Genomic DNA, 43,455 nt, shown 5'->3' with positions numbered 1-43,455 from the left:
ATTATTAATAAGGTAGTCCTGTGGTGTATCGACGACCGCCATCACGTTTTGGTGTGAATTCATTAAGTATGAAATTGTCGCTGCTGATCTCTGCGATTTGTTTGATTGCAGGTATATGTGCTGCGGCTTTGATGCTTAAATCTGAAGAAAAACAGCTTGTTTTTGAAGAGCATGAACTTTTAAAACACTCGAGTGAACGCTTGAGTCGTCAATTTAACCGCCTGATTAAAACTAAAATAAATATCGCTGAGCAGGCTAATAATGTTGTAAGCAGCCAACTGCTTCACAATGAGTCTCACTTACAAAGCAAACGAAGCGCCGATATTAAATTTTCCGTTGATGGCAGTATCCGCAGTACTTCAGAAAATGGTTTATCTGCAGCGTTTATCCCTCAAGATAAATATTCTGAATTTTATAAGCAGCTTATAAACGATTCTGAATCATTGTGGAAAATCGTTTCACCTACTTTAATTCAAGATTTCTTTAATTTTTACTTAGTTACGAAAGACAACTTTATTCGTATAGCGCCACCAAACTGGGCGCTAAATGTACCTGGCGACTTTGACTTCACCAAAGACGAAGCCTTCAATTATGCCCAAGCTGCAACTAATCCAAGCCGAGAAGCGGTATGGTCAAAAGTGTATTACGACACTATTTGGCATAAATGGGTCGTTAGTGTACTTGTGCCAATCTACCTTGATAACGAATTTTTTGGTGTAACAGGTAGCGATATTGCTCTTGAAACTTTATTGGCACAACTGCCTATTGGTGATCGTGAGCAACATCTATTTGTTTTCGATGCAAAAGGTCAGTTATTAGCTCACCCTGATTTAGATAGGACAACTTTAGAGCAATATGGACGAGAAGGTAAAAAATTACTGACAGAAGATTTTGTTAATCCCGATCTGCAAAAGCTAGTGTCTGAAACGATTCGCTTAAAATTACCTGAGTCTGCAAATTCATTTGTCCAAGATGGCGAAACTCACATTATCAATATTCGTAAAGTTGAGAACCTAAATTGGTATATTGGTATTTATAAAAAGCGTTCGTCGGCACTTTCAGCACTAGAAGAGCTAAAAGTAAAATTCTTTGGCTTGTTTATCTTGTACGCTATTTTAGTTGCCTTGTTATTGCATCAAGCACTTTACCAATTAGTACTGCGTCGTATTCACTCATTAGTTAACGCGGTGGTGAGTTTTGGCAAAGGGCAATTACAAACAGAGTTTCCAAAAGCCAATAAAGATGAAATTGGTACCTTAAATGGCTCGTTCAGAGACATGGCTATTGAAATTCGTAAATTAATTGATGGGCTCAACCAGCGCATTAGCGAAAAAGAAATAGCTGAAAAGGCAGCTAACCGCTTATCTAAAGCTGTGGCTTTCTCGGGCACCGGTGTAGTGATCACCAACCAAGATTTTGAGATCAAATACGTGAATCCGAAAATGGTTGAAATGACCGGTTTCGAAGAGCGTCATTTCATTGGTTCGCCGCTGTTAAATATCATCTCTCAAGAAATGGCTATTTTAGTTGATGATATTGATATTGACTTACGTAGCCGTAATTACTGGCGAGGGGATACCTTATTACAAGCTAATGAACGCCAATCTGTTTGGGTTTCGCTAAGTATTTCACCAATTCGTGAAGATGGTGGTGAGATCACCAGTTATGTGGCATCTGCGCAAGATATTTCGTTTGTGAAAGAAAGCCAACGTAAAATGGAACAACTGGCTTACTTTGATACTTTAACTGGACTTGCTAACCGTACTTTCTTCAGAATGCAGCTGCGCAAGTCAATGGCACTTGCCGAGCGTGGTCATTATGCATTTGCCTTATTCTATTTTGACTTAGACGAATTTAAACGTATCAACGATACGCTAGGTCATGATGCGGGTGATCAGTTGCTAGTAGAAGTTGCTAATCGCCTGAAAAAGCGTCTGCGTACAGAAGATACGATTGCGCGTTTAGGCGGCGATGAATTCGCGGTATTATTAAGTGGTATTGAGCATCAAACACACGCCATGGAAGTCGCAAATACGATTCAACGCACTCTCAATGAGCCTATCAAATTAGGTAATAATGAAGTGATCATTAGTGCCAGTATTGGTATCACTATGGCGCCATTTGATAGTCAAGAAGAAGATCAATTACTTAAACATGCTGACCTTGCGATGTATGAAGCAAAAGCCAAAGGGCGCAATACCTTCCACTTCTATAGCCAAGAATTAAATGCAGCTGCGAACGAGCGCTTATTTATTGAAAATGAGTTACGTACTGGTATCCGTGAAGGGCAGTTTAGAGTTTATTATCAGCCACAAGTGGATTGTCGCAATAATCAGGTAGTTGGGTACGAAGCGCTTATTCGTTGGTTCCACCCTGAAGAAGGAATGATCCCACCGACGAAATTTATTCCAATTGCTGAAGCAACCGGTTTAATTGTTGAGTTAGGTGCATGGATATTACGAGAAGCCTGTGAATTTGCGGCTCGTTTAGCAAGCCAAGATTTGAAGAATAATATTTCAATCAATCTATCGGCTCGCCAGTTTAAAGATGCCAACCTAGTGACGACTCTTGATACGATAATCAAGCAAACAGGGGTTGAGCCTAAACGCTTACACCTTGAGTTAACAGAAAGTATGCTGATGGGGCATGTTGAAGCCGCTATTTTACAACTGCATCAATTAAAAGCCTTGGGGGTATCAATTTCAATCGACGACTTTGGTACTGGCTACTCTTCATTAAGTTACCTAAAACGTTTCCCTGTGGATATCTTGAAAGTTGACCGCTCGTTTGTGAAAGATATCCCTGAGGATACTAATGATATGGAAATTACCGCTGCGATTATTGCTATGGCGCAAAAGTTGAAACTTAATGTTGTTGCCGAAGGGGTTGAGACCATTGAACAAATTGAGTTTTTACAAAACAACAACTGTTATATTGTGCAAGGTTACTACTATAGCAAGCCTATCCCTGAAGATGAGTTGCCTGCACTTTATGAACAGCTCAACTCGTTGAATTCATAAAATACAGAACTCAAAAATATAGGGGGCGACTAGCCCCCTGCAATTTTAACTTTAAATTTTAGTCCTTCGAGAATCGCTTTTAGCTTATCTCTGTCATCACCTTGAACTTCGATGATACCGTCTTTTACTGCACCGCCTTGGCCCATTTTACTTTTAATGGTCTTAGCTAATTTTTTTAAGTCGTGCTGTTCGCTGTCGATCCCAACAACTAACATGACACCCTTACCTTTGCGGCCTTTGGTTTGACGTTCAATACGCAAAAAGCCGTCTTTAAAAATTTTACCTTGGGTTGGTTTGCTTTCTTTAGGTTGCTCAATGCGACCCGTAGCAGTTGAATAAACTAGATTATTATCGCTCATAGTGGATCTCGTAGTAGAAGCTTGGCTAAATGATAACAAATTTCATCCTAAGTGTTTTAATTTTTGGCTTATTTGTTCTAAGCGGTTATATTTAATTAGGTATCAGGAAAGATTTGTTTATTAGGAGTTTATTATGAGTTTATCGCGCAGCACTTCTGCTGATGGCGCTATATTAACCGTACAAATCAAAGGAAAATTTGATTTTAATTTGGTGCAATCTTTTCGTCAGGCGTACGCCGATCTTAACGACAATATCGATAAAGTGGTTATTGACCTCAGAGAAACAGATTACATGGACAGCTCGGCTTTAGGCATGTTGCTGAACATGAAAAAAAACCTTACCGGCAAGGTTGAGACAATTCAAATTAGTAATTGCCAACCGCAACTGAAAAAAATCCTGCAAATTTCACGTTTCGATAAAAAGTTCGACATTGATTGATGCTTAATATTCTGGTTGTAGACGATCTAGCCTTAAATCGTCGCTTATTAACCGTGATGTTAGAGCAGCAGGGCTACCGTGTTTATACCGCTGAAAACGGGCTTGTTGCTTTAAACCTGCTCGAAGAACACACCATTGATATTGTGTTACTCGATGTCATTATGCCTGTGATGGACGGCTTTGAAACCGCAGCGATTATCAAAGAGCGCTTTAGCCAAGTTTACTTACCGATTATATTTATTACCTCTTTAGAAGATGAAGCGAGTTTTGAGCGTTGCTTAGCGGTTGGCGGCGATGACTTTTTACATAAGCCATTTCAAGAGGTCATTCTTAACGCGAAAATTAAAGCGCATAGCCGGATCCGTAATTTAAGCCAAAAGGCAAGAGAGCAAAATCTACAACTTGAATATCATCAAAATCAAGTCGAGCGCGAACATGAAATCGTCGAACATATTTTTAATAACGCCCTCGAAAACCAACAGTCATTTCCGTCGCATTTAGACTTTCATTTATCACCTGCCGCTATGTTTAATGGCGATATGTTTTTGGTAGCACAAAGCCCAATTGGCAGCTTGTACTGCATGCTTGGTGATTTTACCGGCCATGGTTTAGCTGCTGCGGTCGGAGCACTTCCTGCTTCAAGGGTATTTTATACAATGGTAAGTAAGGGAATGTCAGTCAGTGATATTGCTGCAGAAATTAATTCAGTACTAGGTAAATTACTGCCAGGACATATGTTTTGTGCTGCCACCATTATAGAGCTCAGTAACACCGGGAAAAGTGTTTCGGCTTGGCTTGGAGGATTACCTGATACGTATATCATCGACCAAAATGGAGAACTCATTCGCACTCTTGAATCTCAACACATGGCACTGGGTATTTTAGAAGAGGATGAATTTGAACGTGCACTTATTCACATAGAGGTAGAAGATACTTCTCGTATCGTGATGGCGACCGATGGCATTATTGAAACGACTAGCCCAAATGATGAATATTTTGGTGAGCAGCGTTTTAAAAAGGTGCTTGGCTCAAAGCCAAATATTTCTTCAAATCAAGTATTAGAACGAGTAAACAAATTTGCCCGCGGCAATAAACAACAAGACGACTTAAGCTTAGTATTATTAAATTGTTTACCTATGGATGAGTCTGAGCAAAAGTCTGAACAGCTATCTGCATTACCCTTTAATTTTTCATTGAGCTTAAATTCAAAGCAAATCAAAAGCACAGATCCTGTGTTGGAAGTAGTTGATGTAATAAGTAAAGTGGCGGGGTTAAATGCCCATCGCGCAAATATCTTTTTGATACTCTCAGAGGCCTATAATAATGCCTTAGATCACGGTGTGTTAGGTCTCGACTCAGAGATTAAGAATCAAGAAGATGGCTTTTTAATTTATTATCAACAACGAGAAGAGGCCCTCGCAAATTTAACAGATGCTTTAATCATTATTGATATCCGTTATTGCCCCGAAGAGTGTGCTCTGTATTTTACCGTTTGTGACTCAGGAAACGGTTTTAGTAAAGAGCAAACAAATCAACAAAGCCTTGCAAGGGAGCATGGTAGAGGCTTGTGCTTACTTAGAGAAGTTGCCTCAAAAGTGACATTTAATAGTGCTGGTAATCAAGTCGAAATTTATTATAAATTAACAGCAAGCAGTACTAGCTCACACTAAAATCGCATGTTATCATTCTGGCATTATAGATGTTTGGATGGCTAAATGATTTCTAACTACTTATCTACTGCACAGCTTGAATTACCAGAAAACTTGGTTGCTGAGCAATTATCGAACCTTGAACAATATCTTGCAGAGTCCGCTTCACCAGCAGTGCGTTGGGAGTATCAAATTCCTGAGCTAGGCGAGGGGGGGGCGTGTAGCTTATTTGGTTATTTGCAAGATGAACCATTCAAATTAAACGATTATGTTGCAGATGATGCTACAAATACTGAAAAGCTGACTAAGCTTCAACAAATCATCGATTTTGTCGTTGCTCAGACTCAAGTTGATTGGTTTGGTATTTATCAAGCAACAAATACTGACGAAGGCCCTCAGTTATTAAAACTGGTTTATCACGGGGCACCTAGCCGACCATTATTCCCGCTTACAGAAGCGTTTGCTAAAGGTAGTAACAATGTTCAAGTCGCGCTTTCTAAGCAAGGTCGCGTGATCAATAACGTTGCTGATTATCTTGCAAAAGGTGGTGAGTATTATACCTGCGATCCAAAGGTGAAAGCTGAAACCTGTTTACCCTTACTATCAGCTAAAAATGAATGCTTAGGTATTATAGATGCAGAAGCATTTAGTAATGATTTCTTTGATCAGCAGACCCTTGCATTACTTGTGGCTTGTTGTATTAAAATTCCTCAACTCTTGGTCTAATTTTACTAGTAATCAGGCTGGGTTTTTATGTTAAGCTAGTGGCAACGCTAACCCCTATAAAAAGAGATAGTCAATGTTCTCAGAATTAAAACCATTACCAACAGATCCTATTCTTGGCCTAATGGCGGCCTTTAAACAAGATACAAACCCAAAGAAAATTGATTTGGGTGTAGGTGTTTATAAGGATGAGCAAGGCAATACGCCTGTATTAAAAGCGGTTAAAAAAGCGGAAGCGTTTCGTTTAGAAAACGAAACCAGTAAATCGTACATTGGCTTGGCTGGTAACTTAGATTACTGTCAAAAAATGGAAAACTTATTACTGGGTGAGCATCCAGCACTTTTAGCTAACCGTGTTCGCACTGCACAAGCACCAGGTGGTACAGGTGCGCTACGTGTTGCTGCCGAATTCATTAAGCGTTGCAACAAAGATGCGACGGTATGGGTAACTACGCCAACGTGGGCAAACCACATCAGCTTATTTGAAGCGGCGGGCTTAACAGTAAAAGAATACCCTTACTACGATTACGAAAATAAAGACCTTTTATTTGATGACATGATTAATACCCTTAAGCAAGTGCCTAAAGGTGATGTTGTGTTATTCCACGCATGTTGTCACAACCCAAGCGGTATGGATTTAAATGCTGAGCAATGGAGCACAGTTGCTGATCTTGCTGTTGAAGTTGGTTTCACGCCACTGGTTGATATTGCTTACCAAGGTTTTGGTTCAAGCCTTGAAGAAGACGCAGCGGGTCTTCGCAAATTAGCAGCAGCGGTAGATGAGCTAATCATCTGTTCTTCTTGCTCGAAAAACTTCGGTTTATACCGCGAGCGTATCGGTGCATGTTCAATCATTGCTAAAGATGCAGCGACTGCTGATATCTCTAACTCTGTATTATTAAGTGTTGTACGTAGTATCTATTCTATGCCGCCTGCGCATGGTGCTGATATTGTTAGCACGATTTTAGGTAGCACTGAGCTTACTCAAATGTGGCATGACGAGCTTGATGAAATGCGCAACCGTATTAATGGCTTACGTACTTTAATCAAAGAAAGCTTAGCTGCAAAAGGTATTAATCAAGACTTCTCATTTATTGATCGTCAAAATGGTATGTTCTCATTCCTAGGTATTAATAAAGAGCAAATCGAACGTTTACAAAAAGAGTACTCAATCTACATTGTTGGTTCTAGCCGTGTAAACGTTGCTGGTATCAGTGATGCTAACATTGATTACTTTGCAAATGCAGTAGCAGGCGTTTGTAAATAATCGGCTCTATAGCGATAAAAAAAACCGCATGACTGCGGTTTTTTTGTGCCTGTAATATGTGTTACTACGAGTAGGTATTAATGTAGCCAGCGTATTGCGTCATTAATCATACTGTTATAACTATCAAGTGGAGCACCAATACTGGCAATTAAAATAGTATCTGCTCGCTCTCCGCGGTTAATGTGACCAGCAAAACGCTCATCATTGAAATCATCAGAGCCGGTGCCAAACGGTTGCTCGTCAGAAGGCACTATGAATACTGTCATTGGGCCAAAGTCAGATTCAAACACCAAGTGTAGGCCTTTTTTGCCTTGAAAGTCACAAAACATCAAATAGGTTACTTTACCTGGTAGCTCATCTAGGTGTCCGCCAATAGTAGCAAACTTTTCATTTACATAAGCAAGGTCTATCGCTTCATGCTTATCTAACGCGCCAATCTCATGATAAAGGTGTGTAAAGGCATGCTCACCCACACTGTATAAAGTATGTTGTTTGTTAATGACAAAGAACACACTAATTGCCACTAAAAACGATGCTGCGGCGGCTAAATACAGGCGATTGAAGGCAAAGCGCGACTTAGCCTCAATAATAGTGTCTAGCGGCTGCTCATGGTTTTCTTCACAAGCATAGGTGTTATCAATAATTCGCTTTGCCAAATTTTCAGGCACGGGTACGTTAAGCGCTTTGCTTAGTTCATCATCGAGGGCACGTACATCATCAATAAACGCCTGTTTATCAGTGTCCTGCTCGGCAAACGCTTCAAGTTCCTTATCAATAGTGCTTGGCTCGGCGAGGATGCGGCGGCGAAACTCGAGTTCATCCATTAATTTGATGCTCCTCTAAGTTGATCATCATCACTGCTTAAAGCCTCTTTAAGCTGGTTTCTGGCACGAAAAAGTCGTGTCATGACAGTATTTTTATTTAAATCGAGGATCTGGGCAATCTCGTCGCCAGAGCAACCCATTACCACCTGCAGCAGTAATGGTTCTCGATACTCTTGTGATAACTTTCCAATTTGTCGTTGAATCACTGTTTGTTCCATTTCAGCATCAAGGGTTGTACTTTTTTCATCTACAAGGGTGTCGTTTTCAACATCGGCGTAATCAAATTGTTTACGTTCAAAGCGACGTGCATTCTCGCGACGTAAGATAGTTAACAACCAAGGTTTTACCGCTTGTTGATCTTGCAGTGAATCCAAGGCACGCCAAGCCCTCAGGAAAGTTTCCTGCACTAAGTCTTCAGCAATGTTCTGATCACGACACAACCAATACGCAAAGCGAAAAAGCTCACTGTGGTAGACATGAACCAGCGCTTCATATCGCTTTTGTTTTTCTGTCATAGTTACTAAGACCCGCCCATCAAAAAAAATCTTTCTGAGATTATTATTTTTTTCTTAAAAAAACGGCTAATTCAATATTACCCGTTTATATTCAATCTATTAGATTAATCGTTAATCGTAAAGATTTTTTAATTCAGTGCTATTACTTGTCGATTGAGTCTGTTTAGTTGCTTGGCTTAGCAAGTTTACAATTAAACTTAAATCAACTTGTTCATCTGCTGAACTATAAAGTTTAGTGCGTAATTTAGCAATTTCATCATTAAGTTGTGTGTTTTTGAGTGATGCGAGTAAATACTCAATGGCCGCTACATTCTTACCTGTGTACTGTTTTGCATAGAGGTTTAATGCGTTATAAAACGCTGAGCTATTGTTCTGTTTTGCAAACAGCTTTAACTCATTTAATGACACGGATGTAACACTCTTAGATAATGCTTTAGGCGTTGATTGTTGAGGGCGCTTTTTAATGTAAAGCACTAAGGTGACTAACCAAAGTCCATAGCCGACAATTGCCACGATAATAAGCCACATCGGGCTCGTGACTTGCGTAACGGTTTGCACATTAGTTGGCGTATGACTCAGCTCATTAGAGCTTGCTGTTTGCGGCTCTGCGATAGCTGGGGCTGTTGGTGTGAGTGGATTTGTACTTGGCACAACTGTTAATGTTCGAGCTGGTATGGTCGCGTAGCTAATACGATTGATTTTGGTATTAAACCAAGGCAGCTTTATTTCAGGTAATGTGTAAGTGCCCGGTGTTTGCGGTAATAAAGCATAAGAAGCAGTTTGTTGTGAAATAACACGGCCATCACGTACCAGATGATTACTCTCTTTTTCATCAGGGTAACTTCTAAAACCTTGCACCTGCGGCATATCGATATCAGGAAGTTGCTCTTTAGTAACCCCCAATGCGGTTAAGGTGATAGTTCGAGTGATCGGCGTACCGACTTCCACGGTGTCATCTTTTGGTTGCCATTGCTCATCAAGGTTAACCAATTCACTCGGTAACCAAGCACCTGAGTAGTTTTCTGGAATTGGCTTGATTTCAATATCGACATCTTCGCCCATTGCTGAAACAGCCATTTGTCGGTAATTTTGACGAATACGGCCATTGAATACTGGGGCTGTGATGGTATTCACGCCACTTTTTTGTGGTTGCACTAAATACTCACGGGTGATCACTAAATAGCGTTTTCCATCAATTAACTCATAGTCTTCAGATTGCTTGTTAATTGGAGTTAGCTCAGCGTTTTCCATTTCTGGTGTGGTTAAGTTGCCATCAAGCAGTTCTTTGTTGTTGTCTAAATACAATTTAACCGTATAAACACCGGCTTCTTGCACGTATAAGCTAGTTGGCTTGATGCTTGTTTTAATGAAGGCTTCTTTATTTTGCTCAGAGGTTTGGCTGCGCTTAGCCACCGTTAGCTCAATCGGTTTTGAACTGACACCAGCAACGGTAAAAGCAGGAATGGTATAAGTGCCTTCTTTGCGGGTCATCAGTTTTACAGACCAGTTAGTTTGCTTACTGATTTCACCATTAATAATGTTGGTACGCGAGCTTACACTGGTAGGCCCTACAACAAAGTCTTTTAATAACACTGAAGTGTCGGGTTGTTCGCTGTTAATAGAGTCGTCTGCTGAGATGGTTAAAACAAAAAACTCACCGGCAAGGACTGGGTTTTTATCAACACTTGCCTGTAGCTGGGTGGCAGCCCAAAGCGGCGCTGCCGCGATTAGCAATAAACAACATAATAATCGCATTACCATGATTTTTCGGCTCCTCGTGGACGACGTTGATAGTTTCGTTTTTGTGCTTCTAATTGCATTTTATTTCTTAATAAGATCGCAGGATCATCGGGAACTTTACGCAGCAATTGATTAAGTTGCTGGGCTTTTTCTTTCTCTTCATTAGTCAGCTCAGCAGCTTGTGCCTGCATAGCCTGTTGCTCTGCTTGCTGTTTAGCTTGTTCATCGCTTTGCGATGGCTCTGGCTGGGCATCTTGTTGCTCAGGAGATTGCTCTGGCTTTTGCTCACCTGATTGTGGCGACTTTTCTGATTCAGATTGCATTTCAGGTTTGTTTTGTTGATCACTTTCAGAGTCACTTTGCTCACCTTTTTGATCTGACTGTTCGCCTTGCTCTGAGGGTTGTTGGCCATCTTGCTGCTCACTTTGCTCAGAGTTATCGCCTTGCTGGGAGTTTTCACCCTGTTGCTTTTGCTGGTTATCTTGCTGACCATCGGAGTTTTGTTGATCAGTGTTTTGCTGTTGATCTTGTTGCTGCTGTTGCTCTTGCTGCTGCATTAACTGTTCAACAAGGGCTTGGTTTTCTTTTGCTTCAGTGAAGTCATTTTTAAGCTGTTGGGCTTTCTTATAAGCTTCTATTGCTTGCTCTAGTTCACCTGCCTTTGCAAGGGCATTGCCATAGTTGTACAAACCCGTCGCAGATTTATCTTCACTAAACGCATCCATGGCAGCTTGGTAATTACCTTGCTGATAAAGGGCTGCGCCTTTTAATTGCGTGTTTTCAGCTTGGGCGGCTTGTTCAAATTGATTTTGCTGATAGGCATCGAGAGCGCGTTGGTCTTGGTTTTTAAACACCTCTGGTAACTCGGCGGCGTAAACCTGTTGCTGAGGTAATAGCATAACGAACAAAAAGCCAAGTACTAGGCTACTTCGGCGAATTAAAAAGAGCGCTAATGGTAGTAAAATAACAAGACCGTATATACCAGCATCAACACGCCATAACGCTTGGCTTTGTTTCTCGTCTTTGAGTACTTCAGCATTGGCTGTTGGGGCAAATGTTTGAATATCTTGATTACTGGTTTGATAAAGTGCAAATTTGCCACCGCTGTTGCGCGCTAAAGCACTTAAGCGACTGATATTTAGCGTCGGAATAACAATCTGTCCTTGCGAATCTTTTAAAAAGCCACCTTCAGGTAACTTAATAGGCGCACCTTGCTCCGTGCCGACGCCATAGACATTCAAGCGATAACTCGACTGAGCGGTAAAGCGACTAATATCTTCTTGATCAAGGCTATCAACCCCATCGGTAACTAAAATAATATCACCATCTAAATAGCCTGCTTGTTTAAGTAAATCGTCGGCTTTTTCTAGGCCTTCAATAACATTTGAACCTTTGCTCGGCATGATATCTGGGCTTAGGCTTGGGATGAGGTTAGCTAAGGTGCTTGCGTCATTGGTTAGCGGTGAAATGGTAAATGCAGAACCTGCATAAGCAACCAATGCCGTATCACCTTCTTTGAAAAGTTCAATCATATCAAGTGCTTTAAAGCGAGCTTGAACTAATCTATTTGGTGCGATGTCGGTACTGAACATTGAGTACGACATATCCATCACAATAACTCGTGCGTTTTTCGCTTGAAACACTGGGACTTGTTTTTTCTCGAAGCTTGGACCTGCTGCAAACACAATGGCTAGCAAGGTAAAAATAGCAACTAGCCAAAGCGGTTGGCTTTGCTTTTTATGATTGTCGCTCATTACAAACTGCGCCAAATGGGGGGCAATTAAATCAGCTGGGGCGTTCTTTTTATTGCGTACTAACAACACACTAAAAATAATCAGTGCGGGGAGCAATAACCAAAGTAGTGCAGGGCGAATAAATTCAAAATCCATACTAGCTCTCCTGCTTAAGTTGGCGAATAAAACTTACTAATATTGTTAAGCTGATTAAGCCTAGCGCCACAAGCAGTGGAATATAAAACAATGAAATTTGTGGACGGAACGTCTGCTCATCGCTACTGATAGGCTCAAGTTTATCGAGCTCCTGATAAATTTGCTGCAAGCCAGCCACATCTTTTGCACGAAAATATAAGCCGCCAGTTTGTTCTGCAATACGTTTTAGTAAGCTTTCATCTAAGTTACCGCCACTCATTCCACCCATATTGAATAAGCTAAAACCACGCGGGTTATCGGAGCCAACACCTATGGTATAAACCTTGATGCCTTCTTCACGTGCTAACAGTAGTGCATCTTCTGGGTCAAGGTTACCTGCGGTGTTTTGACCATCAGTTAATAGCACTACGATACGGTTACTTTCATCTTTGTTAGCAAAGCGTTTTACTGACAAACCTAATGCATCTCCGATAGCTGTTGCTCGACCAACTAGACCGATTTGCGCCTCGCTCAGCATTTGGCTCACGGTTTTAACATCACGCGTAAGAGGTGTTTGTAAAAATGCGGTGTCGCCAAATAAAATGAGACCAAGGCGGTCGCCTTGACGTTGCTCAATAAAGTCACTCAGTACCGCTTTTACCATAGTTAGCCTGTCGACATACTGGTTTTGATAGGCCATATCTTGTTCTGTCATAGAACCAGATAAATCTACTGCAAGCATGATATCGCGGCCTTCATTGGGCAAGGTGATGGGGTCATCAAGCCAAGTCGGGTTTGCGATAGCAATAACTAATAATCCCCATACTGCCCATTCGAGCAAAGAGACTTTACGACTATGTTGCTGCACCGCTTGATTATTCAAACCAAGCTTAGCAAAGCCAGGAATACGCAACCGTAATTGCCCTTGTTGCTTTAACGGCATAAAGCGACTTAAAAGCCAAGGTAGGGGTAAAAGCACAAAACACCATGGCCAACTAAACTCAAACATTAATTGGCTCCTTGAGTTTAAAGTTGCGAATGGCACTGCGTAATTTAGCTGCAAGTTCAGCATTATTACTTTGCTGCTGATAAAGCGGCATCAACTCGTCGTAACTAAAGTTATCGCCACTTAGCTTAGATAAATTTTCAGACCACTTTGCCAAAGGCTGAGAGGCAAGTTGACTGCTGTAATAATGACGGGTTAAACGTTTTAAAATAATGTGTAGCTCTTGTGCATCATCATCACTAAGGGTTTTACTTAATTTAATGGCTTGTTTCTTGGCTTTTTTGAACTGTTGGTTTTTATATAAAAGCACTAAGCCGATAATTAATAACGAACCAACTAAGGCGATGATCAGCCACCAAATTGGAGCAAGTGGCCACCATGCAACCTCGGTCGGTGCAATGACATCATGTAAGCCATCTAGCGGATTTTTTTGCATTGTTACTTTCTCACTAATTGCAGCTCAAGTGGAGTGGCTGCACTGAATGAAATTAAACTAAGCCCAGATTTTTGTAGGCGCTTTAACCTATTAGAAAAAGACTCTTCAGCAGATTTAGCGAAGCGCTCGCGAAATTGCTTGTCCATTAATGGTAAAGCAAGATCTTGTCCATTTGCCGACACAGTTACTGTTTGTTTAAAAGCAGGTAACTGATGTTCAAATGGGTCACTAATATGGCAACCAACCAACTCACAGTGTCTGCTCAGCATTTCAAGTTGTTTAAAGCTCGCTTCATCAAGGGCACTAAAATCAGAAACGATATAAACTAGGCTACCGGGTTTAGCCAAATGGTTAAGGCGTTTTAGGTTTTCACTAAATAGGCTGTTGGTTGTTTTGTCGATATTATTGAGCGCTTGGTTGTGAATATCACATAAGTTGTGACAGAGCTTTAACACCGCCTTTTCGCGTGACGTAGGCTTTAATTCGTGATGACTATGTTGATTAAACACCAGACCACCAATGCGGTCACCTCTTTGACACGCCGACCAAGCAACTAATGCGCTAATATGCGCTGCTTGCACCGATTTTAACAGTAACTTTGAGCCAAACAGCATCGAGTTAGAAAAGTCGGTAAATACAAAAACAGGGCGTTCTTTTTCTTCTTGAAACAGTTTAGTGTGGGTTTCGCCTGTACGGGCGGTAACACGCCAGTCGATAGAGCGTATGTCATCACCAGCTTGATAATGACGCACTTCAGCAAACTCCATCCCGCGACCTTTATGTGGCGCAAGGTATTGCCCAGCTAAACTGTTTTTGATTTTTACTTTGGGCGCAAGTTCTAGTAAACGAGCTTTGGCTTTGTAATACATCAACTCTTTGAGTGATAAATTGACGCCTTGACTATGGCTCGTTGCTAACCACGCCGCTGTATCAAATTGGCTCGACATAGCTTATGGCACTGCTACCAATTCTAAAATACGGCTGATCACGTCATCTTTACTGATGCCATCGGCCTGCGCTTCGTAGCTTAAAATGATACGGTGACGTAACACATTATGCAGCACCGCTTGGATATCATCTGGGGCTACAAAATCACGGCCTTCAAGCCAAGCATGAGCTCGTGCGCATTTATCAAGGGCAATGGTTGCACGCGGGCTTGCGCCATATTCAATCCAGCGGCCAAGTTGCTCATCAAGCTCTGAAGCTTCACGGGTTGCAACAATTAATTGCACTAGGTACTTTTCAAGTGGCTCAGCTAAGTACAAGCCTAAAATAGCTTTACGCGCAGCAAAAAGTTCACTTTGACTAATTTGTTGTGTCTCTGCTTGCTTATCAGAAATAGCCTCGCCACGGGTTAGGCGTAGGATATCTAATTCGTGTTCAGCACCCGGGTAATCAATGCTCAAATGCAATAAGAAGCGGTCAAGCTGTGCTTCTGGTAGTGGATAAGTGCCTTCTTGCTCTAGCGGGTTTTGGGTTGCCATAACCATAAATAGATCAGACAGTGGATAAGTGTTTTTACCAACCGTTACTTGGCGTTCAGCCATGGCTTCGAGTAGCGCAGATTGTACTTTAGCAGGGGCACGGTTAATTTCGTCAGCCAAAATTAGGTTATGAAATAACGGTCCTTTTTCAAATACAAATTCACTGGTTTGCTGACGATATATATCGGTACCTGTGACATCCGCAGGTAATAAGTCTGGGGTAAACTGAACACGTTGGAAGCTACCTTCAACCCCTTTTGCTAAGGCATTGACTGCACGGGTCTTTGCAAGACCTGGAGGGCCTTCTACTAATAAATGGCCATCTGCCAAAATCGCGATTAACAGTGCTTGGGTTAATTGTGGTTGGCCGATAATTTGCGTGTCTAAGTATGATTTTAATTGTGAAAATGCGTTAACTGCCATAATAAAAAGACTGTCCTAAAAGCGTGAGTCAAAAATTGTTTTTGCTATGCGCCAATGCGTTATATTCAGTACCGATAAATTCTTTACGCGGTACCGTGGTGGGGCGCTATTAACAAGTTATAAGGATTCAAAAGTTATAACACAAGTGTTAGACACAAAATCCTCAAATAGTTCGTTATTTTTTAAGGATTTTTAGCCTACCATATAAATACAGTGTTTTTTTGTAAATAGGCCAAAAAAAGCCTATGGTTGAAAACTTAATATTGGCATTCGTACACGGGTTGTTTTAGAATCAGGAAAAACAAACAGGTCAGACCTGTCAGCGGGAGAGCATAAATGTCTGAGCAAAATATACTTAAAACAGCAAAAGGCGATCGTATCGCTATCGTTAGCGGCCTGCGAACGCCATTCGCAAAGCAAGCCACAGCATTTCATCATGTACCAGCCCTTGATATGGGTAAGTTAGTTGTCAACGAAATGCTTGAACGACTTAACTTTAATAAATCTGAAATTGATCAACTTGTATTTGGTCAAGTAGTGCAAATGCCAGAAGCCCCAAATATTGCCCGTGAAATCGTATTAGGTACGGGCATGCCTGTTTCTGTTGATGCTTATTCTGTTTCGCGTGCGTGTGCGACAAGTTTCCAAGCCATTGCTAACGTAGCCGAGTCAATTATGGCAGGCTCAGTGCAAGTGGGTATCGCTGGTGGTGCTGACTCATCGTCTGTATTACCTATTGGTGTCAGCAAAAAATTAGCGGGTAGCCTTGTTGATTTAAACAAAGCACGCACGCTTGGTCAGCGATTAAAGATTTTCTCAAAACTACGTCTAAAAGATTTACTTCCTGTGCCGCCAGCGGTAGCTGAGTACTCTACAGGCTTATCTATGGGTCAAACGGCAGAGCAAATGGCTAAAACGCATAGTATTAGCCGTGAAGACCAAGATGCTTTAGCACATCGTTCTCATACTCTTGCAAGCCAAGCATGGGCTGATGGCAAACTTAAAGACGAAGTGATGACTGCGCATGTAGCGCCTTATAAGAGTTTTATTGAGCAAGATAATAACATTCGCCATAACTCGACTGTTGAAGGCTATGCGAAATTAAAACCAGTATTTGACCGTCAACACGGTTCAGTTACAGCCGCTAATGCTACGCCACTAACTGATGGTGCTGCTGCGGTATTAATGATGAGTGAAAGTAAAGCAAAAGCATTGGGTTACAATATCTTAGGTTATGTACGTAGCTTTGCTTTCTCGGCAATCGGTGTCCATGAGGACATGCTAATGGGTCCGGCTCACTCTACGCCAATTGCTCTTGACCGTGCGGGTATTACATTAGCAGATTTAGATTTAATCGAAATGCACGAAGCATTTGCAGCGCAAACACTGGCTAATATGAAGATGTTTGCGTCAGACAAATTTGCACAAGAAAAGCTTGGTCGCAGTAAAGCGATCGGCGAAATTAACATGGACAAGTTCAATGTATTAGGTGGCTCACTAGCATACGGTCACCCATTTGCGGCAACAGGTGCACGCCTGATCACGCAAAGCTTAAATGAACTTAATCGTCGCGGTGGCGGCTTAGCGCTTACGACTGCGTGTGCAGCGGGTGGCTTAGGCGCAGCCTTTGTATTGGAGAGTGCGTAATGACAGATTCAGTATTTAGTTTATCAGTGGCTGATGACGGCGTAGCCGTTGTAACCATTGATGTGCCGGGTGAGAAAATGAACACCCTGCGCAGCAGTTTCGCAGAAGATTTAAAAACCTTACTCAAAGACGCACAAGCGCAAGCTGTAAAAGGTATGGTATTTATTAGTGGTAAAAGCGATAACTTTATCGCTGGTGCTGATATTAAAATGCTTGATAGCGCGAATAGCCGTGAAGATGCATTAGCGTTAAGCGAAATGTGCCAACAAGCCTTTTTCGATATGAAAAAGCTACCTTTCCCAACAGTAAGTGCTATTCATGGTGCAGCGTTAGGCGGTGGTTTAGAGTTTGCTTTAGCATGTGATTATCGAGTGTGTTCTGACAGCGATATCACTAAGCTTGGTTTGCCAGAAGTACAGTTAGGCTTATTACCTGGTGGTGGCGGTACTCAACGTTTACCAAAATTAGTTGGCTTGCAAAAAGCACTTGAGTGGATGCTTACAGGTAAGCAAGTGCGTGCTAAGCAAGCGAAGAAAACAGGCTTAGTAAATGACTGTGTACCACACAGTGTATTACTTGACGTTGCTAAAGAGTTTGCTCTGAAAGGTAAGGCGAAGGCTACTAAACCTAAGCTAGACCGTTTGAGTCAATTACTTGAGTCAAACCCATTTGGTCGCAATATTATTTTCAAAAAAGCACAAGAAAACGTGCTGAAGAAAACAGGCGGTCACTACCCAGCACCTTTAGCCATTATTAAAGCGGTTCGTGCAAGTGTTGAGCTTGATCAGTTAAAAGCATACAAAACTGAAGCAGAAGGCTTTGCCACGCTGGTAATGAGTGATGAGTCAAAAGCATTGCGCGGTATTTTCTTTGCAACCACTGAAATGAAAAAAGAGTGGCGTAATGATGATGCACCAGCAATCGCTAAAGCGGCAGTATTAGGTGGCGGCCTCATGGGCGCGGGTATTGCCCATGTTAGTGCTGTAAAAGCGGGTGTTCCAGTGCGCATTAAAGATGTGGCTGAAAAGGGCATCAGCAATGCAATGAACTACAGCTATAAGATTTTAGATAAAAAGCAAAAGCGTCGTATTTTATCTAAAGCTGATTTACAACAAACCATGAACCGCATTACCGGTACAACCGATTACAGCGGCTTTAAACACATTGATATCGTTATCGAAGCAGTGTTTGAAGATCTTGCTTTAAAGCAAGGTATGGTGGCTGATGTTGAACGTGAATGCCAAGACAACACTATTTTTGCAAGTAATACCTCATCATTACCGATTGCACAAATCGCTGCTGATGCAGCACGCCCAGAAAATGTAATTGGTCTGCATTACTTCTCTCCAGTTGAAAAGATGCCACTTGTTGAGATCATTCCACACGCCGGTACGTCTGAAGAAACTATCGCACGCGTTGTTAACTTTGCCCGTAAGCAAGGTAAAACCCCGATTGTGGTTAAAGACATGGCTGGTTTTTATGTAAACCGTATCTTAGCGCCTTATGTTAATGAAGCGGCTAATTTACTGCTTGCAGGTGAGCCAATTGAAAAGATTGACCAAGCATTGGTTGAGTTTGGTTTCCCGGTAGGGCCTTTAGCGTTACTTGATGAAGTAGGGATTGATATAGGTTCTAAAATTGCGCCAATCCTTGAAAAAGAGTTGGGCGAGCGCTTTAAAGCACCTGACGCCTTTAATCGCTTAATCGATTCTAAGCGTTTAGGTCGTAAGACTGGCCGTGGTTTTTACCTTTACGACAAGAAAGATAAAAAAGTGGATGAGTCAGTATACGAGCTACTTGGTGTTACGCCATCACCTCGTTTAAACAAGAGCGAAATTGCTAAACGTTGTGTTGCGCAAATGCTTAACGAAGCGGTACGCTGTTTAGATGATGGCATTATTGCAAGCCCGCGTGACGGTGATATTGGTGCTATTTTTGGTATCGGTTTCCCACCATTCTTAGGCGGTCCATTTAGCTATATGGATAAACTGGGTGCAGCACAAGTGAGCTCAGAAATGGCGACTTTTGCTAACTACAACCCTATTTTCACACCTTGCGATACGTTAAAAGCAATGGCTGAAAAGGGGGGGCGTTTTTACCAAGCAGAAAGCGAAGAGCTGGCAATAGCTGAAGCTACGCCTGTCGATCCGGTTGAAGTAACCAAAGAAGTGGTTGAAGACGAGCAAGCGTCAGAAGAAGCTAATACAGAAACGACTAAAAGCTAATTCTTTAAATTAATTAGTTAATTTTAAAAGCCCTGCTTATTGAGCGGGGCTTTTTACTTATATATTGGCCATAAGTGGTATTTAATTCTCGAAATCAGTTTGTTATAACTAGGTTTATTTACTAAGCGATTAATCACCATGACTCTCACCACTTCGCGATTAACACTACGGCTGTTAAATGCCGATGACTGGCCATTGTTTTATACTTTGCATAATGATGCCCAAGTGATAGAGAAATGCTTCGATAAGCCCTCAGAGGCGCAGCTACGAGCAAAGTTTAATGAACGCTTAAAGCCTTGGCAGCCAAATTCGAATTCACCACTGTGCTTAGTTATTGTTGAAACCAGTACAGGTAAAGAGGTGGGTGTAACTGGGTTTACTTCATCAACAGTGCCTGATAGTCAAGAAGTCGGTTATTTGCTGCTGCATAATTTTCATGGTCGTGGCTATGCCACAGAGTCTTTGCAAGCAGTGCTTGATTACGCTAAATCAGAACATGCTGTGCGGGAATTTAAAGCGGTTGTCACCGAAGGTAATATCGGTTCAGAAAAAGTACTTGAGAAATGTGGTTTTCAGTTAGTCGATAAGCAGCTAGATGCGTATGCTATTGGCGGTGTTTTGTATACCGATCATCATTTTTATTTAGGTTGCACTGATCACAGAGCGTGATCAGTGCGCAATTTTACAGATGAAGCTCAATCGCTTTTCTGTCTTTTTCTGGCATATTCGCAACCACTAAATCAAACGAATTATCAATCATCCGCTCAATCTCTCCTTGTGGTACGGTACCATCTAAAATAACCGTATTCCATAAACGTTTGTTCATGTGATAACCCGGGATCACCGACGGGAAAATATCACGCAATGCTTGGGCTTCATCTGGCTCGCATTTCAGATTTAGCCACCATACAAGATTACCTTCATCGTCTGTTTGGCCTTCTTTGCCCTCAGCAAGGGTGGCAAACATTTTATGATTCACCTTGTAAACGTCGACATCTTGGCCAAATGGTTGGGTGATCATCACCAATGGCTTTTTCATTAAATATTCGTGTACTGTGTGTTGATTCATGATCCAATCCTTGAAGTCATTTTTCGTAGTTATAAACATAGCAGCTTTTTCTTAGTTTTGAGACAACTAATATTATAATTTGCTGAAAAATCGAATAAATAACGGCTGTGAGTTAAAACTGCAAATTTTTATTGAACAATAGCCATTACGTGGTAAATTTCTGTCAACAAAAAACGATAGGAATACACCCATGCCTAAGGCAAGTGAAGTTAAAAAAGGCGCCGCTATCGAGCATAACGGCCGTGTTTTAGTAGTTAAAGATATTCAACGTTCTGTACCACAAGGTCGTGCTGGTGGCAGTTTATACCGTATGCGTTTATACGATGTGGTAACTGGTGGTAAAGTTGATGAAACATTCAAAGACAGCGACATGCTAAAACTAGCGGATCTAATTCGTCGTGAAGCAATGTTCTCTTACATTGACGGTGAAGAGTATGTATTCATGGATAATGAAGACTACACGCCTTATAACTTAAATAAAGAAGCGATTAGCGAAGAGATTTTATTCGTAAATGAAGAAACTCAAGGTCTTCACGTAATTGTAATCGATGGCGCTCCGGTTGGCCTAGATTTGCCATCAAGTGTTGAGCTTGTTGTTGAAGAAACCGATCCTTCAATTAAGGGTGCTTCAGCAAGTGCACGTTCAAAGCCTGCACGTTTGACAACCGGTTTAACGATTCAGGTACCTGAGCATATTTCTACAGGCGATCGCATTCGTATCAACACGGTTGAACATAAGTTTATGGGCCGCGCAGAAAAATAACTTTGTGGCTCTTCAAAAACCGGCTTTTAGCCGGTTTTTTTGTTTTGTTTGTAACGCGCTTATAACAAAATGCATTGAAAAAGGGACTAAAAACGCGCATTATTATTGGCTTACGAAAACAACAATAAATACCAGTAGTAGATTAATGTTGAACCACGGATTGGAAAACAGAGAATACATCAAACTCCCCGAAGGCGTTAATATCGCTATCACTCCAGCAGGTGTTGTCGCCCGAAGCTATGCCTACACCATCGATTTTATTATCCGTAGTTTGGTTTTACTTGCTGTAGGCACTGTACTTGCCTTTTTTGGCGATGCAGGGCAAGGACTTATATTAATTGCTTACTTTTTAATTTCATGGGGCTATAACATCCTGTTTGAAATGGAAAGTGGCCAAACCCCAGGTAAAAAACGACTTAATATTCGTGTTGTGCAAGACAATGGCTTACCAGCGAGCTTTTCGCAAATAGTTGTGCGTAACTTGCTACGCCCCGCAGATATGCTACCGATAGGCTATTTTTTGGGTCTTGTAGTTATGTTGTTTAACAACCGCTTTAAACGCATTGGTGATTGGGCGGCAGGCACCATGGTTATTTACGACGATGAGTTCGCAGCGCGGCCTGAAATAGCTCAAGGTGAAGTGCATATTCCTTCAATTAGCTTAACTACCGAAGAGCAATTAGCTGTACTTGCTTTTGCTGAGCGCCATGATGAATTATCTGATGCAAGGCGTCGTGAGTTGGCAGCTATTTTAGCTGCACCGTTTTCTAAAGCAGAGCACGAGATTGAAGCGCAGCTCGTTAGTTACGCACGCCACTTCGCTGGGCAAGTTCAACACGATAACGATTACCCGCAGCAGGAGGGTAAACAATGAAGCAAACTCAATTTGTAAAATCAAATAGCGTAAGTTGGGATGAGTTCGAAGCCCTTTGTGAGCAAAATAATGCTGAGTCTTTACCTGTTAATTTCCCTAATTTATATCGCAAAGTTTGTAATGATTTAGCCATTGCCCAAAGTCGTCAATACAGCCCTGTGTTGATTGAGCAAATAAATAGGCTTGTGCAGTTAGGGCAAAAGCGCCTTTATTTGTCTCGAAGCAATCAATTCTCTGAAATATGGCATGTGGCGCGAACTGCATTTCCACGCGCACTGTATGAAAACCGTTTCATGCTGGCTGTAAACTTAATCGCGTTTTGGGGATTGGCCCTTATCGCTTTTATTTGGGTGACAATTGACCCTGATGCCGTTTATACATTTTTAGGGCAAGGCACAGTGCTTAATATCGAACAAATGTATAACCCCAGTGGCAGCGTTCAATCGGCTGAGCGCGGTGCACCGCAAGACTTAATGATGTTCGGTGTCTACATTTACAATAACATAGGAATTGCATTTCAGATGTTTGCAGGTGGTGTGCTGTTCTGTGTTGGCGCTGCTTTTTTCCTATTATTTAATAGTTTTTACTTTGGTGCAGTTGCTGCTCATATTGTTAATGTAGGTTTTGAAGGGCCATTTTTTTCGTTTGTTATCACTCATGGCTCGTTTGAGTTGACTGCTATCATCATTGCCTCAGCTGCAGGGTGTCAGATTGGTTACGGCATATTAAGCCCTGGGCAGTATACCCGTGCATATGCAATGAAACAGGCTGCACAAAAGGCACTTCCGCTCATCGTTGGTGCTTTTTTAATGTTAGTAATTGCTGCTTTTATTGAAGCGTTTTGTTCACCTCGTGATATTGCTTACGAAATTAAATATATAGTTGGCAGCGGCTGTTGGTGTTATGTCATTTTCCGTTTGTACAAGGGGATGCGCTATGGAGCTTAATCGTCTTAGCTTCACACCCCGCAAGCGCAGTGCTTACGAGACCTTTGATTTAACTGTGTTGTTAGTTAAGCAGCATATTGTGGCGCTGATCACTTTGTATTTGATGATGGCAGTACCCGTATTTTTGATTGTCGGCTTTTTATTAAATTGGGGCATAGGCGGATTTGTTGTTTGGTGGCTTAAACCTGTATTTGAACGACCTTTACTCGATTACATGTCAAAGGCGGTATTCAATCAACCGGTCAAAATAAGTAGTAGCTTAAAGTCACTTAAACAGTTAAAAGTTGCCGATATGCTAGCGCATTTAACCATTTTCAGGCTTAGCCCAAATAGAGCATTTTTAGCGCCCGTTGAGCAACTTGAGCGGCTATCAGGCGAGCGAAAAACAAAGCGCAAGCAGGTTTTATTTGCCTCAACGAAGCCAAAGCAAACGTTGTGGATGCTATTTTGTGTGCATTTTGAGTTTATCTTATTAATGGGGATTTCTGCGCTGACAATTGCACTTGTGCCCCATTCATTTTCAGCACAAGAAGCCATGTATCAAATTTTCGAAGCGCCAATCTGGGTTGAGATAGCGTTTAATTTTATATACATCCTTAGTATTTCCTTAGTGGCGCCGCTTTTCGTCACTGGCGGTTTCCTTGCTTATTTACATCGCCGTGTTGAACTTGAGGGCTGGGATATAGAGCTCGCATTCAAAAACATTCGTACCCGCCTTGCAGGCGTAGTCAGTGCTGTAGCACTACTTATACTTACAACGTTCACGCTGCAACCATCAACTAGCTATGCAGAGCAAATCGATAAGCAAGCGGTAAAAGAGCAAGTTACAGCTCTTTATAATGAGCCTAATGTCATTGAAACTGAGACTACCTGGCTGCCAAATATTGAAGCGAAAGCGAGTTCATCAGATAGTGATTGGTCGTGGCTTATCGATGTGTTTACAGCCATTGGTCAGATGTTTGGTATGTTGGTTTGGGTATTGGTAGGTTTATTAGTCATTTGGCTAGTTTATTACCTGATGCAAAAGCGCGGTTTTTTTGCCAATTTAAGCTTGCCTGAGCGTAGTAAAGTGAATGAAGAGTCGGTGATCCCGACCTTATTTGCAGAAATTAAAAGTAAAGATTTACCTACTGATTTAATTGCCGCTGCAAAGCAATGCTTTGAGCAAGGTCAGCATCGCTTGGCGCTAGCGTACTTGCTTCATCATGCGCTGACTTGGGCGCAGCAGCGACATGAAGTTCGCTTGCACCGCTCGATGACTGAGCGCGAATGTAAAGGTGCAATTGATGCAAAGGTACCTAGCCAAGGGCAAGCGATTTTTGCCCGCTTATTTTCTGCATGGGTCACAGTTGCTTGGGGCCATAAAACCCCTGATATCGACTTTATCGAGCTGACTGAGCAAATTACAGCAATGACAGCAGAGACTAAGGAGCAAGCCCGTGAAGCTTAAATATGTGCTGATTGCGGCGCTAGTGGTGTTTAGCATATTTGCTATTGCTGGTATTGCTTCTTTAGATTGGCAGAAAAAAGAAATCGAAATTGGTTTTCATAGTGATGTGGCAAAAGACAATTTCACGATGGCTCAACGACTACTCAAAGCCAATGGCATCGATTGGCAGAAGAATAAGCGCTTGGTAGAACAAGTACAAAGTGATGAGTTAAACATAGACCCGCAAAGTATCTTAATTTTGGATGAAGCAGTGCTTGCTGATTCTTACCAGTTAGATGTACAACTTGCTGATTGGGTCGCTGATGGCGGGCGTTTAATTTATGTATTAAATAGGCAACGCGATGAACTGGCGATTGATAACACGGTGTTTTTTAGTCAGCTTGGCATCAATGTGCAAAGCCAAGAAGATGTCTTTGAATATGACTTTGCGATGCTTAAAGAAGGGAATAAAAACAGTACCCTATCTATCGATGAAAACACTCAGCTCGATCTTGAGTTAAGTCGCGCGTTTTATATAGAAAATTGCCCCGGTGTTAGCACCAATAGTGAAAATAGTGACACCCTGATGTGTGACTTTGCATTTGGTCAAGGTCGGGTCATCGTTATGCCGTCACTGTTACCTTTTACCAATTACCGACTTCGCCATCTTGATCATGGCAGCTTATTACTTTGGCTAAGTAAAGGGGCTGATAAAGTCACTTATGTACCTTACCTAACTTACCCAAATTGGTTTGCCAAATTATGGCACTGGAGCTGGCAATTTGTGGTGACGTTGCTGTTATTAATTGTGCTTGCAGTGTGGCATATAAGTAGTCGCATTGGCCGCTCTTATACTCCTGAATTCGATATAAAAACCAGCTTTAATCAGCATATTCGTGCAGTAGCAAATTTCTATACAGAGCATGGTCACGAAGCCGTATTATTTACCGCACTAGAAAAAGATTTTTACGCCAAAGTAGAGTCGCGAGTGCCTAACTTTAAAATGCTCAGTGCTGAAAAACAGGCGCAGATCATCGCTAATTTAACTCATTTTGAAAAACAATATGTGGCTCAGTTACTTGCTAGCAAGTTGCCTGAGTCAAAAGAACAACGAACAGAATATATAAAACGATTCAAACAATTAAGGAATGCCTTATGAGCACGGAATTGGATACTAATCGCATGAGCTTAATTGAGGCAGCTGATGCAGTAAAACAAGTAAAGCATAACATTTCACGTGTGTTAGTTGGTCAAGATGCCATTGTTGAAGATGTACTTACCGTTCTATTTGCGGGTGGTCATGTGTTACTTGAAGGGGTTCCTGGACTTGGTAAAACGCTACTGGTTAGAGCCCTAGCAAAGAGCTTAAATGTAGATTTCTCGCGAGTGCAGTTTACGCCGGATCTAATGCCGTCAGATGTTGTTGGTCATAGTTTGTATGATATGAAATCAGGTGAATTTAATATCAAAAAAGGCCCAGCATTTACTAATATTTTGCTGGCTGATGAAATTAACCGTGCACCAGCTAAAACGCAATCAGCACTACTTGAGGTAATGCAAGAGCAACAAATCACCATTGATGGTGAGTCATTATCTATTGATTCACCGTTTATGGTACTCGCTACTCAAAACCCGTTAGATCAAGAAGGGACTTACCCACTGCCAGAGGCTGAATTAGACCGCTTTATGATGAAGGTCGAGCTTGGTTTTCCTTCACATGAATCGGAAGTTGAGCTTTTAAAACTGAATACACAAATAGTTTCTAATGAAACCAAAGTAGAGCAGCTCCCTGCAGTATTGGATGCTAAGCGTATTGCTGAAATTAAACAGCTTTGTGCAGATATCTTAGTGGACGAACAAATACTTAATTATGCTGTTGATATTGTGCGAAGTTCACGAACTTGGCAGGGTGTGCTGCACGGCGCAGGGTTACGGGCCTCAATTAACATCATTAAAGCTGCAAAAGTAATGGCATTGATGAATGGCCGTGACTTTGTAACCCCAGATGACGTGAAGTCAGTGTCAGTGAATATTTTAAGGCACCGTTTAATTTTATCCGCTGATCTGGAGCTTGAAGGGGTATCATTTGATGAAGTGATCAGTGCCATTTTAGCCAGTGTTGAAGCGCCGCGCTCATGAATCGCATCAAGCATAGACCTGCAAAACGCTTAATACAATTAACAGCTTTGCTGCTGTTATTGTTGCTTGTCTGTGCTATTGCATCGGTTGACAGCTTAGTGCTAACGGCCTTGTTATTAGTGCCCTTATTGGTGGTATTTGTAGATTATATGGCAGCGAAGTCAGAGCCTTTACTTGAAATGAGTGCACAAACTAATCTCAACATGGCCTTATATCGACGCCAAGCATTAAATGTAGTCATTAAAAATAAAGCTAAGCATGCGACTATGTTAGATGTCAGTGTTCATTTAAGTAATGCGATTGAGCTGCAAAAACCACAGCAAACTGTGTTTATTGATGCGATGCAACAAGCTAAGCAGAGCTTTAATTTACGTGCTCACAAACGAGGCGATGCAGAGATTAGTGCGATTGAGCTTAGAGTTGGGTCAGCACTGGGCCTTTGGCAAACAAACTGGTTAACTGCTCAAGCTATCCAATTAAAGGTTTACCCAGATTTTAGCCGTGTTACTTCAAAGCAGCATTTAAATGGGGTGGTGAATAAGCCAATTTCAGGTTTAAAACTCACTAAAAAGCGCGGTGATGGTATTGAGTTTCAGCAGTTACGTGAATATCGCCAAGGTGATAGCGTCAGGCAGGTTGATTGGCAGGCGACTAGTAAGCGTCGAAAACTCATTTCTCGTGAGTATCAAGAAGAGCAAAACCAACACGTCATAGTGATGCTAGACGCCTCTAAAAAAATGGCCATAGAAGCCAATGAAGGCAGTCACTTTGATCATGCTTTAAATGCATTATTATTGCTGTCACACACGGTTTTAAAGCAAGGTGACTGGTTTAGCATGCAAAGCTTTAACCAAAATCTGCGTTGGTTACCCGATGTAAAAGGCGCACAAAATGTATCAAGGGTGATGAATCACTTTTATGATCTATACCCAGATAAAAGCAGTAGTGACTATTTAGTGGCTGTGAACCAATTAATTGCCAAGCGCAGTAAACGCTCTCTAGTGTTATTAGTCACCACGCTCGATGAGCAAAGTATTGATGAATTAATGCCTGCAATTAAGCTATTACAAAAGCATCACTTAGTCGCACTTATTAATATTAACAATCGTGCAGTGAATGAAGTACTCGAAGAGCCTATAGAAAAGTACGAAGATGCAACCAGCTATTGTGCAGCGTTAGCACTATTAAATTCACACAAAGCCAATATGGCTAAGCTTAAAAAACAAGGGGTGATAGCCATAGACTGTAACCCTGAGCAGCTACTACCGCATGTGCTTAACACCTATTTAAATGTGAAGCACTCAGGGGCATTGTAATACCAACCGGCAATAAAAAAGGCATTGAATTCAATGCCTTTTTTATTAGATAACGAAATGGTTATTTCTGATTATCAATAGCTTCATTAATTTTGTATTGGAAATAAATAGCATAAAAGAAAAATGTAAGTATGCCACTTAAGTGCACAGGTTCATTGCTGCCTTCATTAATAAGCTCTTGAAGTGAAGTTCTTAACGAGAAAATGAATACTAGACCAACAATAAAAGTAATGATTGAAAAGATAGAAGATATTACTTCTGGAATAGCTGTAAATGCTAAAGCAAAGTTGATTACATAAAGTACAATATAACCATAAACTAAGTTTTGGTTTACTTTATGTTTAGCAAGCATGTTTGCCTTATTTGTTCGGCTTACAAGCCAATATATTGAGTAAATTCCCAATGTGATAAGACTTAAAAAAAACACGCCCCAAGCTGAGAAACGATCAAAATTCAAAATTGGTTTATTTCCGCCATTATTTTGTTGAGTAAGCTCGGCTTCTGGCGCTGCATAAATGTTAGCTGATTCTTCAGACATAACGATTCCTCATGATTATTTTTGTATATTCCTTTGTGCTAACCGCACGTCCCTATAATAGCAAAATGGTTGGTTTTTGTACATTGTTTCAATAACCTAGATGACAAAGCTAAAGAGTATTAAAGCGAGCATAAATAGGCCTTATAGAGGCTATAGCATGCGTGAAGTTTCAATGCTTGATGAAATTATGTACACTGCCGCTGATTTTAATGAGGTGCTTTGTGCTATTTATATTTTTGAGCTGTATTTTTATAGTGGTTATGTATTTAGAGTCTCTTTCTAAAGGGATGCCAGTGAAACGTTGGATGCTGTTAGGTGGTGTGCTGGGGCCCGTAGCTTGGTGTTTGTTTAATGTGCACTATCGCCGCGCATTTGTACGCCATGTTGGCCGCAAGTCATGTGGCTGGCGACCTTAAGCTTTTACGGTTTTTAATAGACTCGGCGCTGACTTATCAAGTTGCTTTTGCAAGAATGCGGTAAATTCTGGCTGAGATAATGGCTTAGAATAATAGTAGCCTTGTATTGTCTGACACTTTAACTGTTCTAACATAGCTATTTGTTCAGCTTGTTCCACACCTTCTGCAACCACATGTAAATCAAGGTTATGAGCAATTGTCACAATAGAGTCGACCATATTGCGGCCTCGTTCAGATTGCATATCGTCAATAAAGGCTTTATCGACTTTCAAGGTATTAAGCGGAAACTGTTTTAGGTACGCTAATGATGAATAACCCGTACCAAAGTCATCCATTGCAAGGTGTATACCACGGGCGCTGAGTGAACGCATTACGGCAATAGCTTCGTTTGGATCATCCATTACGGTGCCTTCTGTGATCTCAAGCTCAAGGAAGTAAGAGGGCAGTTCATTCTTTTGTAATATTACATCAATACGGGTGGTTAAATCAGGCAAGCTAAACTGTTTAGCCGATAAATTCACCGCGACACGACCATTAAATAAGCCTTGATCAATCCATGCTTTTACGTCTCGGCATGCCTTGTTTAAGACAACTTCACCAATTTCGATAATTTGCCCAGTTTCTTCAGCAATCGGTATAAACACACCTGGACTGATCACGCCTTTTTTTGGGGTAATGAAACGCACCAGTGCTTCCATACCATCTAGCTTACCTGTGCGAATGTTCATTTTCGGTTGATAGTAGACTTCGAAGTGATCTTCTTTTAGGCCGTAGCGCATCAAGTTTTCGATTTGTAGGCGTTTAACTGCTTCACGGTTCATAGTGTCATTGAAAAACAGGTAGCTATTACCTTTTTTCTTAGCGTGATACATGGCTGTATCGGCATTTTTAAGCAATAACTCTGGGGTATTCCCATCCTCAGGAAACAGCACAATACCCACACTTGAGGTGATCACAAGTTCATGGCCAGCCATATTAAACGGTGTGGCAATTGCCGCTAAAAAAAGTTTAGCCATACGAGTAATGGTATGAATATCGTTAGTTCCGGACATTACCAGTGCAAATTCGTCTCCCCCTAGGCGATAGAACACATCTTTTTCACGGGTTAACTTATTCAAACGCATCGCAAGCTTAGATAGCAAACTATCACCGAGTTGATGACCGAGTGAGTCGTTTATCTTTTTGAAGTTATCTAAGTCGAAGACTAATAAAGCGTGATGATTATCTTGTTTAGCGAGCTTCTTCAAGTTTGTGAAAAACAAGTTTCTGTTTGGTAAGCCCGTTGTGCGGTCACGGTTCGATAAATTATGTAATTGTGATTCGGCTTTTTTACGCTCAGTTTGATCTGAAAAAACAACTACATAGTTGCAAATTTGATTGTGCTCATTTTTAATCTCATCAATTGAAATTTCAATCGGTAACAGCTGCCTCTTCGCATTGCGAAGTTTTACCTCTTGCTGCCAGTGTTCTGTCGCTTTTACAGTGGCTTTAATTTCATCTACATAGCTTTGATCGTAGCCATTTAGGGTAAATTCTTTCTTTAAGTATTGTTCGCGGCTACCACCAAACAAAGTTAAGAAGCTTGGATTTAAGTCAACCAGCTTGAAGTTTTTATCGTAAATAGCGATAGCATCAGTTAATGACTCAACGCATTTAGCAAATAGGTTTAATCGTGCTTCCGTTGATTTGAGCTGAGAAATATCTCGCACAGTTCCTGTCATTCGCAAAGGGTTTAGGTTTGCGTCTTTTTCTATGATCTTGCCGCGATCTAGAACCCAATGCCAACGACCTAGGGTGTCTTTAATGCGATAACTCGCTTCAAAAAAGGCGGTATGTTCGGCAAAGTGTTTTTTAAGAGCTGTTTCGACGTGTTGTAAATCGTGAGGGTGGATATGTTCGCGGTTAGGGGGGAAGCCGCTGCTATTATTAGTATCTGAAGTGTATTTATCATTAATTCGTAACACTTCTCCGGTTTTAATATTCCAATCCCAGAGGGTGTCGCCACTGCCTTCTACGGTACTTTTTAAGCGATGTTCTGAAATACGCAGTTGCTTTCGAGAGCGCTTTAATTTAAAAATGACAAATAATAGGTACGGCAATAATAGCATCATAATAGCGCTTGGGATAAGCAGCAATGTGCTCTGTTCAAGCTCTATAGGACTAGCGGATGCTGAAAAAATCCCAGTCATAGTTATTGTTAAAAAAGCAGAAATCATTTTTATTATTTTTATCATTAATGCATTACCGTAATTCGCAACAATTAATCTAATCTAAGCTCGCGTTCGAGTCAAAGAGAATGCGAAGAAAGTGTTGCTTTTGGCTGTTTTTTGTCCTTAGGTTCGCTTAAAAGTTCTATTCTTGGCCTGTTGTCACTAAACGTTACGGCAATATATTGCTGCATTTGGGTTAGGCTTAACTTATCAAGCGCCTCTAAAAGCTGCTGTTGCATATTAAACTCTGTATCGCGATTGCCTATAGCTAGCCATAGACGCTGCGAACGTAAGCGTAAATTTTTATCTTTTTCAGCGATGTGAGTGACAAGACCTGCTTTGGTGTCGAGCCACTGCTGCTCAGATATGTTATTTATTTGCGACACATAATTATTAATAAATTGTTGGTGACGTTGAAGAATCTCATCAGCACTATGTTTAGGTGACTGAACATAAAAAGCGATACCAGCGCGTGTGTTAAAAGGTGCATAGCCAGCACCGACTAAATAGCCTAGTTGTTGCTTGGTTCTTAATTCATTAAAGTAGTCTTGATTTATCAGGTGATTAAGTACCATCATTTGCACTTTTTCGGTGGTGTTATCAGTTTGAGCTTGATAGTAAAGTACCATCGCATGATCACTACAATTTAACGTGAAGCGCTGTTGCTCCACTTCGGTAATATTATTAAGTGGTCGCGTTAAATCAATGATAGTGGTGCTACCAGACAAGTGTTCAGTAATTTGCTTTTGAAACTTAAGCGCATCACTTCGTTGCCAGTTACCATGTAAAAAACATTCAACATGCAAAGCTTTAAAAAACTCATTTCTAAAGCAATTGAATTGATGAAAGCTAGTATCCTTTAAAGCCTGTGCGAGCGCGTTAGGCTCTGGGTTCCACGGCATAACTTGCGCACCCAAAATACTAAATAATTCACTAACAGGCTTGTTTTGATTGCTGTTTCGCCAGTGTCTAACTAGTTGTTTTTTATATTCAGCAAAGCGTTTTGCACATATCTCAACATTAAATAGAGCTTCAAGTAATTCGTTAACTAGCTCTAACTGGCTCGATGAAAGACCTGCGGTATGCAAGGTCAAGCCGCCTTGGTGAGATGTTAAGTGATAACTAAGGCCTGCCAGTTCTGCCGGATAAAATTGCTCAGCAACACTGTCCATAAACAAGTCTGCAAACAAACGAGTGAGGGCCATATGTTTAACATCTTTAATGGCAAAGGTTGAGTCCATCGCTAAGTAAAAATGCCCTTTAGCCACTCGAAAAGTAGCATCTTGTTTAAACCAAAAGTCAAAGCCTTCTTTTTTGACTAACAATTCAGGCGATCTAGTTGGTTTCTCTAATGGCAGTAGTTCAACATCTTTAGTGAGGTATGGATTAGCACTTGGTAAGCACATCTGTGGCAATGGCGTGTTAATTTCACTGAGTGCTTCTAACCAACTTGTCGAGATATCTTCCACTTTATAGGGGGTGTTGTACCAAGCTGTGGTGTGCTCTGGTTCTACACCTGGATGAATTAAGACCAAGCGCATATTGTCAGGTGTGAGCCATTGCATGGCAATTTCGTGAGCGCAACGGTTAAAGCCGTCCATTAAATAATCGCCTTGTACATAATTAGCTTCATCGTAATGCTGCATATTTATGCTTAAATTACTAACCCAATCAATTAAGCGAGCTTTTTCTTGGTTATCAAAGGCAATTTGTAAGAGATTCTTTTTATCTTGATAAAGACGTGGCAATTTATCGCAGTTTTGGTTTATTAAACAGATATACTCAAACACCATCTCTACGATATCTTCATAGTACTCAATACCTTCATCAGTTAAAGCCATGCTGATGTTAAAGTCTTTAAAGTTACTACCGTTAATGCCCCCACCTGCAGAAAGGGCATTTATCCAGCCTTGCTCTTTTAAAATAGAGTACAGTGATCCTTTGCCTTCGTAACCGAGTAGGTGAGCAATAAAACTAACGGTTTTGTGACGATAAAAGTCGTCAATATTAGGCATTGCAAAGCTAATGATCAGCTTTTGCATATGTTTATGTGGTTCAATGTGTAACACCTTACCTAAGTCTTGTTTACGGTAAAGTGGCTGTTCTATGATCTCTTTGCTTTTTGGTTGACCTTTAATTTCGCTGAAAAACTGTTTTACCCAAGCAGTCATTGTCGCAATATCTTCATTGCTACATATCACAAGTGTCATCCACTGAGCTTGATAATGGCTATCGAAAAAAGCACGTAACTCATCACTTATGCAGCCTTCACGATCAGCGAGGGTTTGCTGGTTACCGACCGAGAACTTTGCAAAAGGGTGGGCTGGATTGACTGTTTCTTTGTGAGCCTGATAGATGCGTCGGCCATCATCTTTTATTTTTAGCTTAAACTCAGCATCTATGGCATTACGCTCTTTAGTTGTTTCTTTAGGGTTTAGTAACGGTGCTATGAAGAAACGGCTAAATTGTGCTAATGCTTCAGCAAACTGTTGGTTTTTAATATCAAAGAAGTAGCATGTGTGCTCTGTGCCTGTCCACGCGTTAGTGTTGCCACCAGATTGTGATACAAAATTAGAAAAACCACCCGACTCCGGGTACAGGTCTGTGCCTAAAAAAAGCATATGTTCCAAAAAATGTGCAAGGCCTTGTCTATCAAGAGGATCGTCAAAATGGCCTGCGTTGATAGCCATAGAAGCCGCTGATTTTGTTGATTCTAAGTCTTGCACTAAAAGTACTTTTAGACCATTGTCCAGTGTTAGGGGTTGATATGTTCTGTTATCATTGCGGCTGATATTCAAAAGATGCTCCTGAAAGAGTGCGTTAATGTCCTAACAACAGATGATATTTTCAGGAAAGCTAAAAAAGACAGAGCTACGAAAATCTACCTGAATATCATAAGCGGATGTTTAATGTATCTAGTGATGATATTCTAATATAGCGGACAATCAAGCAAACTGGCTACTGTTTTATATTCTTTAATCGGTTGATTTTTTATGAAAACAATCTTAATCATGCGCCATGGCGAAGCTACGCCAATGCAAGCAGATGATGCAGCAAGACAACTTACCGAGACCGGTCACTATGAAGCCAGTCGTATGGGGCAGTGGTTAGCAACCTATCATAAACCCGATGCCTTGTTGGTGAGTCCTTACATTCGTGCACAACAAACGGCTGCTGATGCTACACAACATATTTCGTTAAAATTTAATGAAACTTGCAGCGATATTACCCCTGATGGTGTTCCACAAATTGCTGCTGATTACTTGGAAACTCTGATTGCTATGCATCCACAATGCAACACCTGGTTAATCGTTGCCCATATGCCAATTGTTAGCTATTTAGTTGATCAGTTAAGTCCAGGTCATATGCCTATTTTCAATACAGGCGCGGTTGCAGTTATCGAATATGATGAACACAAACAGCGCAGCCACTACCTCAGTATTCACTCGCCAAATAACGTCGAAATCTAACAGTGGATTTGCTAAATTAGCGCCACTGTTAATTTTTCAAGTTCTTTCTATGACAATCGAACGTTTACAAACCGGTGCGCGTATGAGCCGCATCGTCAAGCATAACGGCACAGTATACCTATGCGGACAAGTTTGTGCTGATGCTGAAAAAGATATCACCGAACAAACTCAAACTATGCTCGATAAGGTAGAAGCTTTACTTACTGAAGCGGGTAGTAGCAAAGAGCATATGCTAAGCGCCACCATCTATTTAAAAAGCATGGAAGACTTTGCAGCGATGAATGCAGTTTGGGATGCATGGGTACCTCAAGGGCATGCTCCAGCTCGCGCTTGTGTTGAGGCAAAAATGGCGCGTGATGTTCTGCTCGTAGAGATTTCTGTTGTTGCAGCAGTTAAGTAACGAACGGCGTAAAGCGCATTTGATTGCTCGATTTAACGAGCAATCAGGACGCGCAATTATTGAACTACCGAGTTGGCATTTTTGCGATAATGAGCAAGATGCCAATGACTGCGCATTGCTGGTTTTAAGTGGCGAAAAGCAAGCAACAACCCCTTCATTATATTGGTTCGAAGCAAATAATGAGGCTCTTCCTGAGGTCGGTGATTTAGCCATTTTTACCAATTGGCACGGACAGCCCTTAGGCATTATTGAAACTGTCTCAGTGACCATCATCCCATATAATCAAATAAGTGCAGATTACGCTGCATTAGAAGGCGAGGGCGACAAAAGTCTTGCATACTGGCAGCGTGTGCATTGGGATTATTATCAGCGAGAGCTAGCAGGTACGGATTATCAATGTCATCCTGATATGCCATTGGTGTGTGAGCAGTTTAAGTTAGTTTTCAAGGAATCAGAATGAGTTCGAATCCTGTGGTTTTTATTACCGGGGGCGGCCGTGGTATAGGCGCAGCAACGGCAAAGTTATTTGCCAAGCATGGTTATGATGTATGTATCAACTTTAAGTCGGATCAGCACAGTGCTTTGCAAGTTGCCAAAGAAATAGAAAAACTGGGCGTTAAAGCGTTTACTATACAAGCCGATGTTGCTGATGAGCAGCAAGTGAAGGCAATGTTTGCGAAGCTTGATACTTGGGCACCACGTTTAGATGTACTGGTTAACAATGCAGCAATGATGATGCCGCAAATGCCGCTTTTAGAGATGGATGCAAAGCGCATTAACGCCATTTTAAGTTGCAATGTTACAGGCGCATTTTTGTGTGCACGAGAAGCAATTAAGCGTATGAATAAAGGCAGTATTGTGAATGTTTCATCAGGTGCGTCGCGCACAGGCTCGCCAAATGAATATTTAGATTATGCTGCATCTAAAGGAGCGCTTGATACTTTCACGATCGGCCTTGCTAAAGAAGTCGCCAGTAAAGCTATTCGGGTAAACGCGGTAAGGCCAGGCCTTATTTATACCGATATGCACCGCGATGGCGGTGAAGCAAACCGAGTTAATAGGTTAAAATCTAAGTTACCGCTAGGGCGAGGTGGTGAAGCTGACGAGGTCGCCTCAGCAATTTACTTTTTGGCAAGTGAGCAAGCATCATTCACAACGGGCAGTTTTATAGATGTATCAGGTGGCTTATAAAACTAAAGTAAAATACTTAACCAAACACTAAAGCTTACAACACTTAATACCGTTGAGAGCACCACAGCACTTGCGAGTGTTGCTTGATGTTGCTTAATTTGATTAGCGATTAGATAGGCGTTTACACCTAAAGGAGAAGCGCTCAAAAGTACCAGCACGTTTAGTAACGATTGTTCTAGATGAAAGACGTAGTTGGCAAAAAAGTAGACTCCGCACGGTAACACGGCAAGCTTGATGATGGTTGCGATGAGTGATGCTTGTAAGTTGTCTGACACCTTATAAAACGCAAGGTTTGCTCCTAATACGAATAACGCACAGGCAATGGCAGGTTTGGCAAGTAGGGTGAGGCCATTTGCTAAATCATCAAAAAGTGTAAAACCAAGTAAGTTAACAGCAAGGCCGCTACTGATACTTAACACCACAGGGTTCAGCAGCATGTTTTTAGCAAATGCTCGCCAAGAAAAAGACTGCTGCGATTTAGCACTAAGTAAAAAGGTTAGGGTAAACAAAAGTGCACTATGAAAAGTAATGATCATAAACACAATACCGACCATTTGCTCGCCAAGTGCCGCAATAATAATTGGCAAACCTACCAGCACTGTATTTGAATAACTACTGCCAAGGGCAAAAACTGCGTGATGTGATGCTGCAGATTGTTTCTTAATGAAATAGCGGTCAATAACATAGCCAAGGGCGTAAATAGCCAATACAGGAAAGTAAAAACTTAAAAAGCCCGCAACAGAAACACTACTTTGTAAATCGGCTTGTGCCATATTTAAAAATAGAAACGCTGGCACGCTAATATAAAAAGTGAACTTACTTAACCCTGCTATATGTTCTTTCGATAAAAACCTGCTACGAGAACTGATATAACCACTTAACACGATAAAAATCAGTGGAAAGATAATCGAAAAAATATGCACATTAAGCCTTATGACAAGAAGACGTTAGCGTCTGAATTCATCACTTTGTGGAAGGTTAATTAAAATAAGCACAGCACCTTTACCGCCAAATTCAAGAGGTGCTTGGTGCATAGCAATCACATCAGGGTGTTGTACTAAATATTGCGGCACCTTGTGTTTGAGTATGCGTTCACCAATGCCATGCACGACACAGGCACAATAGTAATGCTGCTTTTTACACTCATGAATTAAACCAGCCAGCTCATCTTTGGCTAATTCTTTATTTAAGCCATGTAAATCAAGGGTTAAATCAGGTGGGTAATCTCCACGACGAAGTTGCTTTGCCAAATAGCTATCATGACCAGGTTTGACATAACTCACGGTTCCATGAGTATCTATGTCTGGTACATATTCATCAGAAAAGAAAAATTCTGCCTGATGTTGCTTTTTTTGCTGGGAAAATTGTTTCGCTTGTGACACTTTAGGCTTATTGGTGAATCGAATAGTGTCTTGTTTAAATGCTTTGGCACCACTGATACTCTGACGAAATAAGTCAATATCGTCAGTGCTAATGTGATTGTTGGCGTGGGGATCTTTTTTCATGGCGGCAGTCTAAACAAAAAAACGCTAAAAATCGAGTAAAAACCAACTGAAAAGACGGTACAATACGCGTCAGAACAGACTTTGAAAGTTAAGGAACATACATGAACCATTTCCAGATAGAAGACGCAATTTTAGACGAGGCAATTGCAGAACTTTCAACGTTGCATGATTGGTTACGTTGGACAACCAGTCAATTCGCCAGCAGTGGTATTTTCTTTGGGCACGGCACAGACAACGCATGGGATGAAGCAGTTAGCCTTTTATTACCTGCACTAAGCTTGCCAATCGATGCACCTAAAGAGCTAATGCATGCGCGTTTAACCAGCACCGAGAAAAGCCGTTTAGCTGAACTAATTGCAGAGCGTATTAATGATTGTACGCCAGTACCATACCTGACCAACATCGCGTGGTTTGCAGGTATGCCGTTTTATGTTGATGAGCGTGTGTTAATCCCTCGCTCACCATTTGCAGAGCTAATTAATAATCGTTTTGCTCCTTGGTTAGAAGAGCCAGAGTCGGTAACGCGCATTCTTGATTTATGCACTGGCTCAGCATGTATTGCCATTGCCCTTGCACAAGCATTTGAAGATGCACAGGTTGATGCGGTTGATATTTCTTACGAGGCGCTAGAAGTTGCTGATATTAATATTAGCGATTACATGCTGAATGACCGCGTACTGCCAATTCAGTCAGACGTGTTTAGTGGTGTTCCGGGTCAAAAGTACGATCTGATCGTAGCTAACCCACCTTATGTTGATGCTGAAGATATGGCTGATTTACCACGTGAATTCCATCACGAGCCAGAGCTTGGTTTAGCATCGGGACATGATGGTCTTGATGTGACTCGTACCATTTTAGCGGAAGCCGCAGAGCATCTAACTGATAACGGTTTGTTATTTGTCGAAGTTGGTAACTCTATGGTACATATGGAAGCGCTGTACCCGGGTGCACCATTTGAGTGGGTTGAATTCGAACAAGGTGGCCTTGGCGTGTTTGTAATCAGCAAACAGCAGCTTGTGAAGTATTTCGCAGATTAACAGCAAATTTTAAAAGCCGAGCCTGAGGGCTCGGTCTCAGTAGTCATTAGGAATGAGGAAAGTTAATGGCAGGTAATAGCATCGGACAACTATTTAAAGTGTCCACCTTTGGTGAGAGCCACGGCGTTGCATTAGGCGGCGTTGTAGATGGCACACCAGCAGGTCTTGAAATTAGCGAGGCCGATTTACAAATTGATTTAGACCGTCGCAAGCCGGGGCAAAGTCGTTATACAACACAGCGCCGCGAAAGTGATGAAGTAAAAATTCTTTCTGGTGTATTCGAAGGTAAAACCACAGGTACTAGCATTGGTTTACTGATTGAAAACACCGATCAGCGTTCAAAAGACTACGGCAAAATCGCTGAAGTGTTTCGCCCAGGTCATGGCGATTATACCTATTGGCATAAATACGGTATCCGTGATTATCGAGGTGGTGGTCGCTCCTCAGCCCGTGAAACGGCTATTCGTGTAGCGGCAGGTGCAATTGCGAAAAAATACTTAAAACAGTTTCATGGTATTGAAATTCGAGCATGTTTGAGCCAACTAGGGCCAATCAAAGCCGAAGACTATAACTGGGATGAGGTGGAAAACAATGCATTTTTCTTTCCAGACACCAGCAAGCTAGAAGCGCTTGATGAATACATGCGTGACCTAAAAAAACAAGGCGATTCGGTAGGCGCTAAAGTTAAAGTGGTTGCTAAAAATGTTCCTGTAGGTCTTGGTGAGCCAGTATTTGATCGCCTTGATGCAGAGCTTGCACACTCATTAATGAGTATTAATGCGGTAAAAGGCGTTGAGATTGGTGATGGCTTTGATGTGGTTGAGCAAAAAGGCTCTGAGCACCGTGATGAGTTAACCCCAGATGGTTTTACATCAAATCACGCAGGTGGTGTACTTGCAGGTATCTCGACAGGGCAAGATATCATTGCCTCAATCGCCCTTAAGCCAACTTCAAGCATCACCATACCGGGCAACAGCATTAATACTAGTAACGAAGCGGTAGAGATGATCACTAAAGGACGTCATGACCCATGTGTAGGTATTCGTGCCATTCCTATCGCTGAGGCGATGATGGCGATTACCTTAATGGATCACTTATTGCGCCAACGTGGCCAAAACCCACATGTTAGCCATGAACATGGACCAATCAAAGGTTCGATTTAAGCGCAGCTTTAAATAAAGTAAACGCAGTTAATAAGCGCGATAATATCATCGCGCTTTTTTTATGCCTGTTAGAATTTTAATAAGGGAAGTAGGCTGTGTTTGCTATCAGTCCACATTGCCAGCTCGTTATGTGGGTAGCGTTTAATGGGCGACAAATCACTGATAGATACACGATTTAAAAAAGCCTGATTATCAGTTAGCACCACCCAGTCTGAGCCTATGTCTGATGGAGTATGGCCTTGATAGCTAAACTTTAACATAGCCTTATTGAAGTGTTGGCTATGTGCCTGTAATACAGGCAGTAAGTCGATATGATTATTTGAAATATGCACAATCAATACGCCATTTTCATTGAGCCTCTGCCAATAAAGTGACATTGCTTCTTGGGTTAGCAAATGCGCAGGAATTACATCACTTGAAAACGCATCAATTATTAAGACATCAAATACTTCGTTTGCATTATTTTTTAGCGCAATACGACCATCCCCTAAGCTGACTGTGAGCTTGGCTTCACTGTTTTCAAGATATGAGAAATAACGTTTTGCCATCTCGTATACAGCAGGGTTTAACTCAAAAAAGTGAATACTATCCTGTTGGTCTGCAAACCGAGCTAATACGCCTGCACCCAAACCAATCACGCCAATGTTTAGTGCGCTGTGTTGCTTTAGTATGGTAAGTGATTTAGCGACACCAGTATGCTGGTGGTAATAACTTTGCCCAAACTGTTGGCTTGGATTTAGTGGCTCTGAGCCATGAATCGTGGTGCCGTCAATTAAGCGCCTTTCTTTTATTGATTGAGTGTTTATATCTTTAACCGCTAAATAGCCATAAAAGTTGCGGCTAGTCGCAACGTTATATTGGTTAAAGTTTACCGCTAAAAAACAATAGCATGCTAACCAAGTAACTGAGCTGGTTGCGAGAGTGAATTTGAGCTGTTTTGTCTTTGTTTTAGCTTTTATTTGGTAGTAACACACAAAACTAAAAATAACCGCTAATGTAAGTAAATACTCGTCAATCTGGACAAATAGCAATGGGGCAATGAGCGTACTGAAAAGCGAACCTAACACACCGCCAAGGGCGATATAAAAATAAAAAACGGTAAATTGCTCGTTTTCAGGGGCTTTGTTTCTCAGCTCACCATGACAGACCATACCGGCGGTTAATAGAATCATGCTGTAAATTATAAGCTGGGCCAGGGCATTGAATAAGCTGCCAAAATAAAACATCAGCAGACCTGCAAAAGCCGAAAATATAAACGCATATGCCCAAACATGACGCTGATAATTTGCTTTGTTGGCAAACGTATAACTAAAGGTGAGCAAATAAATTACAAGAGGTAACGACCAAAGTAATGGCATGGGGGGAATATTAGTGCTGATCATATGCGTGGTAGATACCAACATGGCTGAGCTTAAGGCACTTAATAACAGCCATTGACCTTTACCTTTTAATAATGTGACAGGCCTAGTCTGAATAGACTCTCTTGATAAATCGGGTGCTTTTTTTAGTAAAAATATTACTAGAAGTGCTAATAACAAGCAGTAGCTGATAAGTCCAAATAGCCAGTAGGTAGTTTGCTGCTCTAAAGAAAATAGTAATTCATAAACGAGCGGGTAGCTCATTAACGCCAGTAAAGAACCCAAGTTTGAGATGGAATACCAATGGTAAGGCACCTGTGCTGAAGCAGTTTGCACATACCATCTCTGTAAAAGTACGCTGGTAGCGCTCAGTAGAATAAATATTGGACCAATTTCTATAAATAAATTAACAAACACCGCAAGCGCAGGCGGCCAATTTGTGAGATTTGGGGCTGCAAATTCTGTCACAACAATGAGTGTGGCAAAGGTGACTAAAACTATATGGATGACTACCTGCAACTTAATATGAAAACGACCCATGTTATGCGCATAGAAATAGCCAATAAGTAACATGACTTGATAAAACACTAAACTCGCTGACCAGATAGAGGCACCACCACCAAATTGTGGTAGCAGTTGCTTTGAAAGCATCGGTTGGATTTGAAAAATTAAAAAAGCACTGATGAAAATAGTGAGCGTTGATAAATATTTATACATTGTTTTTATTACCTATTTTGAGATAGCAAAAACAATCCAATAGCCAGAGCAAAGTGACAATGGAGTAACCCTTGAGTTTCTCTTAAGAAAACCTTAATCTTTGATTCGTAAATATTTATTGGAGAAGTAAGTGGCGCGTTATCGAATCGGCAAGTTTGCAATTGATGAGAGTAGATGTTTAATTTCATCGCAAGATTATAAGCAAATAGTCGAGCCAAAGGTCATGGATGTATTACATACCCTTTATTTAAATAAAGGTGAAGTTGTAAGCCAAGAAGTAATCTTTGCAAAAGTGTGGCCTAATGCTACCTATAACCCCAGTTCGGTACAGCGTTGTATAGCATTGCTACGAAAAGCACTCCAAGAAGATGCCAAGAACCCACAGTTTATAATTACACACCCTAAGCGCGGTTATAGCCTTGAGAAAGTAACACAGGGGCCAGGCAAAAAATTAAAAGCGCAACATGTTCTGTTGCTGTTTGTTTTACTAGTTAGCTTTATTGCTATTGCGTGGCAACTAGTGCCTAAACAACAAGATACTGCTTACTTTACTCAGTTGATGCCACTCACTTCGAGTGAACTAAATGAAGCTAATTTGTCACTTTCACATAGTGGTAAGTACCTTGCTTTTGTTCGAGGTAATAAAGGAAGTCAGCAGATTTGGATTAAAGAGCTTGCGACTGAGCGAGAAGTGAGGCTGACTGAAGATGCTGCAAGCTACTACGCTTTGGGGTGGTCGACCTCCGATAATGCGATTGCATTTGTGAAAAGTACAGAGCAGAAACAACATCTAAACACTATAAGCATTGATTTATCTAAATTTCAGCCATTAGAACAAGCGACTGTGAGTGTTTTTAATGACACCGTTTTAACCAGTCACCACATCGATTGGCATGTTGATAAGCTGCTCTATTACATAGAAAAAGATAAACTAAACAACGATACTCGACTCGTTTCACTTAACTTAGAATCTAAACAAAAGACACAGTTACTAGCTGCTACACAGCAAGATTGGTTGCTCGTTAATGCGTTATCGAAAGATGGTAGTAAAGTCGCGATGGGGATTGAGGCTGGGCAAAATAAATACCGTATTGATGTACTCGACCTTGCCAGTAAAAAAATACAAACTATTGCTATCATAGAAAACGGTATTCAAGGGTTAAGTTGGCACCCGAATAATCAAGCGCTATTAATTAGCCAACGAAATCAGCTTGTAAATCTAGATCTTGATGGTGAGCTTCAGTTAATTTCATTTAATAATTATCAAATAATTCGTGATGCCCAGTAC

At 41.3% G+C, this 43,455-nt stretch carries 39 protein-coding genes and 1 pseudogene; 24 read left to right on the top strand and 16 right to left on the bottom strand.

The window, feature by feature from the left end; genetic code table 11:
* The first annotated feature begins 20 nt into the window (after positions 1-20).
* Positions 21-3,020, top strand: a complete 3,000-nt coding sequence (locus L1D46_RS07090) for an EAL domain-containing protein (protein ID WP_167657951.1) — start codon at positions 21-23, stop codon at positions 3,018-3,020.
* Between the two features lie 29 nt (positions 3,021-3,049).
* Here the strand turns inward: L1D46_RS07090 and L1D46_RS07085 are convergent, their stop codons facing one another.
* Positions 3,050-3,379 (bottom strand): stress response translation initiation inhibitor YciH, encoded by a 330-nt coding sequence (locus L1D46_RS07085; protein ID WP_130052034.1) that lies wholly within the window; start codon positions 3,377-3,379, stop codon positions 3,050-3,052.
* Between the two features lie 133 nt (positions 3,380-3,512).
* Here L1D46_RS07085 and L1D46_RS07080 point away from each other — a divergent pair, with 133 nt between their 5' ends.
* The 4 genes from L1D46_RS07080 to L1D46_RS07065 all read left to right on the top strand — a co-directional run bounded on the left by L1D46_RS07080 (position 3,513) and on the right by L1D46_RS07065 (position 7,457).
* On the top strand, positions 3,513-3,818 hold the full coding sequence (locus L1D46_RS07080) for an STAS domain-containing protein (protein WP_130052033.1): 306 nt from the start codon (positions 3,513-3,515) through the stop codon (positions 3,816-3,818).
* On the top strand, positions 3,818-5,488 hold the full coding sequence (locus tag L1D46_RS07075; protein ID WP_239977168.1) for a fused response regulator/phosphatase: 1,671 nt from the start codon (positions 3,818-3,820) through the stop codon (positions 5,486-5,488). The genes L1D46_RS07080 and L1D46_RS07075 overlap by 1 nt, the downstream gene beginning before the upstream one ends.
* 45 nt (positions 5,489-5,533) lie before the next feature.
* Positions 5,534-6,193, top strand: coding sequence for a GAF domain-containing protein (locus tag L1D46_RS07070; RefSeq protein ID WP_239977167.1), 660 nt, complete (start codon positions 5,534-5,536; stop codon positions 6,191-6,193).
* A gap of 73 nt (positions 6,194-6,266) precedes the next feature.
* Positions 6,267-7,457, top strand: coding sequence for an amino acid aminotransferase (locus tag L1D46_RS07065; RefSeq protein WP_239977166.1), 1,191 nt, complete (start codon positions 6,267-6,269; stop codon positions 7,455-7,457).
* A 77-nt stretch (positions 7,458-7,534) separates the two neighbouring features.
* Here L1D46_RS07065 and L1D46_RS07060 read toward each other — a convergent pair whose 3' ends face one another.
* The 8 genes and pseudogenes from L1D46_RS07060 to L1D46_RS07025 all read right to left on the bottom strand — a co-directional run bounded on the left by L1D46_RS07060 (position 7,535) and on the right by L1D46_RS07025 (position 15,753).
* Positions 7,535-8,281 (bottom strand): DUF3379 family protein, encoded by a 747-nt coding sequence (locus L1D46_RS07060; RefSeq protein ID WP_178926728.1) that lies wholly within the window; start codon positions 8,279-8,281, stop codon positions 7,535-7,537.
* A pseudogene (locus tag L1D46_RS07055) lies at positions 8,281-8,829 on the bottom strand (sigma-70 family RNA polymerase sigma factor); the annotation flags it as partial. The gene L1D46_RS07060 and the pseudogene L1D46_RS07055, both read right to left, overlap by 1 nt.
* Before the next feature lie 78 nt (positions 8,830-8,907).
* Positions 8,908-10,557 (bottom strand): BatD family protein, encoded by a 1,650-nt coding sequence (locus tag L1D46_RS07050; RefSeq protein ID WP_239977165.1) that lies wholly within the window; start codon positions 10,555-10,557, stop codon positions 8,908-8,910.
* Positions 10,551-12,425 (bottom strand): VWA domain-containing protein, encoded by a 1,875-nt coding sequence (locus tag L1D46_RS07045; protein WP_178926729.1) that lies wholly within the window; start codon positions 12,423-12,425, stop codon positions 10,551-10,553. The genes L1D46_RS07050 and L1D46_RS07045 overlap by 7 nt, the downstream gene beginning before the upstream one ends.
* A gap of 1 nt (position 12,426) precedes the next feature.
* Positions 12,427-13,413 (bottom strand): VWA domain-containing protein, encoded by a 987-nt coding sequence (locus L1D46_RS07040; RefSeq protein ID WP_178926730.1) that lies wholly within the window; start codon positions 13,411-13,413, stop codon positions 12,427-12,429.
* Positions 13,406-13,846, bottom strand: a complete 441-nt coding sequence (locus L1D46_RS07035) for a DUF4381 domain-containing protein (protein WP_130052024.1) — start codon at positions 13,844-13,846, stop codon at positions 13,406-13,408. The genes L1D46_RS07040 and L1D46_RS07035 overlap by 8 nt, the downstream gene beginning before the upstream one ends.
* Positions 13,847-13,848: 2 nt before the next feature.
* Positions 13,849-14,793 carry a DUF58 domain-containing protein gene (locus tag L1D46_RS07030; RefSeq protein WP_178926732.1) on the bottom strand — a complete coding sequence of 315 codons (945 nt, stop codon included), beginning with the start codon at positions 14,791-14,793 and terminating at the stop codon, positions 13,849-13,851.
* 3 nt (positions 14,794-14,796) lie between these two features.
* Positions 14,797-15,753, bottom strand: a complete 957-nt coding sequence (locus L1D46_RS07025; protein WP_130052022.1) for a MoxR family ATPase — start codon at positions 15,751-15,753, stop codon at positions 14,797-14,799.
* Positions 15,754-16,089: 336 nt separating this feature from the next.
* Here L1D46_RS07025 and fadI point away from each other — a divergent pair, with 336 nt between their 5' ends.
* The 3 genes from fadI to L1D46_RS07010 all read left to right on the top strand — a co-directional run bounded on the left by fadI (position 16,090) and on the right by L1D46_RS07010 (position 20,294).
* Positions 16,090-17,400, top strand: a complete 1,311-nt coding sequence (gene fadI, locus L1D46_RS07020) for an acetyl-CoA C-acyltransferase FadI (RefSeq protein ID WP_130052021.1) — start codon at positions 16,090-16,092, stop codon at positions 17,398-17,400.
* Positions 17,400-19,625, top strand: coding sequence for a fatty acid oxidation complex subunit alpha FadJ (gene fadJ / locus L1D46_RS07015; RefSeq protein ID WP_167657958.1), 2,226 nt, complete (start codon positions 17,400-17,402; stop codon positions 19,623-19,625). The genes fadI and fadJ overlap by 1 nt, the downstream gene beginning before the upstream one ends.
* A 138-nt stretch (positions 19,626-19,763) precedes the next feature.
* Complete coding sequence (locus L1D46_RS07010; protein ID WP_239977163.1) at positions 19,764-20,294, top strand: GNAT family N-acetyltransferase; 531 nt, start codon at positions 19,764-19,766, stop codon at positions 20,292-20,294.
* Between the two features lie 13 nt (positions 20,295-20,307).
* On the opposite strand, the gene L1D46_RS07005 is transcribed toward L1D46_RS07010, so the two are convergent.
* Positions 20,308-20,694, bottom strand: coding sequence for an MmcQ/YjbR family DNA-binding protein (locus L1D46_RS07005; RefSeq protein ID WP_130052018.1), 387 nt, complete (start codon positions 20,692-20,694; stop codon positions 20,308-20,310).
* A gap of 190 nt (positions 20,695-20,884) precedes the next feature.
* Between L1D46_RS07005 and yeiP the strand changes: the two genes are divergently transcribed.
* The 7 genes from yeiP (at position 20,885) to L1D46_RS06970 (ending at position 28,162) form a co-directional block, all read left to right on the top strand.
* Complete coding sequence (yeiP, locus tag L1D46_RS07000; RefSeq protein WP_130052017.1) at positions 20,885-21,457, top strand: elongation factor P-like protein YeiP; 573 nt, start codon at positions 20,885-20,887, stop codon at positions 21,455-21,457.
* 145 nt (positions 21,458-21,602) lie between these two features.
* Positions 21,603-22,331, top strand: coding sequence for an RDD family protein (locus L1D46_RS06995; RefSeq protein ID WP_239977161.1), 729 nt, complete (start codon positions 21,603-21,605; stop codon positions 22,329-22,331).
* The gene (locus L1D46_RS06990; RefSeq protein ID WP_239977159.1) at positions 22,328-23,278 is read left to right on the top strand and encodes a stage II sporulation protein M; all 951 of its coding nucleotides are present in this window, start codon (positions 22,328-22,330) and stop codon (positions 23,276-23,278) included. Before L1D46_RS06995 ends, L1D46_RS06990 begins: the two co-directional genes overlap by 4 nt.
* Positions 23,268-24,728: a hypothetical protein gene (locus L1D46_RS06985; RefSeq protein WP_130052014.1), complete on the top strand. Its 1,461-nt coding sequence runs from the start codon at positions 23,268-23,270 to the stop codon at positions 24,726-24,728. The genes L1D46_RS06990 and L1D46_RS06985 overlap by 11 nt, the downstream gene beginning before the upstream one ends.
* The gene (locus L1D46_RS06980; protein ID WP_239977157.1) at positions 24,718-25,866 is read left to right on the top strand and encodes a DUF4350 domain-containing protein; all 1,149 of its coding nucleotides are present in this window, start codon (positions 24,718-24,720) and stop codon (positions 25,864-25,866) included. Before L1D46_RS06985 ends, L1D46_RS06980 begins: the two co-directional genes overlap by 11 nt.
* The gene (locus tag L1D46_RS06975; RefSeq protein WP_130052012.1) at positions 25,863-26,846 is read left to right on the top strand and encodes a MoxR family ATPase; all 984 of its coding nucleotides are present in this window, start codon (positions 25,863-25,865) and stop codon (positions 26,844-26,846) included. Before L1D46_RS06980 ends, L1D46_RS06975 begins: the two co-directional genes overlap by 4 nt.
* Positions 26,843-28,162 (top strand): DUF58 domain-containing protein, encoded by a 1,320-nt coding sequence (locus tag L1D46_RS06970; protein WP_239977155.1) that lies wholly within the window; start codon positions 26,843-26,845, stop codon positions 28,160-28,162. Before L1D46_RS06975 ends, L1D46_RS06970 begins: the two co-directional genes overlap by 4 nt.
* 61 nt (positions 28,163-28,223) lie before the next feature.
* Here the strand turns inward: L1D46_RS06970 and L1D46_RS06965 are convergent, their stop codons facing one another.
* Positions 28,224-28,700: a DUF4234 domain-containing protein gene (locus L1D46_RS06965; protein WP_167657963.1), complete on the bottom strand. Its 477-nt coding sequence runs from the start codon at positions 28,698-28,700 to the stop codon at positions 28,224-28,226.
* Positions 28,701-28,857: 157 nt separating this feature from the next.
* Here L1D46_RS06965 and L1D46_RS20905 point away from each other — a divergent pair, with 157 nt between their 5' ends.
* Together L1D46_RS20905 and L1D46_RS20900 are read left to right on the top strand one after the other, a co-directional pair.
* A complete protein-coding gene (locus L1D46_RS20905; RefSeq protein ID WP_256854756.1) occupies positions 28,858-28,983 on the top strand; it encodes a hypothetical protein in 126 nt (41 codons plus the stop codon).
* Positions 28,984-28,993: 10 nt separating this feature from the next.
* On the top strand, positions 28,994-29,116 hold the full coding sequence (locus tag L1D46_RS20900) for a hypothetical protein (RefSeq protein WP_256854814.1): 123 nt from the start codon (positions 28,994-28,996) through the stop codon (positions 29,114-29,116).
* Here L1D46_RS20900 and L1D46_RS06960 read toward each other — a convergent pair.
* Together L1D46_RS06960 and L1D46_RS06955 are read right to left on the bottom strand one after the other, a co-directional pair.
* Positions 29,113-31,305 (bottom strand): EAL domain-containing protein, encoded by a 2,193-nt coding sequence (locus L1D46_RS06960; RefSeq protein WP_250661801.1) that lies wholly within the window; start codon positions 31,303-31,305, stop codon positions 29,113-29,115. The two genes, L1D46_RS20900 and L1D46_RS06960, sit on opposite strands and share 4 nt — an antisense overlap.
* A 98-nt stretch (positions 31,306-31,403) precedes the next feature.
* Entirely contained in the window at positions 31,404-34,124 is a 2,721-nt protein-coding gene (locus tag L1D46_RS06955; protein ID WP_167657964.1) for an insulinase family protein, read from the bottom strand.
* Positions 34,125-34,319: 195 nt separating this feature from the next.
* On the opposite strand from L1D46_RS06955, the gene sixA reads away from it, so the two are divergent.
* From sixA to L1D46_RS06935, 4 genes are read left to right on the top strand one after another with little or no spacing between them, the layout of a single operon-like run.
* Positions 34,320-34,796: a phosphohistidine phosphatase SixA gene (gene sixA / locus L1D46_RS06950; RefSeq protein WP_130052006.1), complete on the top strand. Its 477-nt coding sequence runs from the start codon at positions 34,320-34,322 to the stop codon at positions 34,794-34,796.
* Between the two features lie 49 nt (positions 34,797-34,845).
* Positions 34,846-35,196, top strand: coding sequence for a RidA family protein (locus L1D46_RS06945; RefSeq protein WP_130052005.1), 351 nt, complete (start codon positions 34,846-34,848; stop codon positions 35,194-35,196).
* Positions 35,180-35,656 carry an ASCH domain-containing protein gene (locus L1D46_RS06940; protein WP_239977151.1) on the top strand — a complete coding sequence of 159 codons (477 nt, stop codon included), beginning with the start codon at positions 35,180-35,182 and terminating at the stop codon, positions 35,654-35,656. Before L1D46_RS06945 ends, L1D46_RS06940 begins: the two co-directional genes overlap by 17 nt.
* Positions 35,653-36,387: an SDR family oxidoreductase gene (locus L1D46_RS06935; RefSeq protein WP_239977150.1), complete on the top strand. Its 735-nt coding sequence runs from the start codon at positions 35,653-35,655 to the stop codon at positions 36,385-36,387. The genes L1D46_RS06940 and L1D46_RS06935 overlap by 4 nt, the downstream gene beginning before the upstream one ends.
* 2 nt (positions 36,388-36,389) lie before the next feature.
* Here L1D46_RS06935 and L1D46_RS06930 read toward each other — a convergent pair whose 3' ends face one another.
* Positions 36,390-37,310, bottom strand: a complete 921-nt coding sequence (locus L1D46_RS06930) for an AEC family transporter (protein WP_130052002.1) — start codon at positions 37,308-37,310, stop codon at positions 36,390-36,392.
* A gap of 24 nt (positions 37,311-37,334) precedes the next feature.
* The gene (smrB, locus tag L1D46_RS06925) at positions 37,335-37,892 is read right to left on the bottom strand and encodes an endonuclease SmrB (RefSeq protein WP_130052001.1); all 558 of its coding nucleotides are present in this window, start codon (positions 37,890-37,892) and stop codon (positions 37,335-37,337) included.
* 101 nt (positions 37,893-37,993) lie between these two features.
* On the opposite strand from smrB, the gene prmB reads away from it, so the two are divergent.
* A complete protein-coding gene (gene prmB / locus L1D46_RS06920) occupies positions 37,994-38,929 on the top strand; it encodes a 50S ribosomal protein L3 N(5)-glutamine methyltransferase (RefSeq protein ID WP_130052000.1) in 936 nt (311 codons plus the stop codon).
* Positions 38,930-38,994: 65 nt separating this feature from the next.
* Positions 38,995-40,092, top strand: coding sequence for a chorismate synthase (gene aroC / locus L1D46_RS06915; RefSeq protein WP_130051999.1), 1,098 nt, complete (start codon positions 38,995-38,997; stop codon positions 40,090-40,092).
* A gap of 68 nt (positions 40,093-40,160) precedes the next feature.
* Here the strand turns inward: aroC and L1D46_RS06910 are convergent, their stop codons facing one another.
* A complete protein-coding gene (locus L1D46_RS06910; protein WP_239977149.1) occupies positions 40,161-42,167 on the bottom strand; it encodes a fused MFS/spermidine synthase in 2,007 nt (668 codons plus the stop codon).
* Between the two features lie 130 nt (positions 42,168-42,297).
* On the opposite strand from L1D46_RS06910, the gene L1D46_RS06905 reads away from it, so the two are divergent.
* The coding region (locus L1D46_RS06905; RefSeq protein WP_239977148.1) for a winged helix-turn-helix domain-containing protein at positions 42,298-43,455 on the top strand (1,158 nt) is incomplete at its 3' end.

Origin of the sequence: Pseudoalteromonas sp. Isolate3 (assembly GCF_022398505.1) — a bacterium.
GTDB classification, from domain to species: Bacteria; Pseudomonadota; Gammaproteobacteria; order Enterobacterales; family Alteromonadaceae; genus Pseudoalteromonas; species Pseudoalteromonas apostichopi.
The sequence above is the reverse complement of the archived record's forward strand: the minus strand, read 5'-3'. Positions and strand labels throughout refer to the sequence as shown.

Excerpts from the sequence above, each read along its gene's own strand:
- L1D46_RS07085 (WP_130052034.1), bottom strand. The coding sequence starts at position 3,379 with ATGAGCGATAATAATCTAGTTTATTCAACTGCTACGGGTCGCATTGAG.
- L1D46_RS07080 (WP_130052033.1), top strand. The coding sequence starts at position 3,513 with ATGAGTTTATCGCGCAGCACTTCTGCTGATGGCGCTATATTAACCGTA.
- L1D46_RS07075 (WP_239977168.1), top strand. The coding sequence starts at position 3,818 with ATGCTTAATATTCTGGTTGTAGACGATCTAGCCTTAAATCGTCGCTTA.
- L1D46_RS07070 (WP_239977167.1), top strand. The coding sequence starts at position 5,534 with ATGATTTCTAACTACTTATCTACTGCACAGCTTGAATTACCAGAAAAC.
- L1D46_RS07065 (WP_239977166.1), top strand. The coding sequence starts at position 6,267 with ATGTTCTCAGAATTAAAACCATTACCAACAGATCCTATTCTTGGCCTA.
- L1D46_RS07060 (WP_178926728.1), bottom strand. The coding sequence starts at position 8,281 with ATGGATGAACTCGAGTTTCGCCGCCGCATCCTCGCCGAGCCAAGCACT.
- L1D46_RS07050 (WP_239977165.1), bottom strand. The coding sequence starts at position 10,557 with ATGGTAATGCGATTATTATGTTGTTTATTGCTAATCGCGGCAGCGCCG.
- L1D46_RS07045 (WP_178926729.1), bottom strand. The coding sequence starts at position 12,425 with ATGGATTTTGAATTTATTCGCCCTGCACTACTTTGGTTATTGCTCCCC.
- L1D46_RS07040 (WP_178926730.1), bottom strand. The coding sequence starts at position 13,413 with ATGTTTGAGTTTAGTTGGCCATGGTGTTTTGTGCTTTTACCCCTACCT.
- L1D46_RS07035 (WP_130052024.1), bottom strand. The coding sequence starts at position 13,846 with ATGCAAAAAAATCCGCTAGATGGCTTACATGATGTCATTGCACCGACC.
- L1D46_RS07030 (WP_178926732.1), bottom strand. The coding sequence starts at position 14,793 with ATGTCGAGCCAATTTGATACAGCGGCGTGGTTAGCAACGAGCCATAGT.
- L1D46_RS07025 (WP_130052022.1), bottom strand. The coding sequence starts at position 15,753 with ATGGCAGTTAACGCATTTTCACAATTAAAATCATACTTAGACACGCAA.
- fadI (WP_130052021.1), top strand. The coding sequence starts at position 16,090 with ATGTCTGAGCAAAATATACTTAAAACAGCAAAAGGCGATCGTATCGCT.
- fadJ (WP_167657958.1), top strand. The coding sequence starts at position 17,400 with ATGACAGATTCAGTATTTAGTTTATCAGTGGCTGATGACGGCGTAGCC.
- L1D46_RS07010 (WP_239977163.1), top strand. The coding sequence starts at position 19,764 with ATGACTCTCACCACTTCGCGATTAACACTACGGCTGTTAAATGCCGAT.
- L1D46_RS07005 (WP_130052018.1), bottom strand. The coding sequence starts at position 20,694 with ATGAATCAACACACAGTACACGAATATTTAATGAAAAAGCCATTGGTG.
- yeiP (WP_130052017.1), top strand. The coding sequence starts at position 20,885 with ATGCCTAAGGCAAGTGAAGTTAAAAAAGGCGCCGCTATCGAGCATAAC.
- L1D46_RS06995 (WP_239977161.1), top strand. The coding sequence starts at position 21,603 with ATGTTGAACCACGGATTGGAAAACAGAGAATACATCAAACTCCCCGAA.
- L1D46_RS06990 (WP_239977159.1), top strand. The coding sequence starts at position 22,328 with ATGAAGCAAACTCAATTTGTAAAATCAAATAGCGTAAGTTGGGATGAG.
- L1D46_RS06985 (WP_130052014.1), top strand. The coding sequence starts at position 23,268 with ATGGAGCTTAATCGTCTTAGCTTCACACCCCGCAAGCGCAGTGCTTAC.
- L1D46_RS06975 (WP_130052012.1), top strand. The coding sequence starts at position 25,863 with ATGAGCACGGAATTGGATACTAATCGCATGAGCTTAATTGAGGCAGCT.
- L1D46_RS06970 (WP_239977155.1), top strand. The coding sequence starts at position 26,843 with ATGAATCGCATCAAGCATAGACCTGCAAAACGCTTAATACAATTAACA.
- L1D46_RS06965 (WP_167657963.1), bottom strand. The coding sequence starts at position 28,700 with ATGTCTGAAGAATCAGCTAACATTTATGCAGCGCCAGAAGCCGAGCTT.
- L1D46_RS20905 (WP_256854756.1), top strand. The coding sequence starts at position 28,858 with ATGCGTGAAGTTTCAATGCTTGATGAAATTATGTACACTGCCGCTGAT.
- L1D46_RS06960 (WP_250661801.1), bottom strand. The coding sequence starts at position 31,305 with ATGACTGGGATTTTTTCAGCATCCGCTAGTCCTATAGAGCTTGAACAG.
- sixA (WP_130052006.1), top strand. The coding sequence starts at position 34,320 with ATGAAAACAATCTTAATCATGCGCCATGGCGAAGCTACGCCAATGCAA.
- L1D46_RS06945 (WP_130052005.1), top strand. The coding sequence starts at position 34,846 with ATGACAATCGAACGTTTACAAACCGGTGCGCGTATGAGCCGCATCGTC.
- L1D46_RS06935 (WP_239977150.1), top strand. The coding sequence starts at position 35,653 with ATGAGTTCGAATCCTGTGGTTTTTATTACCGGGGGCGGCCGTGGTATA.
- smrB (WP_130052001.1), bottom strand. The coding sequence starts at position 37,892 with ATGAAAAAAGATCCCCACGCCAACAATCACATTAGCACTGACGATATT.
- prmB (WP_130052000.1), top strand. The coding sequence starts at position 37,994 with ATGAACCATTTCCAGATAGAAGACGCAATTTTAGACGAGGCAATTGCA.
- aroC (WP_130051999.1), top strand. The coding sequence starts at position 38,995 with ATGGCAGGTAATAGCATCGGACAACTATTTAAAGTGTCCACCTTTGGT.
- L1D46_RS06910 (WP_239977149.1), bottom strand. The coding sequence starts at position 42,167 with ATGTATAAATATTTATCAACGCTCACTATTTTCATCAGTGCTTTTTTA.